Origin of the sequence: Sphaerisporangium sp. NPDC005289 (assembly GCF_040607455.1) — a bacterium.
Lineage (GTDB): Bacteria > Actinomycetota > Actinomycetes > Streptosporangiales > Streptosporangiaceae > Sphaerisporangium > Sphaerisporangium rhizosphaerae.
In genome coordinates this window covers 1-57,105 of the sequence record NZ_JBEXGS010000009.1, presented here as the reverse complement: position 1 = coordinate 57,105, position 57,105 = coordinate 1, and the positions used below count along the sequence as shown (strand labels likewise).

The 57,105-nt window shown below is 73.0% G+C and carries 45 protein-coding genes, 2 pseudogenes and 1 riboswitch (1 of these 48 only partly in view); of the genes and pseudogenes, 14 read left to right on the top strand and 33 right to left on the bottom strand.

The genetic code is table 11. The annotated features are described in order from the left end of the window. A protein-coding gene (gene corA, locus ABZT47_RS17590) for a magnesium/cobalt transporter CorA (RefSeq protein ID WP_354842532.1) crosses the window boundary here: on the top strand, nt 1-753 show its 3' portion. Its footprint begins 381 nt before the window's first position; the window shows 753 of its 1,134 coding nt (coding positions 382-1,134); its start codon lies off the left edge, out of view; the stop codon is at nt 751-753. 41 nt (nt 754-794) lie between these two features. Here corA and tenA read toward each other — a convergent pair whose 3' ends face one another. After that, nucleotides 795-1,490 (bottom strand): thiaminase II, encoded by a 696-nt coding sequence (gene tenA, locus ABZT47_RS17585; RefSeq protein ID WP_354842529.1) that lies wholly within the window; start codon nt 1,488-1,490, stop codon nt 795-797. Next, nucleotides 1,483-1,593: riboswitch (TPP riboswitch) on the bottom strand. (Overlaps the previous gene by 8 nt.) Nucleotides 1,594-1,602: 9 nt before the next feature. Then, entirely contained in the window at nt 1,603-2,148 is a 546-nt protein-coding gene (locus ABZT47_RS17580; protein ID WP_354842526.1) for a hypothetical protein, read from the bottom strand. Nucleotides 2,149-3,280: 1,132 nt separating this feature from the next. On the opposite strand from ABZT47_RS17580, the gene ABZT47_RS17575 reads away from it, so the two are divergent. Then, nucleotides 3,281-3,526, top strand: coding sequence for a hypothetical protein (locus ABZT47_RS17575; RefSeq protein ID WP_354842523.1), 246 nt, complete (start codon nt 3,281-3,283; stop codon nt 3,524-3,526). Nucleotides 3,527-3,566: 40 nt separating this feature from the next. Beyond that, entirely contained in the window at nt 3,567-4,103 is a 537-nt protein-coding gene (locus ABZT47_RS17570) for a hypothetical protein (RefSeq protein WP_354842521.1), read from the top strand. A gap of 101 nt (nt 4,104-4,204) precedes the next feature. Here the strand turns inward: ABZT47_RS17570 and ABZT47_RS17565 are convergent, their stop codons facing one another. The 10 genes from ABZT47_RS17565 to fbaA form a co-directional block, all read right to left on the bottom strand. Next, a complete protein-coding gene (locus ABZT47_RS17565) occupies nt 4,205-5,407 on the bottom strand; it encodes an XRE family transcriptional regulator (protein ID WP_354842518.1) in 1,203 nt (400 codons plus the stop codon). Nucleotides 5,408-5,567: 160 nt separating this feature from the next. Beyond that, entirely contained in the window at nt 5,568-6,392 is an 825-nt protein-coding gene (locus ABZT47_RS17560; protein ID WP_354842516.1) for a hypothetical protein, read from the bottom strand. Between the two features lie 173 nt (nt 6,393-6,565). After that, complete coding sequence (locus tag ABZT47_RS17555; RefSeq protein ID WP_354842513.1) at nt 6,566-7,486, bottom strand: glycerophosphodiester phosphodiesterase family protein; 921 nt, start codon at nt 7,484-7,486, stop codon at nt 6,566-6,568. A 69-nt stretch (nt 7,487-7,555) separates the two neighbouring features. Further along, nucleotides 7,556-8,839 carry an adenylosuccinate synthase gene (locus ABZT47_RS17550; RefSeq protein WP_354842511.1) on the bottom strand — a complete coding sequence of 428 codons (1,284 nt, stop codon included), beginning with the start codon at nt 8,837-8,839 and terminating at the stop codon, nt 7,556-7,558. Between the two features lie 101 nt (nt 8,840-8,940). Then, nucleotides 8,941-9,360 (bottom strand): DUF3151 domain-containing protein, encoded by a 420-nt coding sequence (locus ABZT47_RS17545; RefSeq protein WP_354842508.1) that lies wholly within the window; start codon nt 9,358-9,360, stop codon nt 8,941-8,943. Nucleotides 9,361-9,498: 138 nt separating this feature from the next. Next, nucleotides 9,499-11,142, bottom strand: a complete 1,644-nt coding sequence (locus tag ABZT47_RS17540) for a glycosyltransferase (protein ID WP_354842506.1) — start codon at nt 11,140-11,142, stop codon at nt 9,499-9,501. Next, nucleotides 11,139-13,067 carry a glycosyltransferase gene (locus tag ABZT47_RS17535; RefSeq protein WP_354842503.1) on the bottom strand — a complete coding sequence of 643 codons (1,929 nt, stop codon included), beginning with the start codon at nt 13,065-13,067 and terminating at the stop codon, nt 11,139-11,141. Before ABZT47_RS17535 ends, ABZT47_RS17540 begins: the two co-directional genes overlap by 4 nt. A 139-nt stretch (nt 13,068-13,206) precedes the next feature. Beyond that, nucleotides 13,207-14,457, bottom strand: coding sequence for a class I SAM-dependent methyltransferase (locus ABZT47_RS17530; protein WP_354842500.1), 1,251 nt, complete (start codon nt 14,455-14,457; stop codon nt 13,207-13,209). 49 nt (nt 14,458-14,506) lie between these two features. After that, complete coding sequence (locus ABZT47_RS17525) at nt 14,507-16,108, bottom strand: asparagine synthase-related protein (RefSeq protein ID WP_354842497.1); 1,602 nt, start codon at nt 16,106-16,108, stop codon at nt 14,507-14,509. Nucleotides 16,109-16,324: 216 nt separating this feature from the next. Then, nucleotides 16,325-17,347 carry a class II fructose-bisphosphate aldolase gene (gene fbaA, locus ABZT47_RS17520; protein WP_354842494.1) on the bottom strand — a complete coding sequence of 341 codons (1,023 nt, stop codon included), beginning with the start codon at nt 17,345-17,347 and terminating at the stop codon, nt 16,325-16,327. A 250-nt stretch (nt 17,348-17,597) separates the two neighbouring features. Between fbaA and ABZT47_RS17515 the strand changes: the two genes are divergently transcribed. Then, nucleotides 17,598-18,311 (top strand): VTT domain-containing protein, encoded by a 714-nt coding sequence (locus ABZT47_RS17515; RefSeq protein WP_354842491.1) that lies wholly within the window; start codon nt 17,598-17,600, stop codon nt 18,309-18,311. Between the two features lie 148 nt (nt 18,312-18,459). Continuing rightward, the gene (locus ABZT47_RS17510) at nt 18,460-19,008 is read left to right on the top strand and encodes a hypothetical protein (protein ID WP_354842486.1); all 549 of its coding nucleotides are present in this window, start codon (nt 18,460-18,462) and stop codon (nt 19,006-19,008) included. A gap of 4 nt (nt 19,009-19,012) precedes the next feature. Here the strand turns inward: ABZT47_RS17510 and pyrE are convergent, their stop codons facing one another. Further along, nucleotides 19,013-19,549 (bottom strand): orotate phosphoribosyltransferase, encoded by a 537-nt coding sequence (gene pyrE, locus ABZT47_RS17505; RefSeq protein ID WP_354842483.1) that lies wholly within the window; start codon nt 19,547-19,549, stop codon nt 19,013-19,015. 234 nt (nt 19,550-19,783) lie between these two features. Here pyrE and ABZT47_RS17500 point away from each other — a divergent pair, with 234 nt between their 5' ends. Continuing rightward, nucleotides 19,784-22,396 carry an NYN domain-containing protein gene (locus ABZT47_RS17500; RefSeq protein WP_354842481.1) on the top strand — a complete coding sequence of 871 codons (2,613 nt, stop codon included), beginning with the start codon at nt 19,784-19,786 and terminating at the stop codon, nt 22,394-22,396. A 144-nt stretch (nt 22,397-22,540) separates the two neighbouring features. Here ABZT47_RS17500 and ABZT47_RS17495 read toward each other — a convergent pair whose 3' ends face one another. Both ABZT47_RS17495 and ABZT47_RS17490 read right to left on the bottom strand, forming a co-directional pair. Continuing rightward, nucleotides 22,541-23,167, bottom strand: a complete 627-nt coding sequence (locus ABZT47_RS17495; protein ID WP_354842478.1) for a response regulator — start codon at nt 23,165-23,167, stop codon at nt 22,541-22,543. Beyond that, nucleotides 23,167-27,354, bottom strand: coding sequence for a HAMP domain-containing protein (locus ABZT47_RS17490; protein WP_354842475.1), 4,188 nt, complete (start codon nt 27,352-27,354; stop codon nt 23,167-23,169). Before ABZT47_RS17490 ends, ABZT47_RS17495 begins: the two co-directional genes overlap by 1 nt. A gap of 211 nt (nt 27,355-27,565) precedes the next feature. Between ABZT47_RS17490 and ABZT47_RS17485 the strand changes: the two genes are divergently transcribed. Then, nucleotides 27,566-29,032, top strand: coding sequence for a SpoIIE family protein phosphatase (locus ABZT47_RS17485; RefSeq protein ID WP_354842473.1), 1,467 nt, complete (start codon nt 27,566-27,568; stop codon nt 29,030-29,032). 66 nt (nt 29,033-29,098) lie between these two features. Here the strand turns inward: ABZT47_RS17485 and ABZT47_RS17480 are convergent, their stop codons facing one another. The 3 genes from ABZT47_RS17480 to ABZT47_RS17470 form a co-directional block, all read right to left on the bottom strand. Continuing rightward, entirely contained in the window at nt 29,099-30,895 is a 1,797-nt protein-coding gene (locus tag ABZT47_RS17480) for a prolyl oligopeptidase family serine peptidase (RefSeq protein WP_354842470.1), read from the bottom strand. 116 nt (nt 30,896-31,011) lie between these two features. After that, entirely contained in the window at nt 31,012-31,848 is an 837-nt protein-coding gene (locus ABZT47_RS17475; protein WP_354842467.1) for a putative RNA methyltransferase, read from the bottom strand. Between the two features lie 178 nt (nt 31,849-32,026). Further along, complete coding sequence (locus ABZT47_RS17470; RefSeq protein ID WP_354842464.1) at nt 32,027-32,986, bottom strand: TetR/AcrR family transcriptional regulator C-terminal domain-containing protein; 960 nt, start codon at nt 32,984-32,986, stop codon at nt 32,027-32,029. A 267-nt stretch (nt 32,987-33,253) separates the two neighbouring features. Here ABZT47_RS17470 and ABZT47_RS17465 point away from each other — a divergent pair, with 267 nt between their 5' ends. Further along, a complete protein-coding gene (locus tag ABZT47_RS17465; protein ID WP_354842461.1) occupies nt 33,254-34,450 on the top strand; it encodes an FAD-dependent monooxygenase in 1,197 nt (398 codons plus the stop codon). 22 nt (nt 34,451-34,472) lie between these two features. Here ABZT47_RS17465 and ABZT47_RS17460 read toward each other — a convergent pair whose 3' ends face one another. The 3 genes from ABZT47_RS17460 to ABZT47_RS17450 all read right to left on the bottom strand — a co-directional run bounded on the left by ABZT47_RS17460 (nt 34,473) and on the right by ABZT47_RS17450 (nt 38,474). Further along, the gene (locus ABZT47_RS17460; RefSeq protein WP_354842459.1) at nt 34,473-36,575 is read right to left on the bottom strand and encodes a 3-hydroxyacyl-CoA dehydrogenase NAD-binding domain-containing protein; all 2,103 of its coding nucleotides are present in this window, start codon (nt 36,573-36,575) and stop codon (nt 34,473-34,475) included. Then, on the bottom strand, nt 36,572-37,771 hold the full coding sequence (locus ABZT47_RS17455; protein ID WP_354842456.1) for a thiolase family protein: 1,200 nt from the start codon (nt 37,769-37,771) through the stop codon (nt 36,572-36,574). Before ABZT47_RS17455 ends, ABZT47_RS17460 begins: the two co-directional genes overlap by 4 nt. 88 nt (nt 37,772-37,859) lie before the next feature. Next, nucleotides 37,860-38,474, bottom strand: coding sequence for a TetR/AcrR family transcriptional regulator (locus ABZT47_RS17450; protein ID WP_354842453.1), 615 nt, complete (start codon nt 38,472-38,474; stop codon nt 37,860-37,862). A gap of 103 nt (nt 38,475-38,577) precedes the next feature. Between ABZT47_RS17450 and ABZT47_RS17445 the strand changes: the two genes are divergently transcribed. Continuing rightward, complete coding sequence (locus ABZT47_RS17445) at nt 38,578-39,213, top strand: SDR family oxidoreductase (RefSeq protein WP_354842451.1); 636 nt, start codon at nt 38,578-38,580, stop codon at nt 39,211-39,213. A 99-nt stretch (nt 39,214-39,312) separates the two neighbouring features. Here the strand turns inward: ABZT47_RS17445 and rho are convergent, their stop codons facing one another. After that, a complete protein-coding gene (rho, locus tag ABZT47_RS17440) occupies nt 39,313-40,500 on the bottom strand; it encodes a transcription termination factor Rho (protein ID WP_354842449.1) in 1,188 nt (395 codons plus the stop codon). A gap of 78 nt (nt 40,501-40,578) precedes the next feature. On the opposite strand from rho, the gene ABZT47_RS17435 reads away from it, so the two are divergent. From ABZT47_RS17435 to ABZT47_RS17425, 3 genes are all read left to right on the top strand, one after another. Further along, entirely contained in the window at nt 40,579-40,719 is a 141-nt protein-coding gene (locus tag ABZT47_RS17435) for a hypothetical protein (RefSeq protein WP_354842447.1), read from the top strand. A 287-nt stretch (nt 40,720-41,006) separates the two neighbouring features. After that, nucleotides 41,007-41,852 (top strand): MBL fold metallo-hydrolase, encoded by an 846-nt coding sequence (locus ABZT47_RS17430; protein ID WP_354842445.1) that lies wholly within the window; start codon nt 41,007-41,009, stop codon nt 41,850-41,852. Between the two features lie 122 nt (nt 41,853-41,974). Further along, nucleotides 41,975-42,463, top strand: a complete 489-nt coding sequence (locus tag ABZT47_RS17425; protein WP_354842443.1) for an NUDIX hydrolase — start codon at nt 41,975-41,977, stop codon at nt 42,461-42,463. Nucleotides 42,464-42,666: 203 nt separating this feature from the next. Here ABZT47_RS17425 and ABZT47_RS17420 read toward each other — a convergent pair whose 3' ends face one another. Then, on the bottom strand, nt 42,667-43,323 hold the full coding sequence (locus ABZT47_RS17420) for a TetR/AcrR family transcriptional regulator (RefSeq protein ID WP_354842440.1): 657 nt from the start codon (nt 43,321-43,323) through the stop codon (nt 42,667-42,669). A gap of 58 nt (nt 43,324-43,381) precedes the next feature. Between ABZT47_RS17420 and ABZT47_RS17415 the strand changes: the two genes are divergently transcribed. Continuing rightward, nucleotides 43,382-44,212, top strand: a complete 831-nt coding sequence (locus ABZT47_RS17415) for an SDR family NAD(P)-dependent oxidoreductase (RefSeq protein ID WP_354842437.1) — start codon at nt 43,382-43,384, stop codon at nt 44,210-44,212. 258 nt (nt 44,213-44,470) lie between these two features. Continuing rightward, a complete protein-coding gene (locus tag ABZT47_RS17410) occupies nt 44,471-44,794 on the top strand; it encodes a nuclear transport factor 2 family protein (RefSeq protein ID WP_354842435.1) in 324 nt (107 codons plus the stop codon). A 266-nt stretch (nt 44,795-45,060) separates the two neighbouring features. Here ABZT47_RS17410 and ABZT47_RS17405 read toward each other — a convergent pair whose 3' ends face one another. From ABZT47_RS17405 to ABZT47_RS17360, 10 genes and pseudogenes are all read right to left on the bottom strand, one after another. Then, entirely contained in the window at nt 45,061-47,367 is a 2,307-nt protein-coding gene (locus tag ABZT47_RS17405) for a cellulose binding domain-containing protein (protein WP_354842432.1), read from the bottom strand. A 350-nt stretch (nt 47,368-47,717) separates the two neighbouring features. Further along, nucleotides 47,718-48,683 carry a UDP-glucuronic acid decarboxylase family protein gene (locus ABZT47_RS17400; RefSeq protein ID WP_354842429.1) on the bottom strand — a complete coding sequence of 322 codons (966 nt, stop codon included), beginning with the start codon at nt 48,681-48,683 and terminating at the stop codon, nt 47,718-47,720. Further along, nucleotides 48,680-49,810 carry a glycosyltransferase family 9 protein gene (locus ABZT47_RS17395; protein ID WP_354842426.1) on the bottom strand — a complete coding sequence of 377 codons (1,131 nt, stop codon included), beginning with the start codon at nt 49,808-49,810 and terminating at the stop codon, nt 48,680-48,682. Before ABZT47_RS17395 ends, ABZT47_RS17400 begins: the two co-directional genes overlap by 4 nt. Further along, the gene (locus ABZT47_RS17390; protein WP_354842423.1) at nt 49,801-50,481 is read right to left on the bottom strand and encodes an SDR family oxidoreductase; all 681 of its coding nucleotides are present in this window, start codon (nt 50,479-50,481) and stop codon (nt 49,801-49,803) included. The genes ABZT47_RS17395 and ABZT47_RS17390 overlap by 10 nt, the downstream gene beginning before the upstream one ends. A gap of 152 nt (nt 50,482-50,633) precedes the next feature. Next, a complete protein-coding gene (gene rfaE2, locus ABZT47_RS17385; protein ID WP_354842420.1) occupies nt 50,634-52,007 on the bottom strand; it encodes a D-glycero-beta-D-manno-heptose 1-phosphate adenylyltransferase in 1,374 nt (457 codons plus the stop codon). Nucleotides 52,008-52,180: 173 nt separating this feature from the next. After that, a pseudogene (locus ABZT47_RS17380) lies at nt 52,181-52,726 on the bottom strand (SIS domain-containing protein); the annotation flags it as partial. 5 nt (nt 52,727-52,731) lie between these two features. Further along, nucleotides 52,732-53,955, bottom strand: a complete 1,224-nt coding sequence (locus ABZT47_RS17375) for a glycosyltransferase (RefSeq protein ID WP_354842417.1) — start codon at nt 53,953-53,955, stop codon at nt 52,732-52,734. Between the two features lie 287 nt (nt 53,956-54,242). After that, nucleotides 54,243-55,235, bottom strand: a pseudogene (locus ABZT47_RS17370) (glycosyltransferase family 9 protein); the annotation flags it as partial. Continuing rightward, nucleotides 55,232-56,347 carry a glycosyltransferase gene (locus tag ABZT47_RS17365; protein WP_354842414.1) on the bottom strand — a complete coding sequence of 372 codons (1,116 nt, stop codon included), beginning with the start codon at nt 56,345-56,347 and terminating at the stop codon, nt 55,232-55,234. The pseudogene ABZT47_RS17370 and the gene ABZT47_RS17365, both read right to left, overlap by 4 nt. Next, nucleotides 56,344-57,105 (bottom strand): carbamoyltransferase C-terminal domain-containing protein (locus ABZT47_RS17360; protein ID WP_354842411.1); only part of this gene is annotated, 762 nt, incomplete at its 5' end. The genes ABZT47_RS17360 and ABZT47_RS17365, both read right to left, overlap by 4 nt.

The following is a 57,105-nucleotide window of genomic DNA, read 5'->3' as shown; positions in this document are numbered from 1 at the left end:
TCGCTGTTCGTCGTGCTGAAGACCATCGCCTACCTCGACCACGATCAGCTGACCGCCTCCAGTGAGATCATCGCCAGCGGCGAGATCATGGTGTTCGTCGGCTCCGACTTCGTGGTCACCGTGCGCCACGGCGAGCACTGCCCGCTCGCGGACGTGCGCGGCCGTCTGGAGGACAAGCCCAAGCTGCTCTCCCGCGGCCCCTCCGGCGTCCTGCACGCCATCGCCGACCACGTCGTCGACCGCTACCTGTCGGTCGCCGACCAGATGCAGGCCGAGCTGGAGGAGGTCGAGGCGGCCGTCTTCGCCGACGTCAGCTCCCGCGACATCGGCCGCATCTACCAGCTCAAGCGCGAGATGATCGAGATGAAGCGCGCGGTCACGCCGCTCCAGACGCCGCTCGGGGCCCTGCCGCAGCGCCGCATGATCCCCTCCGAGATGCGCGAGTACTTCCGCGACGTCGTCGACCACCTCTCACGAGTCTGCGAGCAGGTCGAGTCGTCCAACGAGCTGTGCAACTCCATCCTGCAGGCGGCCCTGGCCAGGTCCAACGCCCTGGCGAACGAGGACATGCGCAAGATCTCCGCCTGGGTGGCCATCGTCTCCGTGCCCACGATGATCGCCGGCATCTACGGCATGAACTTCAAGCACATGCCCGAACTGAACGCCGTCTGGGGCTATCCCCTCGTCATCGGCGTCATGCTCGTCATCTGCTCCCTCCTCTACCGCGGCTTCCGCCGCAACAGCTGGCTCTGACCTGAGGGACGGTGTGCCGCCCGCCGTCCCCGCGCGTCCGGTCAGACGGGCCAGGTCTCCTGGCGCCAGGCGGCGTCCCAGAACATCCACTCGTAGCGCGAGGTGGTGACGAAGTGCTCCAGTGCGCGGGCGCGCTGGCCGCCGGTCGCCTCGGCGCCCGCGTGGTCGGCGAGGGAGACCACCCGGCGCACCACGCTCTGGAAGGTCTCGTCCCCGTAGGCGGCGATCCACCGGCGGTACAGCGGGTCGGGTGAGGACTCTTCCAGCAGCGCCTCGCCCACCCGGGCGTAGATCCAATAGCAGGGCAGCACCGCCGCGAGCCCGTCCAGGAACGACCCGCCGTACACGGTCGCCAGCAGGTAGCTGGTGTAGGCGCGCGTGGTCGGCCCGACCGGCTGCCCCGCGGCCTGCTCGGCCGACCCGCCGAGGTCGGCCATGAACGCCGCGTGCATCTCCTGCTCGGCGGCGATGGCCCCCACCGCGTCGCTCGCGAAGGCCCGCACGTCCTCCTCACGGGGCGCCTTGGCCGCGCACAGGGCCAGCGCGCGGGCGTAGTCCCGCAGGTAGTGCGAATCCTGCACGACGAAGTGCCGGAACGCCGCGCGCGGCAGCGTCCCGTCCACCAGCCCCCTGATGAACGGGTGGTCGAGGATGGCCTTGTACGTCGGCGCGATGGCCTCCCACAGCTCCTCGCTGTACGGCCGCGCCTGCGGAACGACGGATTCGGACGTCGTCATGTGACCAACTCCCTACGCCGGCATGACCCGGACAGGTTCCAGCGGTCTGCGGCCACCCAGCCGCACTCTCAGCCCGGTCCACCGGACTCCCGCGTCCACTCTCGGCTCGAGCCTAGACCGTCGAGGCCCCCCACCGGGAGTGCTCCTGCCTCCACTCCCTCGCGAGCTCGGCCAGCATCGTGTGGTCGTCGTCCAGATCGCCGCCGCTGTTCTCCCCGGTGATCGCGGTGAACCCGCCGGACGCCTTGGGGTGCCCGGCGTCGGCGGCCCGGCTGAACCAGGTGGCGGCCAGCCATTGATGCCCACGGCCCGCGTGGATCGCCGCGAGCCGGAAGGCGGCCTCTGCGTGGCCGTGGCGCCCGGCGAGCTGGTAGAAGAAAATGGCGAGGCTGATCTTGTTGCCCTCGGTCTCGTAAGCGGTCGCGTAGACGTACGCCAGTTCGGTCGCCGCCTTGCGCGGAGCCGGGTGCGCGCGCAGCCGCACCGCTTCGTCGTCCCCCGCCGCCGCGGCCTGGTGGAGCCAGTCGCGGGCCTCGGCGAGCCGGTCGTGGAGCAGGGTGATGACCCACAGACGCAGGCATGCCTGGGCGTCGCCGGCCTCGGCGTGCCGGACCAGCCGGGCACCGGTGCGGCCGAACCACCGTAGATAGCGCCGCATCGGTACCGAGATCGGCGGATCGGCCTTGCGGGGCGCCGGTGGAGGGCCCTCCACATGGGCGACGAGGTCAGGCGGCCATCCGATCGCTGGGGAGGGATCGGTGTGGACGGGTGCCGGTGGGCGGCTCTCCACATGGGCAACAGGGTCTGGCGGCCATCCGGGTACCGGGAAGGGCTCTGCGTGGAGGGGGGCCGGCGGAGGGCTCTCCACATGCGCAACGGGGTATGGCCACTCGAACACTGGGGCAGGCGCATGGGCGACGAGGTCAGATGGCCACCCGGGCGCTGCGAAGGGCTCGTTCTGTACGGGTGGGAAGCGGGGCGGTCCGAGCGGCGGCTCGATGGCCGGTGCGGCGGGAAACCCCGATGGGGCGAAGGCGCCCGGAAACTCGGTGAGGGAGGTCGCGGCAGGTGGGCCTGTCGGAGCGGGGGACGGAGACGGCTCGGCGCCGGTGGAGAGGGAAGGGCGTGCGGCGCACCAGCGGGAGTGCCAGTCTCCGAGGCCGCCGAAGGCCGTGACGTCCAGCCCTGTGTCCGCCGCGGCCCGGTGGCAGGCGCTCACGAACGACGCCACCCATGGCCAGGGGGGCAGCCCGTTGCGCTTGCCGGTGAGGATGTCGTGCGTGGTGCTCTCGGCCAGCTCTCTCGACCGCCGGCCGTCCTCGGCGGGCGCGTGAGACAGCCGGCGTAGTTCGGCGAGGGACGGCATGCCGGCCAGTTCCCGCAGGTCGTTCAGCCGGCCGATGAAGGCCGCCACGCCGGGGTGATGTCCAGTCATGCCCTCCGCCGAATGAGTGATCGACGATCTACGTCAGGTAATGGAGTCATGGTTGCACCAACCGGGGCAATCTGACGGCCGAACCTGAATTCCACCTTGTCCGGACGTGGCGCCGGATGTTCCGCTGGGAGAATCCGCAGGCCACCGAACTAATCCGAACAAATCCGGATGGATCCGGATAGGTAGGGATGGTCCCGGCGGAAGACATCCCGGCGACGGTGGGCGAGGAGCCGGGAAACGTCGGTCCCGGGCCATAGGCTCCGGAGTCGTCCGGAGATGTTTGGGTCGGTCGTGGCCCCGCGCGGCGTCCTCCATCGTTGGTTCGGCACCCCTTCACCCCGAGAGAGAGAAGTCGATGCTGTCCTACGCCACCGTCACCCGCGCCACCCGTACGGCCGGCGCGGGTGCCGAGCCCCCGCGCCGCGCGACGCCGCAGTCTCGCCAGGCACGGCTGGACGCCGAGCTCCTCGGGCTGTTGGTCACCACCTGGGCCGTCCGCACGGGGCGCATCCCTCCCGCGCGTCCGCCACAGCAGCTCACCGCCGAGGAACTGATCGAGTTCTGGTCCGACGACCACACCGCCGGCGGGAAGGCCCGATGAGCCAGGCCCCGCCGCCCCGACGTCCACGGAGCCCGCACCGATGCCCCCCGACCACCCCCTGACCCCCGCACCGGCGGCCGCCGCGCCGGTGACGGCCGCCGTACCGGTGACCGCCGCCATACCGGTGACCGCCGCCGCGCCGGAGGATCCGCCCGCCGCCTTGGCGCGGCTGGTCATCACCGCCCGGCCGTTCCGAGGCGAGTTGCAGGGCGAGTTGCACGCCCGCGTGCCCGCCCCCGCGACCCGCGGCGCGATCACCATGCTCGGATGCGTCGCCGTCGCAGCACTGCTGCTGCTCCTCGCCCCGGCGGTGCTGATGTACCTCGCCCCTCGCGCAGGTCTGTCTCCCGGTTGGGTCACGGCGCTGCTGGCGGGCGATCTCATCTGCGCCGCGATGTGGCTGCTGTTGAGAGGACGCGGCGCGACGCGAGCCGGCGGCAATGGGTGCCGGACGCCCCGCCCACGGAGAACACCCCAGGCGGCCCACTCAGACAGGGCCGCGGTGCAAACCACTCACGGCCGCCGCCAGCCCGGCCGCCTGCCCGCTCGCCCAGATCACCGGAATGACCGAACGTAGCGAGCCGGCTATGGCCTGGCGAGGGAGTCGGAGCGCCCCCTGGGGCGCGGAGGCGAGGACCTCCGCCTGTATCCACTCAACCTGAGCCGGAGCGCCTTGCTTCAGGGGACGAGGTGGAGGCGGGGGCGGTGGTCGTGGATGCCGAGGAGTTGGCGGACGCGGGGGAGGTGCCAGGCCAGCTGGGCGGCCAGTGCGGGCATGGTGAGGCCGGTCTCGGCGGAGGCCAGGTCGAACGCCTGGCGCAGCAGCACGGGGTGCTCCCCGGGGAAGCCGGTGATGGCCTCGTTGGCGAAGCCGGGCTGGTCGCGCAGGACGGCCAGGCGCTGGTAGGCACGGCCGGTCGAGGAGTCCGACAGCAGGCCGACCTCGCGGCAGCGGTACAGCAGCGAGTCGACCGAGACCCCCCAGGTGTTCTTGAGCTCGGTCAATTTGCGCAGGTCGAGGCGCCGGGGAAGCTCGGGGAGGATGCTGTCGCGGGGGGTGAGGAACTCGGCGGCGAAGGCGTCGGCCTCGCGTTCCTGCTGCAGGTCGCCTGCGGCCGTGTCGCCGTGCAGCACGAGGTGGCCGAGCTCGTGGGCGGCGGTGAAGCGGTAGCGGTGGATGTCGTCGAACCGGTTGGCGGTCAGCACGACGATCGGGCGCGGCAGGTGGGAGGTGGAGAAGGCGTCCACCGTGGTGGCGTCCTCGTCGGGCGGCGGCAGCACCACGACGATGCCGTGGGCCTCCATGTGGCGGACGAGGTGGGCGATCGGCCCGGTGCCGAGCGCCCAGTGGCCGCGCAGGGCCTGGGCGGCGGCGGCCGGGTCGCGGGGCGGCTCGGCGCCCGCGTGCACCTCGCCGCCGGAGAAGCCGGGCAGGTCGACGGGGGGAAGCTGGACGCGCTTCTCCAGCGCGTGGGTGAGCTCCCACACCTGCTCGACGAACGCGACCGCCTTGGCCCGCTGGTGCACGCGGGTGGAGCGCAGGCTGCGGAAGTGCGCCATGGAGCCGTCGAGCTTGCCGTGCGGCCGTCCCGACAGGAAGAACGCCGGCGGGACGTCGAGGGCGTCGGCGAGGCGGGGGATGAGGTCGGGCCGCGGGTGGGTCGTGCCGGTCTCGTACTGGCCGATCGCCGCGGGGGTCACGCCGACGCGCTCGGCGAGGTCCTTCTTGGTCATCGCGGCGAGCCGGCGCGCCTGGGTGAGCCGGGCCTGGTCGAAGGCGTCGGCCACGGCCTGCGGGCTCGGTTCGCCGCCGGGGGCGCCGAGCCGTCTGGCGGGGCGCCTGCCCCGGCCGCCTTCACGGTCGTTGATCGTCGTTCTCACGGTCGTCGGTTCGCCGGTTCGTCGTCGTGGTCGGGCGTGCGGTGTGGTCGCGGGTCGGTCCGCGTCGTGGTCGTGGTCGGGCGTTCGGTGTGGTCGTGGTCAGGCGTGTGGTGTGGTCGCCGGGCAGGCCGCTTTGTGGTCGCGGGTCGGGTCCGCGTGGTCAGGGTCGCCCTGTGGTGCCCGTGGATGGGGGCTCGACGCCGAGCTCGCCGTCCGCCGGGAACGGGGCGCCGCCGGCGCGGTCGGCCCCGGGCCGGCTGGTGAGGGGGAGGCCGGGCTCGGCGCCCTGGTCGAAGCGTGGCGCCGCGCCGGGCTCGGCGGCCGGGACGCCCTGGACGACCCACGGAAGCGCGGTGAGCAGCGGGATCTGCTCGCAGTGGACCCAGTGGACGCGGCCCATGTCGTCGATCAGCTCGGCCTCGCCCCAGTAGAGCTTCAGCAGGCTGGCCTGCGCGTTCGCCGCGTACGCGACCGGGATCAGCCGGGTGTCGGCGGGGAGCTGGGCGAGCAGGGGACGCGCGGCGGCCAGTTCGCGCAGCCCGGCCGCCTCGCCGTCGTCGTCCATGCCGAGGTCGAGGACCTCCTGCTCGAAGCGGGTCTTCGGGCCGAACCGGGTGAACAGCTCGCGTACCAGCGCGGACACCCGGCCGTCGCCGACCCGTGCCTCGCTGATCGGCGTGGTGTCGTCGTCGGCGTAGCGGAACGGCAGCAGCAGGTTGCCGTCGAGCACGACCAGGTGGTGCGGCGAGCCGTGCGGCCGGACGACCTGGAACCCCGGCTCGTGCCGGAAAGCGTCGACGAGCGCCTCGTAGCGGCGGGCCATCAGCGTGGACCCATAGGCGTACCGTTTGTCGCTTCTGGAGGATTTCTGGGCGTCCTGGGCGTTGGAGGCCGCCTCGAGAAGGGACGCGGCCAGCCGTCCGCGCACCGAGGCGGCGCGCTCGCCGAACCGCTCGACGGCCCACGCCGACATCTCCGCCTGCATCGCTGACCTCCCGTGGGCCCGGCCGTGCGGCCGCCGGGGGCGTGCCCTCGGCCTCCGGCGCCCTGTCGCTTCAGTTTCTCGCACCCTACTCCCGCGAGCACTGCAGTTGATGTTGGGACGCGCGGAAAAGGCGCCCGGATCTCCGACGGATCCGGAGGAACCGCGCCGACCGGTCAGGCGGGGGTGGGACGCAGGGCGGCGGCGGGGGCGGGGAGAGGCAGACCGCGCGAGCTCCACAGCTCGCGCATCCGGTCGGGGTAGTCGGTGACGATCCCCGCCACGCCGAGGTCGATCATGCGCCCGGCCTCCTCGGGGTCGTTGACCGTCCAGACGGCGACGGGCAGCCCGGCCGCCGCGGCCCGGGCCATCAGCCGCTCGTCGACCAGCACGCGGTCGGGGGACAGGGTGGTGGCGCCGATGGAGCGGGCCGCCGCCGCGATGTCCCCGCCGAAGTCGGCGACGTGGTCGAGCCCGAGCCACGCGGGCGTGAGCGTGGCCTTCTCGACCAGGGCGTAGCGTTCGGCGATCAGGCTCTCGGCCGCGCGCAGCACGCGCCAGTCGAAGCTGAGGATCGCCGCGCCGCCCAGCCGGCCGTGCCGGTCGAGCTCGGCGACGACCAGCTCGGTCAGCTCGGCGGGGTCGCCGGACAGGTCGGGCCGGGTGGGGTCGGACTTCAGCTCGACGTTCAGCCGCACGCCGTCGCCGCCGTAGGCGTCCACCAGGGCGAGGACGGCCCCGAGGGTGGGCATGCGGGTGCCCGGGACCGGGACCTGCGTGCGCGCGAACCGGTCGGAGGGGGACTTCGGGTGCCGCACCCCCACGTCCAGCGTGCGCAGCTGCTGCTGGGACAGCGAGCGGATCGGCTTGCCGACGTAGGGGAAGGCGGGGTCCCCGGGGATGGCCGGGCCGGTGTCCGTGCTGGTCACCGGCGACACGGTCAGATCATGGGTGAGGACGAGCCGGCGGTCGGCGCTCAGCGCGACGTCGAACTCGATGGCGTGGACGCCCACCCCCAGCGTGAAGGCCATGCCGGGGAGGGTGTTCTCCGGGCGCAGGCCCCGTGCCCCCCGGTGGCCGTGTATTTCAACCTGCACAATGGCGCACCCTATCGTCCACCCTCCCCGGCCTTCCTCAGGCGGGGCCGTGCGCGGCCCCGGCGAGCCTCAGACCAGGGGACGGATCGAGAGGGTCTGCGTGCGGCCGGGGCCGACGCCGATGGCGGAGATGGGCGCGCCGCTCAGCTCCTCCAGGGTCCTGACGTAGTTCTGCGCGTTCTTCGGCAGGTCCTCGAAGGTCTTGGCCTCGGTGATGTCCTCCTGCCAGCCGGGCAGCTCCTCGTAGACCGGCGTGGCGTGGTGGAAGTCGGTCTGGGTCATCGGGATCTCGTCGTGGCGCACGCCGTCCACCTCGTAGGCGACGCACACCGGGATGCGCTCGAGGCCCGACAGCACGTCCAGCTTGGTGAGGAAGAAGTCGGTGACGCCGTTGATGCGGGTGGCGTACCGGGCGATGATCGCGTCGAACCAGCCGCAGCGGCGGTCGCGGCCGGTGGTGACGCCGTACTCGCCGCCGGTCGTGCGCAGCCAGTCGCCCATGTCGTCGGTCAGCTCGGTCGGGAACGGGCCGGAGCCGACGCGCGTGGTGTAGGCCTTGAGGATGCCGATCACGCGGGTCAGCCGGGTCGGCGGGATGCCCGAACCGATGCACGCGCCGCCGGAGGTCGGCGAGGAGGAGGTGACGAACGGGTAGGTGCCGTGGTCGATGTCGAGCAGGTTGCCCTGGCCGCCTTCGAGCAGGACGACCTTGTCCTCGTCGAGCGCCTTGTTGAGGATCAGCGAGGTGTCGGCGATGTGCGGCTTGAGCCGTTCGGCGTAGCCGAGGTACTCCTCCAGCACCCGCGCCGGCTCGATGCCCCTGCGGTTGTAGACCTTGGTCAGCACCTGGTTCTTCTCGTTCAGGGCGACCTCGATCTTCTTGCCGAGGATGCCCGGGTCGAGCAGGTCCTGCACGCGCACGCCCATCCGCGCGATCTTGTCGCCGTAGGCGGGGCCGATGCCGCGGCCGGTGGTGCCGATGCGGGCCTTGCCGAGGTAGCGCTCGGTGACCTTGTCCAGCGCCTTGTGGTGGGGCATGATCAGGTGCGCGCTGGCCGAGATGAGCAGCCGGTCGCAGGAGATGCCGCGTTCCTTCAGCCCGTCGATCTCCGCCAGCAGCACGCCGGGGTCGATCACGACGCCGTTGCCGATCACCGGGACGACCTCCGGAGACAGCACTCCGGTGGGCAGCAGGTGCAGCGCGTACTTCTGGTCGCCGATGACCACGGTGTGGCCGGCGTTGTTCCCGCCCTGGTAGCGGACGACGTAGTCCACCTCCCCGCCCAGCAGGTCGGTGGCCTTACCTTTGCCCTCATCGCCCCACTGGGCGCCCACGAGAACGACAGCCGGCATGGTTAACTCCCGCGCACAAAAACGAAACCCCTGGCGCAAGCGCGACAGGGGCTCTTGCGTTGAGAGACTACCCGAGCATGCTGATGCCGCCCAAGCGCGACTTACCCGTTATTCAACGCCTCCGCCGCCTCCGGACTGCTGTCGCGGAGGAACTGGGCGCACCGCTCGGCTTCGTCCTTCTCACCGATCGCCTGGGCGGCGCGGGCGAGAGCGTGCAGGCAGCGCAGGAACCCCTGGTTGGGTTCGTGGTCCCAGGGGATGGGGCCGTGCCCCTTCCATCCCGCCCTGCGCAGTTGGTCCAGGCCGCGGTGGTAGCCGGTGCGGGCGAAGGCGTAGGAGGTTACCGCGTGCCCGGCGGCGAAGGACTCGTCGGCCAGCGCCGCCCATGCCGCCGAGTAGGCGGGGAAGCGCGCGGCGATGTCACTGGCCTTGGCGCCGGCTTCCAGCGCCTGCCTGGCTTCCGGGGTGTCCGGAAGGTGGGTCGGCGGCGGCCCGGCGATGAGGTTCTCGTGCGTTTCCATGAGCACAGTCTTATACCTGCGCCGGGCCTGTGGGGTCATGCTCGGTCCGCCCGCACGTCGGGTCAGTGTGCGCCCGCACGTCGGGTCAGTGTGCGCCCGCACGTCAGGTCACGTGGTGCGCCCGCACATCGGGGGACCTCATCGGCGGGCCGCCGCCCTTCGCGGCCAGACCGTCAACCGCCTGCCGTCGCGGGGGACGGCGTCGCCGGCGTCGGCGTCGGCCGGGGCGCCGTCCCCGGTGGCGGCCGCGAGCCGGTCGGCGAGGCGGGCGTTCTCGGCCCGCAGTCGCGCGATCTCCCGGGTCAGCGCGGGGTCCTCGGCCTTGCCGCGCTTGGGCGGCTCGGCCTCGGCCGCCGGAAGGAAGCCCAGCGTCCTGCCGTCCACCCACCGCGTGCCGTACACCTCGTGCACCGCGGCGTCCAGCGGCTCGCCCTCGCCGCGCACCAGGGCGGCCCTGGCGAACGCGCCGGTGTGCTCCAGCCGGGCGGTGATCACCTCGTCCTCCTCGTCGAGGGCAACGCTGACCAGCCCGTCCCCGCGTTCGGCGGCCTGCGCCACGAGCCGCCGGAGCGTCTCGGGGCCGGGGACCCACCCGGCGGGGCAGAACATGCGGTACGGCACGGGAGCGGCCGTGGCCGGCGCCTGCCCGGCGAACCGCACGCGCGGCTCGCCGCGGTAGAGCCCGCGCACCATCACCAGGTCCAGGGCCGGGCTGTCCAGCGGGTTGCGGCGGTCCTCCCGCACCGAGTCCCACGGCCCGATCAGGGTGATCCGGATGTCGTTCAGCGTGCTCGCGAGGAAGCCGTCCACGGTGGCCCGCAGCTCGTCGTAGGTCGCGCCCTCGGTCTGGACGACGACGTCGACGTAGGGCACCAGCCACTGGCGGCGGGGGTGGGTGCGCAGCCATCGCATGACGGGGATGTGGTCGGGCACGAAGACCTGGTTGTACCGCCTGACCTGCTCCCCGTCGCGCATCATCATCGACTTGCCGAGGTGGCGGCTGCGGGCCTCGGGCGCCAGGACGAACGCGGCGCCGGCCTGGGCGAGCCGGTAGCCGAGCTCGGTGTCCTCGCCGAGGACCAGCCCGGTGTCCAGCGGACCTGCCTCGCGCAGCAGCCGGGCGTTGACCGAGGCCGCGTTGGTCACGTGGACGCGGTAGGCGGTGTCGCCCGCGGTGCGCAGCCCGTCGGTCCGCTCGGCCAGGTCCACGATCCAGGAGTGCGCCTCGCTCGCGGCCTCGTCGAAGAGCAGCTCGGTGGCTCCGGCCTCCACCGCCGCGCGCACCTCGGCGGGGGCCGGGCCGCCCGGCCGGTGGTCGACGTACCGCACGTATCCCATGACCACGAGGTAGTCGGCGAGGTGGTGCCAGCGCATGTGCGCCTCCACCTCGTCGTGGAAGGTGACCATGTCGGCGTCCAGCCAGTGGACGACGTCCCCGCCGGCGACGGCCAGCCCGGCGTTGCGGGCGTCGGAGCGCCCGCGGGCCCCCGGCCGCGTGGTGATCAGCCGGGTGTTCTCGGGCGTGATCTCGGGCAGGCGCAGCGCGGGCGTCGTCCCGTCGTCGACGACCACGACCTCCAGCAGGTGCCGGGGGTAGCTCTGCGCCGCGAGGGCGGCGAGGGTGAGGTCGAGCTTGTCCTGGTGGCCGTAGGCGGCGATCACCACGCTGACCGACAGCCGGGGTGTCCAGGCTCCGGGCTCGGGCGGCGTGAGCACCCCGTAGTCGTTGTGCCGGATCCGCGGCTGGGCCGTTCGCTCGGGCCCGGTCGGCTGCTGCGTCACTGCTCCCACTCCATCAGTCGGCTCGGCCTGAATCCCCGCCACTGGTCTTTGGCCCTGGCCAGGAAGTAGCCGATCGGCTCCTGCCAGGTGTGCCTGCCGCGCGCCGCCCTGCGGGCGACGAACCCCAGGCCGTGCGTCCGGTAGATGGCCCCGCCGGCGCGCAGCAGGTCCTGGAAGAACTGGACGTCCACCGAGCGCGGCACCGGGCGGAAGCCGCCGAGCGCCTCGAAGGCCGAGCGGGCGATGACGAAGGTGCCGCCCGCGACGTGGTTGGACATCGTCTCGCTGGTCCAGTCGCGCCGGATGGTGACGTCGATCTGCTGCAGGTAGAAGAACTCCGAGGCGGCCCCCACCAGCTCGGCGCCCGAGTAGGACTGGGCGAGCATCATGTCGGCCAGGTGGTCCGGCCCGTACCAGTCGTCGTCGTCCCACTTGCTGAGGAACGAGCCGCTTGCGTGGCCGGCGGCCTGGTTGAGCACGGCGCCGAACGGGACGGCGGCGTCCGCCTCGACGACCGTGATCGGCCGGTCGAACGCCGCGACGGCCCGCGCGACCTCCGGGGTGGCGGCGGGCACGCCGTGCAGGGTGAGGATGACCTCCAGGTCCACGCCGCGCTGCCGCCTGACCTGGTCGAGGGCGAACGGCACCAGGCCGGCCCGCCGGGTGCACATGATGACCGAGATGGTCGCGGGGGCGGGCACGGCGATGCCCGCGCGGGCGGCGAGTTCGCGCCACCGCGCCGTGGTCCCGTGCCGGGTGAGGGCCGTGCGGCGCAGCCGGACGCTGTGCTCCTCGCGACGCAGGTCGTCGTCCAGGTCCCGCTCGGTCGCGGCGGTCAGGTCGGCGGCCAGGTCGCGGCCGAGGGCCAGTGCGGCCCACTCCGGAGGCGGGCCGGACAGCAGGGGGACGCCGGCGGCGGCGAGCCCGGCCACGGCGCGGGCCGCGGCGATCGGGCCGGTGTGGGCGGGCCGCCAGGCGACGCGGACGGCGCGCAGGCGGCGCAGCCGGCCGACGTCGGCGTCGGTCACGCCGCCGGAGGCGGGCAGGCGGGCGAGCGTCCGGTCCGCGAGCCGGACCTCCCAGGCCCCGTCGTGCTGGAGGAGGTCGGCGACGCCGAGCGCGGGCCGCTTGAGGAAGCCCTGCGGGTTGACCGAGCGCTCGTCCACGGGCGGCACGGCCTCGGGGGCGAACCGCTCGCCGGACAGGACCTGGTACCCGCCGGGCGAGCCGAGGCGTTCCCAGGTGAGGGCGGGCGGTCGGTCGACGGCGGGCACCCGCTCGTCGATCCACTCCGGCGCGGGCGGGACGGCCCGGATGGCCAGGTCGGCGGTGGACACGCCCGATCGCTCGGGGGCCGGCCCCCGCTCGTCGGCGACGGTCACGTTCGGGTCGCCCGGCCGCCAGTCGGCCAGGCCCGGACCGGCCAGCCCGGCCATGGGCAGCGGGTACCCGCTCAGGTGGTGGCCGCCGAAGCTCCTGGCCACGGCGGCGGCGACCTCTCCGGCCGGTCGCGGCTCGGAGAAGCGCGCCTTCACCCGCCAGCCGGTGCTGCCGTACCGGGAGACGCCGACGTCCCGCAGGAAGCGGCGCCCGAGCCCGGGCGACAGCGGCACGCCGGGGGCGTCGCACCAGGGCGGCGACTCCACGACGATCACGCCGATCATGGGCGCCGCGGGCAGTTCCCCGCTCAGGGTCACCGCCCGGCGCAGGTCGGTGGGGGTGCGCGCGACGACCAGCACGGCGGAGGGCTCGGCGGTGGCCCAGGGCTCCGGTCCCATGCTGTCCACGTCCGCCGCCTCGAAGGCCACGCCCGGGAGCAGGCCGTCCAGGTCGGAGGTCTCCACCCCGGCGACGGCCACGGCGACCTTGCCGCCGCCCCGGGTCAGGTCGGCGGACATCCCGGACGGTGTGAGCTCGGTGGTCATGCCGGGCCTCCAGGGCGACCGGGACGGCGCGGGAGGCTCGTCAGGCGGTCCGCGTGAAGATCACGGCGGCCGCGACGGCGGGGGAGGTTCATGGGACGGTCCGCCTGAGGATCACGGCGGCCGCGACGGTGCGGGGGGTTCATCGGGGGGTCCGCCTGAGGATCATGGCGCCCTTCTCGGCCGGGTAGGCGGAGCCGGTCAGCTCCGGGTGCTCTCTGAGCCAGCGGTCGGCGACCTCGCGCTCGTCGGGGCGGACGGTGTCGTCCACCACGAACCAGGCGTCCGCCGCGCAGCGCGGCAGCAGCACCGGCAGCGCCGGGTAGCGCGCCAGCGGGGCGGTGGCCCCCGGGGGGCCGTCCACGAACACCAGGCCGACGCCGTGCAGGTCCTCCACGGCGCCGATGTCGTACCAGGGCCAGCTCTCGCCGCCGGAGGCGCCGGCCTCGCCTGAGTCGGTCCGCGGGGCGGTCCAGGTGGTGAGCGGGGCGTGGCGCACCTCGACGACGTCCTGCAGGCCGTGGGCGGCGACCAGGTCCCTGGAGGCCTCGGCGAAGCGCTCGTCGTGCTCCAGGGCGACGACGCGTCCCGCGCCGAACCGCTGGACGGCGTATCCGAGCCAGACGCTGGAGGCCCCGCTGCCGCACTCCACGATGAGCTTGGTGTGGTCCGCCGCGACGCGCTCCACGAGCAGGCGCAGGACGTCGGGCGAGGCCGCCCAGCCGCGCAGCCGGGGGAGCGGCGCGCGCGGCTCCAGCAGCGCCCGCACGTCGATGAGCGCTTCGAGCTGCGCGTAGTCGTGGCGGGCCGACCGGGCCAGGTCCGCGTGCCCGTCCCGCACCGCTCCGGCGAGCGCCTCCAGCCGGTCGCCGAGGTCGCGGACGGCGGTGCTGGTGAGCGCGGTGAGCTGTTCGTGGTCGTGCCGGAGCTTGCGCAGGTCCTCAAGGTCGCCGGCGCCCTGGCGCAGCGTGGTCTCGATGCGGGACGCCGTGCCGGCGAGCCGGTCGAGCCGTCCGGTCTGCGCGGTGAGCTCCACGCGGTCCTCGCCGAGCGCCGCCAGCACGGTGCGGGACTGCTCCCGGGCGGCGTCCTCCAAGCGTCCGGCGAGCCCGTCGAGCGCGGTCGTCAGGCGCGTGACGCTCTGCTCGGTCCGGGCGAGGGCGGCCTCCTGGCGCTTGGTCCGCGCGTCGATGCGCAGCGCCTTGCCGTCGGTCCTGCGCGCGCCGAGGACGATCACGGCGGCGGCGGCCAGGGTCAGGACGGACAGGGCCAGTTCCACCGCGGTGATCGGGGGGACGGCCCCCGTAGCGGACAGCAGCACCAGCGTGATCACGACGGCGGCCGCGAGGGCGCCGCTGATGATCAGCAGGAGGCGTGGGGATAATGTCCGCATATGTTCCCTTTCTGGATGTTTCAGGCAGGGGATCCCAGAGTATGCAGTGTCAGGTAAAGGGCTCCCAGGAGACGCGGGAGCCGTACTCACCGCGCCAGCGAGCGAGCATGCTCGCCCACTGAAGGACGTAGAGCGGTCCCGACCAGCGCGCCTGTCGCGCGCGTGCTTCGGGGTCGTGCAGGGTCGCGAGTAATCGCGGGCCAAGGAGCGTGCGCGCCTCCTCGCTCGCCGCGATGTCCGCGGCGAGCGCGGCGAGCGCGGCGGGGGTGGTCGCGCGCCGGGGTCCGGGCGCGGGCCGGTCGCCGGGGTCGTTGGTGGAGGGGAGCGCGGCCACATCCGGTGCCCCGTACCCGAGCATCGCTCGGTAATACGCGTGGTCCTCGCGCGCGGACATCGGGACGCCGAGGGCCGCGGTGACCACGTCCGGCCCGGCGAACGGCAGCCACACCTCCGCCTCCGGCCCGAGCAGCCGGGTCGGCGAGGAGTAGATCCCCCGGTAGCGGGTCAGCAGCCGGGCCAGCACCGGCATGGCGTGGTGCCCCTCCACCGGGCGCGTCACCCGGTGGAACGCCGTCAGGCTCAGGTCGGCCAGGGCGTCGCCCACCCCAGACGCCCAGAGCTCCGGGTGCCGGGGGAAGTGCCCGGACAGGGACCGCCAGATCGCGGCGCGCGCCCGCTCGCCCGCGCCGGCGCCCGCGGCGCCCGCGCCGTCCTCGCCGGGCGCGGGGCCGCCCCTTCTCAGCAGGCCGTCGCCGAGGCAGCCGTCGATCAGCGGCGCCCGCAGCCCGTGCACGGCCCGCGCGTACGGCATCGCCCAGCCGTGGTGCATGGTCTGGTACTCCGTGCGCCGCCACACCACCCGGTGCTCCTCCAGCCACGCCTCCGGACCCGGGACCACCACGTGGTGCGGCAGGCCGAGCGCCGCGGCCACGGCGCGGGCGTGGGAGATGTCCAGGTCCAGGCCGTCGTCGGTGCTGGTCGTCCATGCCTCGAGCCGCGCGCCGGGCCGGCGGGCGGCGAGCGAGGCCAGCAGCCGCGAGTCCCAGCCGCCGCTCAGCCCGATCGCCACCGGGCCCGCGCGGTGCGGGATGCGCGCCGCGATCAGGTCCACCATGTCCTCGGGCGCCGGCGGCTTGCCGGGGCCGGCCGACAGCCACGCCGGCTCGAAGCTCTCCACGCGCGGCCCGCCCGCTCCGAGGCCGGCTCGCCAGGCGGTCGCCGGGGCCAGGCGCCTGATCTCGCGGAACGGCGTCTCCTCCGCGAGCGGCGTCAACATCACCAGCAGGTTCGCCCACGCCGACCAGTCCATGTGGAGCGGGGCGTCGTCCAGCCGGACGAGCGGGTCGAGGCGGGCGGAGAAGTAGAGGGCGTCCCCGAGGGGACGGACGAGCAGCTCGTTGAGGCCGAGGGCGTCGGTGTGCAGGACGGCGTCCCGCCGGTCGACGACCAGCCCGGCGGCCATGCGGCGCTCGGCGGCGTCCTGCCAGGAGTGCGGCTGCGGCAGCCCGCCGGCCTGGGACCACCACAGGAATCCCGAACGGGGACCGGACGACCAGTTCTCGGGCTCGCCGGTCGACCACAGGACGGCGAGCGGGGAACGGTGCACTTCGTCGAGCCCTCGCGGTGAGGCCGACAGCAGCCGGTCCACCACGCGTGCATCCCACTTTCCGATGGCACCGCACACATATGGGTGCGCTCGGGAGGAGATGAACATTTAGCTCATGCTAACCACTTAATCGTTACATCAGCCGCGTAGTCATCTCTTTTTACGCTTTCTCTCAGGAAATTCCCATGGAACGGGCAGGTCATGCGACCTGCCCGTTCCATGCGTGTCAGGGCGGTCTTCTACTGGAAGATCGCCACTGGGTCAGGACAGGCGCGTGCCGGCGGAGAGCAGGTGCTCGCACGCCTCCCTCACGCGCGCCGCCATGCCGCCCTCGGCCGACTTGCCCCAGGAACGGGGGTCGTAGTCCTTCTTGCTGCCCACGTCGCCGTCGACCTTCAGCACGCCGTCGTACTTCCGGAACATGTGGTCGGCGACCGGGCGGGTGAAGGCGTACTGGGTGTCGGTGTCGATGTTCATCTTCACCACGCCGTAGGAGATCGCCTCGCGGATCTCCTCCAGCGAGGAGCCGGAGCCGCCGTGGAAGACCAGGTGGAACGGCTTCTCGACGCCGTACTTGGCGCCGACGGCGTCCTGGATGTCCTTCAGCACGCTCGGGCGCAGCTTGACGTGGCCCGGCTTGTAGACGCCGTGCACGTTGCCGAACGTGGCGGCCAGCATGTAGCGGCCGCGGTCGCCCAGGCCGAGCGCCTCGGCGGTGGCCAGGGCGTCCTCGGGCGTGCTGTAGAGCTTCTCGTTCATCTCGCCGACGACGCCGTCCTCCTCGCCGCCGACGACGCCGATCTCGGCCTCCAGGACGATGTTCGCCGCGCTGGCCTTCTCGAGCAGTTCACGGGCGATCTGGAGGTTCTCGTCCAGCGGGCAGGCCGAGCCGTCCCACATGTGCGACTGGAACAGCGGGTCCTTGCCCTGGGCGATGCGCTCGAGCGAGATCTCGATGAGCGGCCGGACGAAGTTGTCGAGCTTCTCCTTCTGGCAGTGGTCGGTGTGCAGGGCCACGGTCACCGGGTACTTCTCGGCCACCACGCGGGCGTACTCGGCCAGCGCGACCGACCCGGTCACCATGTCCTTCACCGTCGAGCCCGAAAGGTACTCGGCGCCGCCGGTCGACACCTGGATGATGCCGTCGCTCTCGGCCTCGGCGAAACCGCGCAGCGCGGCGTTCAACGTCTGCGAAGAGGTCACGTTGATCGCCGGATATGCGAAACCATTGGCCTTGGCCCGGTCGAGCATCTCGGCGTAGACCTCTGGGGTCGCGATAGGCATCGGAAGTCATCTCCCTAGGAGGAACGAACAGGCTGGTGGAGGGCTCAACGCACCCTTGGGCAAGTATTCCGAAGCGGCGGCGTTCCAGGAAGGAGGAGCCCGGCTCCTGTTTGGGCCCGGCGTTCCCTTCCGTTCACCTGCCGGTCGGGTGTACCGGCCCGGTGCGGGCCGCCCCGACATCGTGGTCTTCGCCCTCAGGTACTACCCTCTCGCACCCCGGAGCCGCCTGCCAGCGGTACCCTCGTCGGTGATGGACCTCACAAATCTTCTCGACGCCCAGTGGTGGATCGTCACCTTCGGGCTCATCGGCATCCTGGCGATCATCTTCGCCGAGACGGGCCTGCTCATCGGGTTCTTCCTGCCCGGTGACTCGCTGCTCGTGGTCGCCGGCATGGGGGCGTCCGCGGCGGTCGCCTCCTCGGTCGGCCTCGCCGCGCCGTTCCCGCTGCCGGTCCTGCTGGTCTGCGCGCCGCTGTGCGCGGTCGCGGGGGCGCAGCTCGGCCACTACATCGGCGCCAAGACCGGCCCGCGGCTGTTCTCCCGGCCCGACTCACGCCTGTTCAAACGCGAGTACGTCGAGAAGGCCGAGCACTACTTCCAGAAGTTCGGCCCGTCGAAGGCCGTGGTGCTGGCCAGGTTCATCCCGATCGTCCGCACGTTCCTCAACCCGGTGGCCGGCATGCTCGGCATGCCTGCTCCCCGGTTCTTCCTGTGGAACGTCGTGGGCGGCGTCCTGTGGACCGAGTCGATGCTGCTCATCGGCTACTTCGCGGGCAACGCCATCCCGAACGTCGACCGCTACATCCTGCCCGGCGCCGCGGTGATCATCCTCCTGTCGGTGATCCCGATCATCCGCGAGATCATCAAGAGCCGCAGAGAGCCCAAGACGCTCGCCGACCCGATCGCCGGCCCGGTCACCGAGCCCCGCGGACGCCACCACCGCGACGCTGCTCCGCCGTTCTAGAAGCACTTGGTCACCGGGCCGGTGACCAAGGACGTCCGGCCGCGGCGCCGCCGGCCCCGCCGCGCGCGGTCACCGGCGGCCATGCCGGTGCGCGAGGAACTCCTGGTTAGCGGCCATCGGGGGCCGCACAAGCGCTAACCTGCGATATGTGGGACGCCACAGGTCCGACCCTTTGGGCTTCGCCCGCCTGCTGCTCGTGGGCCTGGCGATCCTGGTGCTGCTCGGGCTCATCGTACTGGGCGTCCTGTCCCTCGTCGGCTCGCTGAGCTCCGACGCCGAACCGGCGCCGACGGGCGCCGCCGCCACGACCGCGCCCCCCGCCGCCGACCTGCTTCCGTCCACGGCGACGTCCCCGTCCGCGTTCACTTCCGGGTCCACTTCCGGGTCCACTTCCGGGTCCACTTCCGTGTCCCCCGTCGCGACCGCCGCGCGGACCGCCTCGGGCGCCGAGGTGCCCACCGTGTTCGTCGAGTGCCACGCCGACAGCTGCCCGCTGTTCGTCCGGGTCACCGGGGGCGACGTGGTCGAAGACCGCGACCTGTCCAGCGGCCAGCGGGCGGCGTACTTCCAGCCCGCCCTGGATGTGGTGCTCGGCGACGCCTCCACCGTGTACGTCGAAATCAACGGCGAGCCGCGCTCCCCAGGCAAGCCCGGGGAGCGCCAGACCCTCACCGTCAAGCGCCGCCCGGCGCCCTGACCTGTCAGTCCAGACCGAGATCGGTCAGCGTGTAGGCCGTGCGGTAGGCCAGCCCGGCCGCCTCGATCGCCGCCGCCGCGCCGCGGTCGACGATGGTCGCGACCCCCGCGATCTCGGCCCCGGCCTCGCGCAGCGCCTCCACCGCGGTGAGCACCGAGGAGCCGGTGGTCGAGGTGTCCTCCACGGCCAGGACGCGCCGGCCGGCCACGTCGGGGCCTTCGACGCGGCGCTGCAAGCCGTGCGCCTTGCCCGCCTTGCGGACGACGAAGGCGTCCAGAGCGCGCCCGCGCGCGGCCGCCGCGTGCAGCATGGCCGCCGCCACCGGGTCGGCGCCGAGCGTCAGCCCGCCGACGGCGTCGTACTCCAGATCGTCGGTGAGGTCGAGCATCACCCGGCCGACGAGCGGGGCGGCGACCCCGTCCAGCGTGATACGCCGAAGATCCACATACCAGTCGGCCTCGCGCCCGGAGGAGAGCACGACCCGGCCGTGCACCACGCCCTTTTTCTTGATCTCGTCCAGCAGATTCTCACGGTCGCTCATGGGGCAAGCCTAGAGAGTCCCGAATGGACTCGACCGGCGGGCCACTCGTTTATCACCCCAGGTCGGTAATAGGAGGCAAACTGATACGGTCTGGCGTGAACGTTCCTCGATATGGTCAGGCGCGGGCCGAATCGCCGGGATTCACCCTCGCACGATCAGTGGCTTCATTACCCTGAGATAGGGCCGGGCTTCGGCTGCCATCGGACCTGGGCCATGTAGAAAGGGCGGTGTCGCGTGGATCGCTGCGCGCTGTTCGTGGACGCTGGCTATCTGCTGGCGGACGGCGCGATGGCCGTGCATGGGACCCGCCATCGCGAAGCCGTCGCCTGGGACTATCCCGGCCTGCTGGATCTGCTGTCAACGCTCGCGCGCGAGCGCACCGACCTGCCGCTGCTGCGCTGCTACTGGTACGAGGCGACGGTCGAGGGCCGGCGCACCCCCGAGCACGACGCGCTCGCCGACCTCCCCGGGCTCAAGCTGCGCCTCGCCCGCATCAGGCCCGGCCGCAGGGAGGGCGTGGACGCCCAGGTCCACCGCGACCTGATGACCCTCGCCCGCAACAACGCCATCTGCGACGCCGTCGTGGTCAGCGGCGACGAGGACCTGGCCCAGGTGGTCAGCGACGCCCAGGACCTCGGCATCCGCGTCACGGTGATCCACATCGCGGCCGAGGGCGGCTGGGCGGTGTCGCGCACGCTCCAGCAAGAGTGCGACGACCTCATCGAGATCGGCGGCGGCCACCTGCGGCCCTACGTCAACCTGGTCACCGGCAACGTCGCCGGTCCCGCCGACGGCGGCGCCACCTCCGGCAACGGCCACCGCCTGCCGCAGCCGGTGAGCAACGGCCGCTCGCGCGCCCACCACCAGAGCCGGCCGCCGTCCGAGGCCCGGGCACCCCACGCGCTCGGCGCGGGCTCGCACGCCCCTCCCGCCGGTTCGCACGCCCCTCCGGCGGCCGATCCGTCCCCGGCCCCGCCCCCTCCGTACGATCAGTCCTCCTCGGGCCGCGCCTCGCTGGCCTCGCTGGTGGGGCCGGACACGCGCGGCTCCGGCGGCGGGCATGGCTCCGGCGACTACCCTCCCTCGCCCGGGCAGGCCGCCCGCGAGGCCGACTACCCGCCCTCGTCGTCCGTGCCGGGTTCCGGAGCCGAGGTGCCGGCGTCCCGTGGCGACTACCAGGGCTCCTCGCCGGTGCCGGGGGCCCGCGAGGACTACCGCCTGGCTTCGGACGGGCAGGGTTCCGGCGACGACCACCACGGCTCGCCGGCCGGGCAGGGTTCCGGCGGCGACTACCGGGCCCTGTCGCCCGGGCAGGGTTCCAGCGGTGACTACCAGGGTCTGTCGTCCGGGCAGGGGTCCGGCGGTGACTACCAGGGTCTGTCATCCGGGGAGGGGTCCGGCGGCGACTACCAGGGTCTGTCGTCCGGGCATGGGTCCGGTGGTGACCATCCGCGCTCGTCGGTGGGGCCGGCGTCCCGTGGCGGCGACTACCAGGGCTCCTCGCCGGTGCCCGGGGCGCGCGGTGACTACCACCTGGCTTCGGGCGGGCAGGGTTCCGGCGACGACTACGCGAGCGCCGCCGGCGGACAGGGCCCGTCCGGCCATCATCGCGGCTCCGCCGGGCACGGCTCCCTCGCTCCGGACTACCAGAGCACGCAGGGGTCCGGCGGCGACTACTCGTCCTCGCCGGCCGGGCAGGGGCGGCTCGGCTCCGACCACCACGCCTTCACCACCGAGCAGGGCCCGCGCGCCGCCGAACCGCAGGGGCCGCCCGCCGGTGCGGGCAGGCTCGGCCCGAGCTCCGCCGGGTCCGGCTCGCTCGGCCGGGAGGGCGCCACGGCGGGCCAGGCGGGCGACTCCCACGGCCAGGGCTCGCGCCTGTCCGGTGGCCTGTCGTCCGGCGGCCTGACCTCGAGCGGTCCGGCGTCCGGCACGATGCCCTCCAGTCCCGCGTCCGGCGACCTGTCGGCGGGCGGCGGGCTCACCATGGGCTTTCCCGCGATCACCGACCTGACACCCGCCCCCTCCGCCGGTTCCGGCGGCCCGGCCTCCGGTGGTGCGTCGCAGGGGCGGGCCGGCGTCGACTCCGGCCCGTCGTCCGGCTCAGGGCGTCCCGGAGAGCTCTCGTCCGGCGGGGGCGGCCTCGCCTCCGGCGGCTCTCGGTCCGGCGGTGCGGCCCAGGGGGGCCCGTCCGCCGCCGGCCTGGGCGGGACCACCTCCAGCGGTCTCCCGGTGCGCTCACCGGGCGCCGGTCCCCGCGCCGGCGGCGCTCACTCGACCGGTGCGCACGGCGGCGGCTCCCACGCCTCGGGCTCGCAGGGGCCGGCCTCGGCGCAGGCCGGCGCACAGCGCTCCTCGCAGCCCGCGCTCCCCGCCGCCTACTCCGGGTACGCCTCCGAGTCGCGCCCGTCATCCCACTCCGCGCCGTCCTCGGGCCCGCCGACCGGGCCGATGGCCGCGCCCGTCCCGCCGCAGCCCCCGGCCGTGCCGGGCCAGTACAGCATCGGCGGCTCCGGTGGCCCGGCCTACCCGGGGCCCCAGCTCGGCCCCTACACCGGCCCCCAGCCCGCTCCGGTGCCCGTCCAGAGCACGCCCGGCACCACCACGCTGGCCGACGCGGTGAAGGCCGCGCACAAGGAGGGTCACGACTTCGGCGAGTCCGTCGCCCGCGACGCCCCCGCCCTGTGGCTGGAGGCCGTGCTGGCCCGCAAGCCGCGCATGCCCTCCGACCTTGAGGCGCGGCTGCTCCAGGGCTCCTCGCTGCCCATCGACTTCCTGCTCCACGACGAGGTGCGCCACGCCCTGCGCCGGGGGTTCTGGGACGCGCTCGAACGCGCCCGCCGCTGACCCGGGCACGCTCCCTGCGAACAGAAGGGCCGCGCGGGCTCCTGGCCGGCGCGGCGGGCCGTGCCGGGGTCCCGATCCGGCGCCGTGGCTCCGCGGCCATGGCTCCGCGGCCTGCGACCGGCTCCGCGGCCGTGGCTCCGCGGCCTATGACAGAGCGTCGAAGCCCGCCCGCAGGTGCAGGATGCGCTCAGAGAGGTCCTTGACCGGGCCGGCCAGCGAGGTACTGCCGTTGGCCTGCGACACCTGCTCCTCGACCCGCGCCAGCTCGTCCTCCACGGCCGACAGCCGCCGCGACAGCTCGGGCAGCACCTCGGCGCCCACCCCGTCGGGCAGCTCGACGGTCAGCCGCTCGCGCAGCAGGGCCGCCTGCTCGGTGAGCCGGCGGTTCATGTTGTACAGCTCGACGAACACCGACACCTTGGCCCGCAGCACCCACGGGTCGAAGGGCTTGGTGAGGTAGTCGACGGCGCCCGCGGCGTACCCGCGGAAGGCGTAGTCGGGGGCGCTGTCGACCACGGTCAGGAAGATGATCGGGATGTTGCGGGTGCGCTCGCGCCGTTTGATGTGCGCGGCCGTCTCGAAGCCGTCCATGCCGGGCATGCGCACGTCGAGCAGGATGAGCGCGAACTCGATGCTGAGCAGGGCCTTCAGCGCCTCCTCGCCCGAGCGTGCGCGCACGGCGACCACGTCCAGGGAGCTGAGGATGGCCTCGAGCGCGATGAGGTTCTCCTCGCGGTCGTCGACCAGCAGGATCTTGGCTCTGTCCGGCATCAACCGCGACCTTCCCTGTTGTCACCCGAGGGCACCCGGCCGCCGCGCGTCAGCCAGCCCCGCAGGCGCTCGAGCAGCCGGTCGACGTCCACCGGCTTGGGCACGTAGTCGGACGCGCCCGAGGAGATGCTCTTCTCCCGGTCACCCTGCATCACCTTGGCGGTGAGCGCGATGATCGGCAGGTCGGAGAACTGCGGCATGCGGCGGATGGCGGAGGTGGTCGCCCAGCCGTCCATCTCGGGCATCATGATGTCCATCAGCACCAGGGCGACGTCCTCGTTGCGTTCGAGCTGCTCGATGCCCTCGCGGCCGTTCTCGGCGTACACGACGGTGGAGCCGTGCCGTTCGAGCACGCTCGTCAGTGCGAAGACGTTCCTGATGTCGTCGTCCACGATGAGGATCTTGGCGCCGTTCAGCGGGTCGTCGCCCTGCCAGACGCGGGCCTCGACGCTCTCGTTGAGCTGCGGGAGCCGCGTGTCCTCCTCGATCTCGGGCATGCGCGGCAGCTCGGAGGCCATGTCGATGCCGGGGCGGTCCTGCTGCTGGTGCTGGGACGGCGAGATCGCCGCGCCTCCGTTACTGCCGTCGAGCGGACCGGCGTACCGGATGGGAAGGTGCAGCGTGAAGGTGCTGCCGTGCCCCGCCTCGCTCCTGGCGTGGATCTCGCCGCCGAGCAGGCGGGCGATCTCGCGGCAGATGGACAGGCCGAGGCCGGTGCCGCCGTACTTGCGGCTGGTGGTGCCGTCGGCCTGGCGGAACGCCTCGAAGATCATTTCGAGCTTCTCCGGCGCGATGCCGATGCCGGTGTCCACCACCGAGAACGACAGGATCTCGTCGTTGTCGCGCAGAGTGCGGTCGATGTACGGCACGCCGTCGTCCGCGCGGCTGATGTTCAGCCGCACCTCGCCCTTCGGGGTGAACTTGACGGCGTTGGACAGCAGGTTGCGCAGCACCTGCTGCAGGCGCTGCTCGTCGGTGTGCAGGTTCTCGGGCACCTCGGGGTCGACCTCGACGGTGAACGACAGGCCCTTGTCCTGCGCGAGCGGCGCGAACGTCGCCTCGACGTACTCCACCAGCTTGGGCAGCGAGAGCTGCTGCGGGTGGATGTCCATGCGGCCCGCCTCGACCTTGGACAGGTCGAGGATGTCGTTGATGAGCTGGAGCAGCGCCGACCCGGCGCCGTGGATGGTGCGGGCGAACTCCACCTGCTTGGCGGTGAGGTTGCCCTCGGCGTTCTCCGACAGCAGCTTGGCCAGCACCAGAAGGCTGTTCAGCGGGGTGCGCAGCTCGTGGGACATGTTCGCGAGGAACTCGGTCTTGTAGCGGGAGGACACCGCGAGCTGCTCGGCGCGCTCCTCCAGGGTGCGGCGGGCCTGCTCGATCTGGAAGTTCTGGATCTCGATGGCGCGGTTCTGCTTGGCCAGCAGCGCGGCCTTGTCCTCCAGCTCGGCGTTGGACCGGCGCAGCTCCTCCTGCTGGCGCTGCAGCTCGTCGGAGCGCTCGCGCAGCTCGGTGGTGAGCCGCTGGGACTCGGTGAGCAGGCCCTCGGTGCGGGAGTTGGCGATGATGGTGTTCATCGTCACGCCGATGGTCTCGACGAGCTGGTTGAGGAAGGCCAGGTGGGCCTCCCCGAACTGGCTGAAGGAGGCCAGCTCGAGCACGCCGAGCACCTGCTTCTCGAACAGGACCGGCAGCACGACGATCTGCGCGGGCGTCGACCGGCTCAGCCCGGACTCGATGGTGAGGTAGGCGGCGGGCACGTCGTCCAGCACGATCGGCCGGCCCTCGGAGGCCGCCTGGCCCACGATGCCCTGCCCGAACTTGAAGCTCTGCCGGGCGCTGCGCCCCGGTCGCACGCCGTACCCGGCGATCAGCGTGAGCTCGTCGTCGGCCGGGCTCTCGACCATGTAGAAGGCGCCGTAGCGGGCCGAGACCAGCGGGGTGAGCTCGGTCATGATGAGCTTGGCGACCTCCATGAGGTCGCGGTGACCCTGCATCAGGCGCGAGACGCGGGCCAGGTTGCTCTTGAGCCAGTCTTGCTCCTGGTTGGCCTTGGTGGTGGCGACCAGGTTGGACACCATCGTGTTGATGTTGTCCTTCAGGTCGGCCAGCTCGCCCTGCGCCTCGACGGTGATCGAGCGGGTCAGGTCGCCGCGGGCGACCGCGCTGGTGACCTCGGCGATGGCCCGCACCTGCGTGCTGAGGCTGCTGGCCAGCTCGTTCACGCTCTCGGTGAGCTGCTTCCAGGTGCCCTGGACGCCCTCGACGCGGGCCTGGCCGCCGAGCTGGCCCTCGGAGGCCACCTCGCGGGCCACGCGGGTGACCTCCGAGGCGAACGACGAGAGCTGGTCGACCATGCGGTTGATGGTCGTCTTCAGGACGAGGATCTCGCCCTGGGCGTCCACGTCGATCTTCCTGGACAGGTCGCCCCTGGCGACCGCCGTGGTGACCTCGCCGATGTTGCGCACCTGGTAGGTCAGGTTGGTGGCCATGGAGTTGACGTTGTCGGTGAGGTCCTTCCAGACGCCCGACACCCCGCGCACGCGGGCCTGGCCGCCGAGCTGGCCCATGGTGCCGACCTCGCGGGCCACCCGGGTCACCTCGTCGGCGAACAGCGAAAGCTGGTCCACCATCGTGTTGACGGTGTCCTTGAGCTGCAGGATCTCGCCCTGCGCGTCCACGGTGATCTTCTTGGACAGGTTGCCCTGGACCACGGCGGTGGAGACGGCGGCGATCTGCCGCACCTGGGAGGTCAGGTTGTTGGCCATGAAGTTGACGTTGTCGGTGAGGTCCTTCCAGACCCCGGACACGCCGTGCACCTGCGCCTGGCCGCCGAGCTGGCCCTCCGAGCCCACCTCGCGGGCCACGCGGCTCACCTCGGAGGCGACCAAGGAGAGCTGGTCGACCATGGTGTTGATCGTGGACTTGAGCTCGAGGATCTCGCCCTGGGCGTCCACGTCGATCTTCTTGGACAGGTCGCCGCCGGCCACGGCCTTGGTGACCTGGGCGATGTTGCGCACCTGGTAGGTGAGGTTGTTGGCCATGGAGTTGACGTTGTCGGTGAGGTCCTTCCAGACCCCCGAGACGCCCTTGACCTCGGCGCGCCCGCCGAGCTGGCCCTCGGTGCCGACCTCACGGGCAACCCGGGTGACCTCATCGGCGAACAGCGAAAGCTGGTCGACCATCGTGTTCAGGGTCGTCTTCAGCTGGAGGATCTCGCCGCGCGCGTCGGCGGTGATCTTCTTGGACAGATCGCCCTGCGCGACCGCCGTGGCCACGGTGGCGATGCCGCGCACCTGGCTGGTCAGGTTGCTCGCCATGACGTTGACGTTGTCGGTGAGGTCCTTCCAGACGCCCGACACGCCGCGCACCCGCGCCTGGCCGCCCAGCTCGCCTTCGGTGCCGACCTCGCGGGCGACCCGGGTGACCTCCTCGGCGAAGGCCGAGAGCTGGTCGACCATGGTGTTGACGGTGTTCTTGAGCTCCAGCATCTCGCCGACGGCGTCGACGGTGACCTTGCGGCTCAGGTCGCCCCGGGCCACGGCGGTGGTCACCACGGCGATGTCGCGGACCTGGGCGGAGACCCGGCTGGACATGGTGTTCACGGCCTCGGTGAGGTCGCGCCAGCTTCCGGACATGCCGCGAAGGTTCGCCCGGCCGCCGAGCTGGCCCTCCGAGCCGACCTCGCGCGCGACGCGGGTCACCTCGGAGCTGAACAGGGAGAGCTGGTCGACCATGCCGTTGATCGCCTTGCCGAGGCGCCGCGCCTCGCCCTTGGCCGTGCGCCCGACCTCCAGGCGCTGGGACAGGTCGCCCTGGGCGACGGCGTCCAGCACGTCGGCGGCGCTGCTCACCGGGCCCACGAGCGCGTCGATCAGGTCGTTGACCGAATGGACGCTCTCGGCCCACAGTCCGACGCCGGGGCCGGGGACCAGGCGGACGCTGGAACGCCCTTCCTTGACGATCTCGCGGCTCACGCGGATCAGCTCGTTGGCCAGATGCTCGCGGCGATCGGCCACCTCGTTCAGCAACAGCCTGGTCTCGCTGAGGATGCCGGGGGCTGCGAAGGGGACCCGTTTCCTGAAGTCGCCGTCGCGCCAGGACATCAGCGTTTCCAGGAACGGCCGGAGATCGGACTCGGTGTACGACCGCTCCGAACCGGCTCCCACGGTCGGGGTACCCTTCATGAAGCCTCCTTCACGCTGTTCGGGCGGGATGCGGAGTAGTGCCAGTCTGGCATGAAGGACGCTGTGCGGTCGCCCTGTCGATCGACCGCGTGTGACAGCCGACTGTGGTAAGCACGGTGTAATGACAAGTTCTTCCCGGGGTGTGCTGGCCGCGTCTTTCGCGCCCGGCAGGACGGCCCTACCCTCAGCCGCGCGGTTCACCCGCGAGGTCATGACCGCCTGGGCGGCCGCGCCCATCAGCATGGAGGCCGAGCGGCTGACCGGAGAGCTCGTCTCCGAAATCGGCGATGTCCCTTTTGAGATTGTATGGGTCCATCAGGGAGATTCACTCCAGATAGAGGTGCGAGAGAAGGAGGCCGGAGAGGTTCCGGTGGTCCCTCCGTCCAGCTCCGTCGCTGTCTGGGGGGTCAGCTTCTCCGGCGCGCACCGCACCCGCTGGGCCCGCATAGCCCTGCCCGGCGCCGGCGACGCCTCGCGCCCGGTGGCCGACTGGACCGGCAAGCGCACCTCGCAGGGGCCCGGCTGGCTGGGCTTCCTCGCCGACGCCAGCGACCTGCTCGCCGGGACGCTCGACCCCGACATGGTCCCCGCCCTGATCGCCCAGATCGTGGTGCCGCGGCTGGCCACCTGGTGCGCCGTGTACACCACCGGCTCCGACGGGGGGCCGCTCGACCTGGCCTACCTGTGGCACGCCGACGAGGCCCGCATCGACGGCCTGCGCGAGGAGCTCGACGAGGTCACGGTCCCCTCGGTGGACAACCTCACCCCGGTGCCGATCCAGCTCGGTGACTGGCAGTCACTGGCCTTCCCGCTGGTCGCGCGCGGGCGCAGCCTCGGCATGATGTGCCTGGGCCGCGCGGGCCGCTTCCCCGACGACGTCGCCCAGCTCGCCGAGGACCTCGGCCGGCGCGCCGCGCTCGCGATGGACAACGCGCGCCTTTACGCCCAGCAGGCCGATGCCAACCGGGCCCTCCAGCGCAGCCTCCTGCCGCCCGGCACCCCCGCCGAGACCCCCGGCCTGGACTACTCGGTGGTGTACGAGCCGGCGGGCGAGAACAACGAGGTCGGCGGCGACTTCTACGACCTGTACGCCGTCGGCGAGGGCACCTGGCGGTTCGCCATCGGCGACGTCTGCGGCACCGGCCCGCAGGCCGCGGCCGTCACCGGGCTGGCCCGCCACACGCTGCGCCTGCTGGCCCGCGAGGGGTACGACGTGGCCTCGGTGGTCTCGCGGCTCAACCGGGCCATCCTGGAGGAGGGCGAGCGGGCCAGGTTCCTGACCCTGCTGCACGGCGAGATCCGCCGCACCCCCGACGGCCTGGACCTCTCGCTCATCTCCGCCGGGCACCCCGAGGCGCTGCGGCTGCGTCCGAGCGGCGTCGTGGAGAGCGTGGTCACCTCCCAGTCGCTGCTCGGCGTCTTCCCCGAGGCCGAGTTCGTCGCCGACCAGGTGCATCTCGGGCCCGGCGACGTCCTCCTCGGCGTCACCGACGGCGTCACCGAACGCCGCTCGGGCGGCCGGCTGCTGGACGACGACGGCGGGCTGTCCAAGCTGCTGGCCGAATGCGCCGAGCTGTCCGCCCGCGCCGTCGCCGAGCGCATCCGCCGCGCCGTCCAGGATTTCGCCATCGAACCCAGCGCCGACGACCTCGCCATCCTGGTTCTCAGAGCTGTGTGATTGGCCTCGCTCCGCTCGGCGGCTCGGGGAGCCTTCGAGGCGGCGCCCTTCGTCGTCGTCCGGGGGTCAGGAGGAGGGGGCGGGGGCGGGCTGGGGGATGCCGAGATGCTTGCAGGCGAAGTCGATCTGGGCGGCCATCTGGCGGATGCGCTCCTCGATGACCAGGCTGGCGTGGCCGGCCGGGTAGCGGTAGACCTCGTGCTCGTGGCCCCGCTCATCCAGCTTGTCCAGGTACTTCTCGATCTGCCCGATCGGTGAGCGCGGGTCGTTCTCGCCCGCCAGCACCAGCAGCGGCGCCTGGAGCGCGTCCAGGTAGGTGATCGGGGACGACGCCGCGTACAGCTCGGGCACCTCCTGCGGTGAGCCGCCGAACAGCGCCCGGTGGTAGGCCCGCAGGCCCTCGGTCTCGTCGCTGTAGGCCGCCGCGTGGTCGGTGATCGGCACGGCGGCGATGCCGGCCGCCCACCACTTGGGCTGGGTGGCCAGGCCGAGCAGCGTGAGGTAGCCGCCCCAGGATGCGCCGGCGAGCACCATGCGGTCCGGGTCGGCCACGCCGTGGCTCACGGCCCACTCGTGGACGGCCGCCACGTCGGCCAGTTCGATGTGTCCCACGTCGCCGCGCAGCGCGTCCCGCCACGCCGAGCCGTAGCCGGTGGAGCCGCGGTAGTTGACCCGCACGACGGCGAAGCCGACGTCGACCCAGGCGGCGACGTTCGGCATGAAGGAGTCGTCGTCCTGCGCCGCCGGGCCGCCGTGCAGCAGGAACACCGTGGGGTAGGGCGGGTTGCCGATGGTCGGGCGCGAGACCAGGGCGTGGATGCGCCCGCCCGGCCCGTCCACGTGGACGTCCTCCAGCGGCACGGACGGCGGGGCCGAGGGCCCCGACTGGTTCATGACGACGTGGCCGTCGCTGGCCCTGATGATCGGGGGCCGCGCCGCGCTCGACCAGGAGTACTCGACCGTGCCGTCGGGCCGGGGCATCGCGTCGTGGATCACGCCGTGCGGGGTCTTGATCTCCGTCAGGTGGCCGCCGCCGAGGTCGTAGCGGTACAGCTCGGTGCGGGCGCGGTCGTTGTGGCCGATCAGCACCGCCCGCCCGTCGTGGTACCAGTCGGCGGTGATCTCGCCGGGCACGCGCAGCCAGATCTCGCGCTGCTCGCCGGTCACCGGGTCCCACACCAGCGGCTCGCGGCGTCCGCGCCGCTCGTGCAGGGCGAGGATGCGCCGGTCGGCCATGGTGGGGGCGAACCGCACGCCGGAGAAGCCCTTGCCCGGCCCGTCATGCAGGTCGCCGGCGAGGTGCCCGTTCGGCCGCAGCACGCGCAGGGCGGGGTGGCGGGAGTCACCGTGCTCGCTGTGGCTCACGGCGATGAGCGAGCCGTCGAGCGAGATCCCGGCGACCTGCGCGAACTCGCGGGACTCGTAGATCATCCTCGGCTTCTCGTCGCTGCCGACGCGGACGTGGAACACCTGGAAGCCGTGGCGGCTGCTGCGGCCGACGGCGGCGGTGCCGACGGCCGACAGGGCGAGGCCGGTCGGGTGCCCCGGGGCGAGGTCGGGGTGCGCGGGCATCTCAGGGCCGCCGGTGAACGGCTGGCGCATCCAGATGCCGAACTCGTCGCCGTAGGTGTCGGAGAACCACCAGATCCACTGGCCGGTCGGGTCGATGGCGGCGTGCGAGGTGCCGCGCGGGCGGCTGGTGACCTGGCGCGTGGTCCCGTTCGAGCGGTCCCAGGCGTGAATCTCCCACACGCCGGAGATGTTGCAGCGGTACACGGCGCGGGCCGGGGCCAGCCGTGCCCAGGTGGGCAGGGTCATACGTGCCGCGCGGAACCTGGCCTGCCAGCGTTCCTCGGCCTTCATGGGCGTGCCCCTCCCTCACGCTCTCCCGGACCGGGATCGGCGGGTTGCCGTTAAGTATGTCGCTTCTGTACGGAAGATGGCCTACAAAGTTAGGGAAATTCGTAATTCGAATGTGCCTAGGCGATCTTACGGAACAGAGAGATCCGGCACGACATCTGCACGGTCACCGGGTCCGGCAGGCGAAGGATTTCCCGTCGGAGCGCCTGCGCGTCGGTGTGCCAGGCGCTCGGGCCCATGCCGGCCACGGTCTCGACGGCCTGGTGGTCCAGCCGCATCCCGGCCTCCTCGACGAACGTCCCCGCCTCGGCGAAGCGGCCCGCGAGCGCCTCCCCGACGCGCCGCTCCTTGTCGTCGTCCACCGACAGCAGGCCGAGTTCCTCCACCAGCGGCGCCAGGTGCCGCGAGGTCGGGGTGACCACGGCCAGCGTGCCGCCGGGGCGCAGCACGCGGGCGAACTCCGGGCCGTTGCGCGGCGCGAACACGTTCAGCAGCACGTCCGCGCACGCGTCCCTGACCGGCAGCGGGCGCCACACGTCCGCCACCACCGCGCCGATGCGGGGGTGGGCCCGGGCGGCGCGCTTCAGCGCGTGCTTGGAGACGTCCAGCGCGATGCCCGTGTCCGCGGGGCTCATCACCTCGGCCAGGTAGTGGCCGGTGCCCGCCCCGGCGTCCAGGATCACCGCGGGCCCGCCGCCCGGGACGGGGCGCACGAGCTCGCGCAGGCGGCGGGCCAGCGGAGCGAAGTGACCCGCGCCGAGGAACGCCGCCCGCGCCGCGACCATGGGCGGCGTGTCGGCCGTACCCGGCGCCGCCGAGCCGGTGAGCAGGCTCACATACCCCTGCTTGGCGACGTCGTAGGCGTGCCCCTGCCCGCACCGCACCACACCGCCGGCCAGGGCGAGATCGCCCCGGCAGACCGGGCACAGCAGGTACGGGATGACGTCGGCGAGCATTCCCCCATCATCCCCGAATGCCGGAACCGCCCCGTTCGCTCATTCCCGAATGCCCGAACCGGCCCGTCCGCTCATCCCGGAATGCCCGAACCGCCCCGTCCGCCCGGCTCGTCCTTCACCGATGGCCTGAGAACGCGGCCCGCCTCCCACCGGCCGCCGGTGAGGCCCGGCTCGCCCGTCACTGGCGGCCGGTCCGCCCGCGGGCCGCCTGTACGCGCACCGCGATGCCGTCGAGCAAGCTGAGCAGCCCGAACTCGAAGAGGCTGTCCAGGTCCAGCTCGACCCCCGGGGACCGCAGGATCCGCGAGAAGGCCGGGAACTCCCCGGAGGAGAGGAGCCCGGCGAAGGCGGGGGCCTGCGCCGCCATCCACTCGTCGTCGGTGACCCCGCTCTCCTGCCGCGCCTGCGCCTCCCCTTCGAGGTTGACGGCCACGCCGTGCACGTAGCTGTACACGGTGACCACCAGGTGCAGGAGCTCGTTCGGCCGCAACCCCAGACCGGTGAGGCCCTGCATCACCCACTCGGTGCCCGCGAGCGCGTTGTGCGACATCAGGGGACGGGTGAACGACTGCACCTGGGCGAGCCAGCAATGCCGGCGGTACATCGCCCAGTGCTGCCGGGCGACCAGCTCCAGCCGCTCGCGCCAGGTGCGGGCGGAGGGAACGGGCGTGAACTCCGCGCCGAACACGGTGTCGGCCATCAGCAGGACGAGCTCGTCCTTGCCCTGGACGTGCCGGTACAGCGACATGGTGGGCACGCCGAGGGCGGCGGCGGCCCTGCGCATCGACAGGGCGGCGATGCCCTCGGCGTCGGCGATCTCGATGGCGGTGCGGACCAGGCGCGCGCGGGCCGGGTTCCGCCCGTCGTCCGCCGCCGCGGGCTCACGGTGGCGCACGGGAACAGGCTCGGGGACGCGCACCACGGTGCCGATGCCCGGCATCGGCTGCACGAGCCCCTCCTGGCGGAGCGTCGCGAGGACCTTGGTGGCGGTCGCCATGGCCACGCCCCACTCGCTGGTGATCTGCCTGGTCGAGGGCACCCGGTCTCCGGCGCGCAGCTCGCCGGAGGTGATGCGGCGCCGGAGCTCGCGGACGATCCGGGCGTACGGCGGCTCCGGTCGTGTCCCGGGACGGTCCACGGGGGCTCCTTCCGCTGGGCGCGGCGCGCGGGGGGCGTCGCCGAGCGTACTAGTGCACCAGGAGCACCCGCCGTCCGACGACCGGCGGGCGCCGCCGGTGGTGGACAGGCGATTCCCAGTGTGTCCGAGGTGTGCCGGCCTCCTGACGCACTAGTGCTCATGGGGACATCGTCGCAGTTCATTGCGTCAGTACACCGTACAAACTACCTTGCTCGCATCGGCCCGTACACCGTACATACATCCCCCGACATGGCCGAGGAGGCTGTGATGAACCGAAGTGTCCTGATCAACGGTGCGAGCATCGCCGGGCCGGCGCTGGCCTTCTGGCTGCGCCGCCACGGGTTCGACCCGGTCGTCGTGGAGCGGGCTCCGGCGTTCAGGGAGGGCGGTCACGCGATCGACCTGCGCGGGGTCGCCCACGAGGTGGTCAGGCGGATGGACCTGTCGGCCGAGGTCCGGCGGGCGAGCATCGGCACGCGCGGCATGTCGTTCGTCGACGCCTCGGGCAGGCCGCGGGCGAGCATGCCCGTGGAGCTCCTCGGCGGCGAGGGCGCGGTCGGCGAGATCGAGATCCTGCGCGGCGACCTGTCGCGGGTGCTGTACGACGCCACCCGCGGCGACACCGAGTACATCTTCGGTGACCACGTCACCGCGCTCGCCGACGACGGAGACGGAGTCGAGGTGAGGTTCGCCGGCGGCGGCAGGCGCCGGTTCGGCCTGGTGGTCGGCGCGGACGGCATCCACTCGGCGATCCGTGCGCTCGTCTTCGGGCAGGAGGCCGGATTCGCCCGCCACCTCGGCTCCTACACCTCCTACTTCACCATCCCCTACCCGGTGGCCCACGACCGGTGGGACCGCTACCACACCCCGCTCGGCGGCCGCGCGGTGGCCATCCGGCCCACTGCCCGTCCGGACGAGGCCAAGGCGCTGTTCGGCTTCACCTCGCCGCCGCTGTCCTACGACCGGTACGACGCCGACCGGCAGAAGAAGATCATCGCCGACCGGTTCGCGGACGTCGGCTGGGAGGTCCCCCGGCTGCTGGAGGCCATGTGGGAGGCCCAGGACTTCTACTTCGACACCATCGGCCAGATCCACATGGACCGCTGGTCCAGCGGCCGGACCGTCCTGCTGGGCGACGCGGCGTACTGCCCCTCGGCCCTCAGCGGCCTGGGTACGAGCCTGGCCCTGGTGGGCGCGTACGTGCTCGCGGGCGAGCTGGCCGCCGCCGGCGGCGACCACCGCGCCGGGTTCGCCGGGTACGAGCGCGAGATGCGCGGGTACGTCACGGCGTCCCAGGCGCGGGCCGGCGGCGGCGAGACGGGCTTTCTGTTCCCCAAGACGAAGGCGCACGTTCTGATGCGCGACATGATGATCAGATCGCTGCCTTACGTGCCGTGGCGAGGCATGATCGTCAAGCGGCTCCAGCAGGCCGACGCCATCACGCTCAAGGACTATTCGAGCTGACGGCGCCGGCCGTGGCAGGGGCTCAGGCGGGGACGGAGGCCACGCCGGGGGCGAGGAACGGGCGGCCGTTGACCGCGGCGGAGACGCCGGTCCTGTCCAGGTACGGCGTGATGCCGCCGGTGTGGAACGGCCACCCGGCCCCGAGGATCATGCACAGGTCGATGTCCTCGGCCGCCGCGACGACCCCCTCGTCCAGCATCAGGCGGATCTCCTCGGCCAGCGCCCGCAGCGCCCGGTCGCGCACCTGCTCCGCGTCCGGTCCGGACGCCCCCGACGCCTCGAAGATCTGCCGCGCCTCCGGGTCGATGGAGAAGTCCGGCGCGTAGACGCCCGGCTTGCCGGCCTTGACGAGCGTCGCCAGGTTGGCCGAGACCCCGTACCGGCCGGGGAACGCCTCGTGCAGCGTCTCGGCGACGTGCAGGGCGACCGCCGGGCCCACGAGCTGGAGCAGCGTGAACGGCGTCATCGGCAGCCCGAGCCCGTCCAGCGCGTGGTCGGCGACCTCGATCGGGGTGCCCTCGTCCACGGCGCCGATGACCTCGCCCATGAAGCGGGTGAGCAGCCGGTTCACCACGAACGCCGGGGCGTCCTTGACCAGGACGCTGGACTTGCGCAGCGCCTTGCCGACCGCGAAGGCCGTGGCCAGCGAGGCGTCGTCGGTCCTGTCCGCCCGGACGATCTCCAGCAGCGGCAGCACGGCGACGGGGTTGAAGAAGTGGAAGCCGACCACCCGCTCGGGGTGGCGCAGCCCGGCCGCCATCGCCGAGATCGACAGCGAGGAGGTGTTGGTGGCGAGCACGCATTCAGGGGAGACCACGGCCTCCACCTCGGCGAAGACCTGCTTCTTCACCGCCAGGTCCTCGAAGACGGCCTCGATGACGAAGTCGGCGTCGGCGAAGCCGTCCTTGGTGAGCGAGCCGGTGACCAGCCCCTTCAGCCGGTTGGCCTGGTCGCCGGTGATCCTCCGCTTGCCGAGCAGCTTGTCCACCTCGGCGTGGACGTAGCCGACGCCCTTGTCCAGGCGGGCCTGGTCGAGGTCGGTGAGGACGACCGGCACCTCGAGGCGGCGGGCGAACAGCAGGGCGAGCTGCGAGGCCATCAGGCCCGCGCCGACCACGCCCACCTTGGTGACCTTGCGGGCCAGCGCCTTGTCCGGGGCGCCCGCGGGCCGCTTGGCCCGCCGCTGTACCAGGTCGAAGGAGTACAGCCCGGCGCGCAGCTCGTCGCCCATCAGCAGGTCGGCCAGCGCGTCGGTCTCGGCCTGGAAGCCGGCGTCGCGGCCGGTCGTGCGCGCCTGCTCCACCAGGTCCAGCGCCCGGTACGGGGCGGGCGAGGCGCCGCGCAGCTTGAGGTCCACGAGCGTCCTGGCGCCTGCGACCGCGGCCTTCCACCCCTCGGCGTCCTCGGTGAACGGGTGGCGCGAGACGGCGGCCTCGCCGGTGAGCACGTGCGCGGCCCAGCGCAGCGACTCCTCCAGGAAGTCGGCCGGCTCGAAGACCGCGTCGGCGACGCCCAGCTTGAACGCCTCGGTCCCCTTGATCATCCGGTTCTGGGACAGCGGGTTCTCGATGATCAGCTTGAGCGCGTTCGCCGGGCCGATGAGGCGGGGGAGCAGCTGCGTGCCGCCCCAGCCCGGCACCAGGCCGAGGAAGCACTCGGGCAGCGCGACCGCGGGGACGCCGGAGGAGATCGTCCGGTAGGTGCAGTGCAGCGCCACCTCCAGGCCGCCGCCCATGGCCGCCCCGTTCACGAACGCGAACGAGGGCACCTCCATCTCGCCGAGCCGGCGGAACACCTCGTGCCCGAGCCGGCCGAGGGCCTCGGCCTGCTCCCGGCCGCGTACCAGGGCCGCGCCCTTGAGGTCGGCGCCGACGGCGAAGATGAACGGCTTGCCGGTGAGGCCGACCGCCGCGATGTCGGTGCGGTCGCAGATGGCGTCCAGGGCCTTGTCCAGCTCGGCCAGGCCGCGCGGGCCGAAGGTGTTCGGCTTGGTGTGGTCGAAGCCGTTGTCCAGGGTGATCAGGGCCATGGTGCCCGCGCCGCCCGGGAGCCGCACGTCGCGGACCAGGGCGTGGGTGACGACCTCGTCGTCGAAGATGCCGGTGATATCGGTGACGCCGCTCACTTGCCGCCCTCCCAGGCGAGGTTCTCCCAGACGACCGTTCCGCCCATGCCCATGCCGACGCACATCGTCGTCAGGCCGTAGCGCACCCCCGGGTTCTCGCCGAACTCGCGGGCGAGCTGCGTCATGAGCCGCACGCCGGAGGAGGCGAGGGGGTGGCCGAAGGCGATCGCGCCGCCGTAGGGGTTGACGCGCGGATCGTCGTCGGCGATGCCGAAGTGCGACAGGAAGGCCAGCACCTGCACGGCGAAGGCCTCGTTGATCTCGATGAGGCCGATGTCGCCGATGGCCAGCCCGGCCAGGCGCAGCGCGCGCTCGGTGGAGGGGATGGGCCCGACGCCCATCACCTCGGGGTCGACCCCGGCGAAGGCGTAGGCGACCAGCCGCATCTTCGGGGTGAGACCGAGCTCGGCGGCGGTGTCCGCGGCGGCGATGATGCTGCCGGTGGCGCCGTCGTTCAGGCCCGCCGAGTTGCCGGCGGTCACGTGGCCGTGCGCGCGGAAGGGCGTCTTCAGCGCCGCCAGGCCCTGCATGGTGGTGCCGGGCCGCGGCGGCTCGTCCTCGGTGGCCAGGCCCCAGCCTTCCGCGGCCTTGCGGGTCGCCATCGGCACCAGGTCGGGCTGGATCTTGCCGTTGGCGTACGCCTTGGCCACCTTCTCCTGGGAGGCGACCGCGTAGGCGTCGGCGCGCCCCTTGTCGATCTCGGGGTAGCGGTCGTGCAGGTTCTCGGCGGTCATGCCCATGATCAGGGCGGAGCCGTCGACGAGCTTCTCGGACATGAAGCGCGGGTTGGGGTCGACGCCCTCGCCCATCGGGTGGCGTCCCATGTGCTCGACGCCGCCGGCGATGGCGACGTCGTAGGCGCCGAAGGCGATGCCGCCCGCGACGGTGGTGACGGCGGTCATCGCGCCGGCGCACATGCGGTCGATGGCGTATCCGGGCACCGACTTGGGCAGCCCGGCCAGGACGGCGGCCGAGCGGCCGATGGTCAGGCCCTGGTCGCCGATCTGGGTGGTGGCCGCGATGGCGACCTCGTCGACGCGCTCGGGCGGCAGTTGCGGGTTGCGCCGCATCAGTTCACGGATGACGCGGACGATCAGGTCGTCCGCCCGGGTCTCGGCGTACAGGCCCTTGGGGCCCGACCGGCCGAAAGGTGTGCGCACGCCGTCGACGAACACGACGTCACGGGACGAAGGCACGGCTGCTCCTCGCTGCTGGATGGCTTCCGCCTACATGCTACTCGCGAGTAACATGATGCCACGGCTCTTCATTCCCCTTACCCCGGGGTCAGGCGATGCCCGCGAGAATGGTGCGCACCAGCCCCGCCGTGAAGTCCTCCACGCTCTTCGGCGAGCCCTCCTCGCCCATGAACAGTCGCAGGAACGCCCGCTGGTAACAGGCGCCGAGCAACAGCGCCGCCGCCGAGCCGGTGTCGGCGTCGGCGCGCAGGCGGCCGTTCTCCCGCAGGACGCCCAGATACCCGGCCACCGCGGTCAGCGGCTTGTGCGGACCGGCGTTCAGCTTGCGCAGCTCTTCCCGGTGCCGCTCCAGCAGGGCCGGCTCGGCGAACAGCGAGGAGCCGATCGGCATGCTCGCCTCGTAGAACAGCGTCGCCGCCCGGGCGATCTCGGCGAGGCACTCCTCGGTCGTGCGCCCGCCGGGGTCGGCGGACAGCCGCTCGATCAGCGACCCGAGCGCGGGCAGCCGCTCGCTCAGGACGGCGATGAACATCTCCTCCTTGCCGGTGAAGTGCCGGTAGAGCGCCGCCTCGGAGATCCCGGTCTCGCGGGCGATCTCCTTGGTGGTGACGCGGGCCAGACCCACCGTGCGCATGAGGTGCTCGGCGGAGTCGAGGATGCGCTCACGGGTGCGGGCGCCGGCGGCCGTACGCGGCTGGGGCATCGGGATGGCGGGCCTCTCGGTCGGTGCGGCTTTTGGCTGCCTATGGAAGGGGTACTCATCCTATGATGTGAGTGAGTACTCACCAACCTTTGGGGGACGTCTCATGAAGCTCACCGTTTTCGGCGCCACCGGGCGCACCGGCCGGGAGGTCGTCAGGCAGGCGCTGGACGCCGGGCACCAGGTCACCGCCGTCGTCCGCGACCCCGCCCGCCTCCCCATCAGCCACGGCGCGCTCGAGGTGATCACGGCGGAGGTGACCTCGCCGGACGCGCTGCGCCCCGTGCTGGCGGGCCGCGACGCCGCGATCTCCGCGCTCGGCCCGAACGGCAGGAAGGACGTGGGCATCGCCTCCAGGGCGCTGACCTCCATCGTCCGCGCCATGGAAGGCGGCGACGCCCGCAGGCTCGTCACCCTCAGCGCCGTCCCGGTCGGCCCGATCCCCGACGGCGAGCCGCTCATCTACCGCGCCGTGGTCCTGCCCCTCATCCAGCGCATCTTCCGCGACGGGTACGCCGACTTGCGCGCGATGGAGGACGAGGTACGGCGCAGCTCGCTCGAATGGACGGTCGTCCGGCCGCCGAGGCTGACCGACAGACCGCCGACCGGCAAGTACCGTCGCGTCGTCGGCGGCAACGTGGCACGCGGCCACACCATCTCGCGGGCCGACCTCGCCCACGCGCTGCTCGACTGCCTGGACGACCCGGCCACCGTCAAGCAGGCCGTCGGCGTCGCCAACTGAGGTCCGGCCGGCGCGGGCACGCGCGACGACGGTCGAGATCCTGGCAGAAGTTCCAGTGATCGGCTGATCCTCCGGCTTCCGCCGGTCGGCTCCGTCGGGTCAGGAAGAGCTCACCTGGCGCAGGAAGGCGGCGTTGGAGGGCGTCTCGCGCAGGCGGCCGAGCAGCGCGCCCAGGGCCTGCTCGCGATCGAGGCCCGACAGCGCGCGCCGCAGCTTCCACACGACCTCGCGCTCCTCGGCCGTCAAGAGCAGCTCCTCGCGCCGGGTGCCGGAGGCGGCCACGTCGACGGCGGGGAACAGGCGCTGCTCGGCGAGCGCCCGGCTCAGCCGCAGCTCCATGTTGCCCGTTCCCTTGAACTCCTCGTAGAAGAAGTCGTCCATCCGCGAGCCCGTCTCGGCCAGCGCGGTGGCGAGGATGGTCAGCGATCCGCCCTCGCGGGTGGCCCGGGCGGCGCCGAACAGGCGTTTGGGCAGGTGGACGGCCTGCGCGTCCACCCCGCCCGTGAGCGTCTTGCCGCCGCTCGGCGCGATGACGTTGTAGGCGCGGCCGAGGCGGGTCAGCGAGTCGAGCAGGACCACGACGTCGGTCCCGCGCTCGACCAGCCGCTTGGCCCGCTCGACCGCCAGCTCGGCGATCAGTGTGTGGTCGCGCTCCGGCCGGTCGAACGTCGAGGCGATCACCTCGCCGCGCACCGACTCGCGGAAGTCGGTGACCTCCTCGGGCCGCTCGCCGACCAGGACGACCATGAGATGGGCGCCGGGATGGTTGCGGGTGACGGCGTCGGCGACGGCCTTGAGCACCATCGTCTTGCCGGCCTTGGGCGGCGCGACGATCAGGCCGCGCTGCCCCTTGCCGACGGGCGTCAGCAGGTCGACCAGCCGGGTGGCCGCCGAGCCGGTCTCCAGCAGCAGTCGTTCGTGCGGATGGACCGGTGTCATGGCCGCGAAGTGCGGCCGGGTCCGCCCGGGCTCCTCGCCGTCCACGGAGACGATTCGCACGTCCCGGTCACGCGGGCCGCGGGCGAGGGCCGTCACCAGGTCGCCCGGGCGCAGGCCGAGCTCCTTGACCCGGGCCGGCGACAGGTGGACGTCCTGGTCGCCGGGGAGGTGGCCGCCGACGCGGATGTACGCCGCCTTGTCGCGGACGTCGAGCAGGCCGCGGACCTCGGTGAGGGGCCCGGTCTCGTTCTGCGGGGCGGCGGCGGGGCCGGCGGGGTCGGCCTGGCGCCGGCGGGTCCTTCTGGGAGGCGCCTTCGCGGGCGCCGGGGCTTCGATGGTCGCTGTCATGGTGGTTCCTTGCTGGTGGGCCGGAATCCCGGCCGGCTGATGGGAGAGGCGCGGAGAAGATCGCGGAAGGTGGCGGCCGTGCGTCCTGACGTGCCCGGACATACGGCGGCACGCCGCGCCGGCACGGCGACGGCCATGACGGCGGGCACGGTGACGCACGTGCCCACAGCAGTCGCGGTGGTGGTGGCGAGCGAGGTCCGCATGGGTCCGCCGGTCTAGGACGACCGGCGCGAGATGCCTGCCCTGAACGGGGCGGCGAGAAAGGTGAACGGCTCAGAACGGTGAGGAAGGAGACATCCCACCTGGAGAGCCACCTTTACCATAACATCACCGCACCGCCTCCGCGCAAGCCCCGCCGTGCCGTTCCGTGTGGGCACCGCCGTCCTGTAGCCGGGATCACGCGATCGCCATCCCATGGGTCCCGAGACCATGCCAAGCTGGGGCTCGCGGCCGATCTGTCTCTGGCGGCCGAACGTGTCGAGGCGTCCAGTTCAGGAGAGCGCGCGATGGCGTACGAGCCGATGATGGTCTCCGGGGTGGAGGTCGTGCCGCTGCGGGACGCCGTGGGCCCCATGGGCGGCGACCTGCGCCATGCGCCCGGCGCGAACTTCGTCGGCGGCTCGCCCGAGCACCGCGCCGCGCTCACCGCGGGCGAGTGGATATTGCACTTCCGGTGCTACCTGCTGCGCCTTCGCGGCGGTCGCACGATCCTGGTGGACGCGGGGCTGGGCGGGCGTGACTCGCCCGCGTCCGCCTGGGCGCCGGTGCCGGGGCGGCTGGTGGACGAACTCGCCGCCGTGGGCGTGGCGTCGGCGGAGGTGGACACCGTCGTGCTCACCCACCTGCACAGCGACCACGCCTCAGGGGCGGTCACCGACGGCGTGGCGACCTTCCCCAACGCCCGGCACGTCGTCCAGCGCGCCGAGATCGACTGGATCGAGGGCGCGGGGCCGAACGCCATACTCGAACGCGTGCTGCGCCCGCTGACCGGGCTGGTCGACGCGGTCGAAGGCGAGGCCGAGGTGGCCCCGGGCGTGCGGGTGCTCCTGGCCCCCGGCCATACGCCCGGCCACCAGGTCGTCGAGGTCGGATCGCTCACGCTGACGGGCGACGTGTTCCTGCATCCGACGCAGCTCGCCGACCCGGCGATCGTCTACCGGCACGACGACGACCCGGCGAAGGCCGTCGCGACGCGGCGGCAGGTGCTCGGCAGATCGCGCGCCCGCGGCGGCCTCATCGGCACCGCCCACTTCCCCGAGCCGTTCAGCCCCCTCCCCGACCCCCCGGCAGCCGCCGGCCCGCGCGCCGAGACGGATACCACCGCCCAGGCCAGGCGTCACGTCGATCAGTGACATGGTCGCGGTGACGGCCACCGTCCGCGACCGGTGACAGGGGAGGCCACGCGGCCGTCCCCCCTTCTGCTCGGGCGGGGTCCACGGGCGGCCGGTAGATCAGCGGAGATACGGTCGAGGTCATGGTCGCGCTTCCGCCCGAGGAGTTCTACGCCGGGCTCAACAAGACCCTGGCCGGCGCCGGGGCGTTCATCACCGACGCGCAGGACAGGGTGCTGCTGGTCAAGCCCAACTACCGCGACCACTGGCTCTGGCCCGGGGGGCACGTGGACGAGGGCGAGACCCCCGACCAGGCGTGCGCCCGCGAGCTGGCCGAGGAGCTCGGCCTCACCGTCCCGGTCGGCCGCCTGCTCGGCGTGCACTGGGTGCCCCCGTTCGGCGACCGGCCGCTCCCGCTGGTGCACTTCCTGTTCGACTGCGGCCACCTGCCGGACGCCGACCGTCTCGTCCTGCAGGAGGAGGAACTGGACGCCTGCGGCTTCTTCGACCCCACCGAGGCGCGGGCCCTCATGCCCGCCTACCTCATCCGCCGCCTCCACGCCGCCCTTGAAGCCCGGCACCGGTCCACCTCCTTCTACCTCACCGGCGGCTCCCCAAAATTCACCCTCTGACCCGCGGTGATGGTGCCAGGCTCAGAGCACCTGCACGACCTTGGCCCGCAGCGCGGGCGTGCAGGTGGGAGTGTCGATGGTCTCCTGGGCCGGCCTGCTCATCTCGTCGCCGGTGATGTCGATGGCTCCCGTCGCGGGGGTTACTGGGCCGGTGGCGTGGATACCAGATCGTGGTCGCGGCCCCTCTGAGGAACACCGCGTGCCTAGCGGGCCAGGCGGTCCAGCAGCTCGCCGAGCAGCGTGCGTTCGCCAAGGGTGAGGTCGCCCGGGTCGTCGCCGACCAGCGCACGCAATGTCAGTGCGGCGCTCGCACGGGTCGCGGGAGCGCCGGCGGAGGGCGTGTGCAGGACTCCGGCCAGCGCGGCCTCGCGGACGCGCCCGGACAGCCTGAAGTCCGGCTCCGGCTGGCTGATCAAGGTGAGCGTGATGCCGACGTTGGCGGCAAGCACCTGTTCGGCGGCTTCGTCTGCCGGCACCTTGAGCAGGCCCTGGGCGGCGGCGGCGGTCAACCGCTCCCGCAACGCGGCGTGCGCGGGAGCGGTGACGGCGCAGGGCTTTCCCGGCTCGGCGCGGCCGTAAAGCAGCCCGTAGAACGACGGGTGCTCCAGCCCGAACCGCACGTGCCTGTCCCAGCCCTCGCGCAGGTCGTCCAGCGGGTCGCCAGAGCTCTCGACCGCCGTGTACTGGGTGAAGCCGTGGTTCACCACGGCGTCGATCAGGCCCTGCTTGCTGCCGAAGTGGTGGTACAGCGTCGGGGCCTGCACCCCTGCGCGTTCGCACACCGCCCTCGTGGACACCGTGCCGCCGCCCTCCAGCAACTCCGCGGCGGCGAGCAGGAGTCGATCCCGTGCGTTCTGCATGCTTGCTATAGTAGCATATATAGCGATACATTGATCGCTATAGCGAAAGGAGAAGTCCATGAGGACTTGGTTCGTCACGGGTGGGACGCCCGGAGGGTTCGGCCTGGTCTACGCCGAGGCTGCACTGGAACAGGGCGATCAGGTGGTGGTGACAGCGCGTAGGCCCTCTGAACTGCAGGAATGGGCTGAACCGTACGGCGGCCGTGTGCTGGTTCTCCAGCTCGATGTCACCGATGCCGAGCAGGTGCGCGCGGCGGTCAAGACGGCGGAGGAGCGGTTCGGCGGGATCGACGTGCTCGTGAACAACGCGGGCCGTGGCTGGTTCGGCTCGGTCGAGGGGGCCCCCGACGAGACGATCCGCCGCACGTTCGACCTCAACCTGTTCGCCGTGGTCGAGCTGATCCGCGCGGTCCTGCCAGGTATGCGGGCACGCGGCGACGGCTGGATCGTGAACATGTCGTCGGTGGCAGGCCTCGTCGGCGCACAGGGGTTCGGCTACTACTCGGCGGCGAAGTTCGCGCTCGAAGGACTGTCGGAGACCCTGCGCCATGAGGTTGAGCCGTTCGGTGTGCGCGTGCTCGTCGTAGAGCCGGGAGCGTTCCGCACCAAGGCTTTCGCCGGCTTCCAGAACGAGCCCGTCAACGAGACCGTCGACGCCTACGTGCCGATGGTCGAGGGCGTCAAGGCGGCGTTCGTGGAACATAACGGCAAGCAAGAGGGTGACCCTGAACGTGGAGTGCGCGCCGTGATCAGCGCGATGAACGCACCCGTTCCGCCGCAACGGATCGTGCTCGGCAACTCTGGCTACGACGTCGTTGTCGCGATGCACGAGAACGCACTCGCGGAGCTGCGCGCGAACGAAAAGCTCTCACGCGGTGCGGACTTCTAAGCCTGGCGCCAGAACGTGAGGAGCCTCGTCGGGGTGGATCGAGTTACCACGCAACCGACCCGACGAAGCCTCCATCAGCATGCGCGCCCCGCGCATGTCTATGCCGACTTGACCCCTGCTCGACACCTCGAGCCGGTCACCGCGCTGCACGGCCCGTGGCGGGTCGCCGCCCGCATCGTCATCGTGCTGCTGAGGTGCTGCAGGGGGCGCGCCAGGACGCGCCCGCGTCCTGGCACCCGAGAAAACTGGAGAGCGGAAATGGACGACATCACCCTTCCCAAGGCCGTCGAGAACTTCATCGCGGCCACCAACGCGCACGACGCGAACGCGCTGGCCGCGGTCTTCGGCGACGGGGCCACCGTGCGCGATGACGGGACGACCTACGCCGGCGAGGCCGAGATCCGCGAGTGGATCCAGGGGCACCTGATCAACCCCAAGATCGTGATCACGCCGACCTCGTTCGCGGGCGACCGTCTGGTGGCCTCCGGGGACGGTGAGTTCCCCGGCGGGCCTCTGTCCTTCGCGTTCGTGTTCGGCATCAAGGACGACCAGGTCACCGACCTCGCGATCGACCCCGTCTGACTCACCACCGGCCGGGGTGGCCCAAGGGTCTCAAGCAGTGGCGAGCCATCGCCCCCCGCTTCGACAAGCTCGCCGGCCGCTACCTCGCGGGCGTCACCTGGCATCCGTCATGCTCTGGCTCCGCCATTTCGACTTGTCAGACAGGCCTTAGCACGCGCACCCCATGCCGAAAGCGAGCGGCGGACGAGGACCCTCGTCGGTGGTGCGCTGCGACGGCTCCCCGGGTGAGATCACGCCCAGGGAACCGTCGAGTGAGCGTGCCGGGTTCAGCGCAGGTAGAGGGCTGGTTGGGGTGGGGTGGACATGCCGTTGCCGATGAAGAAGCTCGGGTGCGGGGGCTGGTTGTAGGCGGTGTTCTGCCAGGCGACCGCTTCGCGGTACTGGATGTCGTGCATCAGGGTGAAGATGCGCCGGTCGGTCACCGTGGTGGTCGCGTAGATGCGCAGGGCGCGGTCGTCGCTGGTCGGCCAGACGATCTCCTCGCGCCAGTCGCCGAACAGGTCGGCCGACAGCGAGGGCGTCGCCTTGGTGCCGTTGTTGGAGTGGACGCCCGAGCCTGTGAGCAGCCGGGTCGAGCCGCTGGTGCCGTACTTGTCCACCTGGGTCTGGTCGAGCAGCTCGCGGACCGGGTCGGCGTCCCACCAGGCCAGGAAGTTCATGGAGGACGGTTTGGCGCCGATGTTGGCGCCCTTGGTGTTGCGCAGCCCGTCGGCTCTGGCCGACCAGGACTCGGCGCCGGGGCTGCCGGACCAGATGTCGTCGGACACGCCGCGCCCGTTGTCGCCGTTCGCCGGAGTCGTCCACAGCACCTGGCCGGTGCGCGCGTCGGCCATCCACGAACTCGGCTTGCTGGAATCCTCGTCGACCTTGAAGACCTCCAGGCCCGAACGGGAGGGGTCCAGGTCGCCGACGTGCAAGGCGTCGCCGTGGCCGTTGCCGGTGTTCCACAGCGGGGAGCCGTTGTCGTTGATCGCCATCGCGCCGAACACGATCTCGTCCCTGCCGTCGCCGTCCACGTCGGCGATGGCGAGGTTGTGGTTGCCCTGGCCGGTGTACTGCGAACCCGCGGAGTTGGAGTCGAAGGTCCACCGCTTGGTCAGCGCGCCGCTGCGGAAGTCCCACGCCGCGATCACCGTGCGCGTGTAGTAGCCGCGCGACATGATCAGGCTGGGCCGGGTGCCGTCCAGGTAGGCCGTGGCGGCGAGGAACCGGTCGACCCGGTTGCCGTAGCTGTCGCCCCAGGAGGACACGGTGCCGCGCGGCGGGTCGTAGTTCACCGTCGACATGGCCTTGCCGGTCTGCCCGTTGAACATCGTCAGGTATTCCGGCCCCGACAGCACGTAACCCGAGGAGTTGCGGTAGTCGGCGCCGGAGTTGCCGATGACGACGCCGGTGCCGTCCTTGGTCGCGTCGGCGGTCTTCATGGCCACCTCGGCCTTGCCGTCGCCGTCGTAGTCGTACACCTGGAACTGCGTGTAGTGCGCCCCGGCGCGGATGTTGCGGCCCAGGTCGATGCGCCACAGACGGGTGCCGTTGAGCTTGTAGGCATCGACGAACACGTTGCCGGTGTAGCCGGACTGGGAGTTGTCCTTGGCGTTGGAGGGGTCCCACTTCAGGACGAACTCGTACTGGCCGTCGCCGTCGAGGTCGCCCACGCTGGCATCGTTGGCGCTGTAGGTGTAGGCGACCCCGTCAGGGGTGGTGCCCCCGGACGGCGGCGAGATCGGCACGTCGAGGTAGGCGCCGCCGGTGAAGCGCAGGGAGCTCTCCGAGGCGGCCTGCTCGGCGCCGTCGACCACCGGCCGCACGGTGTAACTCGCGTCGGCCGCCGCGCCGTTGTCCAGGTAGTTCGTGGACCCGGTGATCGGCGAGGAGTTCAGCTTGGTCGAGCCGCGGTAGAGGTTGAAGGCGACGCCTGAGGGGTCGGTGCCGAGCATCCGCCAGGAGACCAGGTTGCCGCTGCCGGACCGCACGCTGACCAGGCCGCGGTTCAGCCGCTCCGCCTGGCGCGCGTTCGCGGGCGTCGGGGTCGGCGTCGGGGTCGGGGTGGGCGTGGGGGTCGGGGTGACGGTCGGAGTCGGCGTGGGTGTGGGCGTCACGGTCGGCGTCACGGTCGGAGTCGGGGTGGGGGTCGGCGTCGGGCCGGTCGTTCCGGTGCAGGTCACCCCGTTGAGGGTGAACGACGCCGGAGCCGGGTTGCTGGAGTTGTTCCACGAGGCGTTGAAGCCGAAGGAGGCGCTCGCGCCGGTCGCCAGCGCGGCGTTGTAGCCGGCGTCCGCGGCGGTCACCTGCGCGCCGCTCTGGGTCACGGTGGCGTTCCACGCCTGGCTGACCTGCTGGCCGGCGGTGAATCCCCACACCAGCCGCCAGCCGTCGATCGCGTCGCCGAGGTTGGTCACGGTGACGTTGCCGGTGAAGCCGCCCGTCCACTGTGAGGCCACCGCGTAGTCGACCCGGCAGCCGGCGGCGGCCTGGGCCGCGACGGTCGTCGCCGTCCCGGTCGCCGCGACCGTGGCGGTCGCCGCCGCCAGGATCACCAGCCGGCGGACCGGCGATCTCGCGAAGTAGCGCATGACTCTCCTCTTCGTGCGGAGCGCCGGGCACCGAACCGTGCATTGAAACGATTCGATGCCCGGCGCGTCGACATACCCGCGAGGCCTGACCTTCCGTCGCGACTGATGCGCTCGAAACTAAGCCGAGCCGGACGCGCCGCGCCATGGCCGCTCGCCGGTCGCCGCCACGGTCGCGAGAGGGCCTGGCGCGGACGGCCGCGCTCACCTGAGCCGATCCACTCCGGCGACACCGCCGCCCGGGCGGGGCGGGCTGAAACTTCCACAAGACGGCGGCGCCCGCCCTACGAAGGTCGTCGGTCACCCCACCGGCCGCCGGCTCGTCGTTCAGGACGCGGGCGCCAGGTCCGCGTTCAGGACGCCGGTCGGCTGGTGGCTTGCAACAGTTCGCGCTCGAACCAGGCGATGGTGCGGCGCAGGCCGGTGATCGCGTCCACCGTCGGGCGCCAGCCGAGCCTGGAGACGGCGAGGGAGGTGTCCGGGCGGCGCACCGCCGGGTCGTCCACGGGCCGGTCGACGAACGTGATCGGCGAGGAAGAGCCGGTCAGGTCCCTGATCGTCGTGGCGAGCCGGAGCATGGACATCTCGGAGGGGTTGCCGATGTTGACCGGTCCGGCGAAGTCGCTGTCGGCCAGGGTAAGGACGCCGTCCACGGTGTCGTCCACGTAGCAGATCGACCGCGTCTGGCTCCCGTCCCCGGTGACCGTGATCGGCTCGCCGTGGAGGGCCTGGCGGACGAACGTGGGGATGGCGCGGCCGTCGTGGGGCCGCATGCGGGGGCCGTAGGTGTTGAAGATGCGCACGATGGCGGTGTCCACGCCGTGGGACTGGCGGTAGGCCGTGGTCAAGGACTCGGAGAAGCGTTTGGCCTCGTCGTACACGCTGCGCGGGCCGACCGGGTTGACGTTGCCCCAGTACGTCTCGCGTTGCGGGTGTTCTAGGGGGTCGCCGTACACCTCGCTGGTGGAGGCCAGCACGAACCGGGCGCCCTTCTCCCGGGCGAGGCCGAGGGCGTGCAGGGTGCCGAGGCTGCCCACCTTGAGCGTGGCGATCGGGTGGCGCAGGTAGTCGGTCGGGGACGCCGCCGAGGCGAAGTGCAGCACCAGGTCCACCTCGCCCGGCACGTGGACGTAGCCGGTCAGGTCGCACTCGACCAGGCGGAACCTCGGCCGGCCGATCAGGTGGTCCACGTTGGCGGGAGACCCGGTGAGGAAGTTGTCCATGCAGATGACCGTGGCGCCCTCGGCCACCAGCCGCTCGCACAGGTGGGAGCCGAGGAACCCCGCGCCCCCGGTCACGACGACCCGGTGTGCTCTCATCGCACGCTCACCTCCAGCAGCTCCGCGGCGGCGTCGAGCACGGCACCGACGCCGATCTCCGCCAGGCCGGGATCGGGCCGGCTCCCGTGCGGGTCCCCGTGCCATCCCGCCCACAGCGCGACATGACGGCCTGTCGGCGGCGGGCCCCACTGCGCGGGCGCCACCGGGCCGAACAGCACCACCGACGGCGTCGCGAAGGCCGTCGCCAGATGCGCGACGCCGGTGTCCCCGCACACGACCATCCGCGCTCCGGCGACCAGCCGCGCGAGGCCGCGCAGGTCCGTGCGGCCGGCCAGGACGCGTCCGGCGGGAAGGCCGGCCAGCGTGCCGACGCGGACGGCGAGGGGGTGTTCGGCGGCGGTCCCGGTGACGACCACGCGGTGCCCGGCGCGTTCGAGCGCCGCGGCGACCTCGGCGAACCGCTCCGCCGGCCAGCGCCGCGCCCCCGACGCCGCGCCCGGATGCACCACCACCCCGCCCCACGCCCCGGCCTCCCCGGCGCCCACCTCGGGCCCGTCGAGGTCCTCACCGAGGTGGTCCGGCCGGCCCCGGAGGGCGTCCGGGTCGAGCAGGAGGTCGGCCGGGTCGGCGGCGATGCCGTACCAGCGCAGCAGCGCGCACCACCGGTCCACCTCGTGCATGCTCTGCCGCCACGGCGGGCCCTCCAAACAGGGAAACTCCAGGTGAACGTGGGTGAGCAGCCGTCCGGGACGGGTGCGGGACAGCGCGGCGGTGCTCTCGGGCCCGCGCCCGTGCAGGTTCACCGCGACGTCCGGACGGCACAGCGGCACCGGCACCGGTCCCGGGACGTTCAGCAGCTCGTCCACGGCGCCGATCAGCGGCACCAGGCCTGCCAGCGCGGCGGGCGCCGCCAGGACGAGGCGGTGCCCGGGGTAGGCCCGCCGCAGCCCGCGCAGCGCGGGAACCGCGGTGAGCAGGTCGCCGAGTCCCAGCGCGCGCAGGACTAGCAGCACGGGCCGCTCGCCGGACGCGGGGTGGACGGGGTGCCCACCGAGCACCGACGGGACGGGGCGTTCGCCGGACACCCCGCAAAGGGGCCGCTCGCGGGACGCCGTGTGGGCGGGGCGCTCATCGGAGGCCGGGCGGGGCGTGCGGTTCATGGCCATGACGGCTCGGTCGACGGGCAGACCACGAGCTCACGCAGCTCGCACCCGGGAGGCTGGCCGAGCGCGAACACCACGGCGGCGGCCACGTCCTCGGGCTGGTTGAGCCGGGCGTCCGGGCCAGGACGGTACCGCTCGTCCCTGCCGTCGAAGAAGCGCGTGCGCATGCCACCCGGCACCAGCAGCGTGACGCCGACCCGGCCGGCCAGCTCGGCGGCCAGCGCCCGGGTGAAGCCGACGACGCCGAACTTGGCCGCGCAGTACGCCGTCGCGTCCCCCACCGCCCGCAGGCCGAGCGTCGAGGCGCAGGTGACGACGCGGCCCGCCGAGCGCTCCAGGTACGGCAGGGCGGCGCGCACCACCGAGGCGGTGCCGAGCAGGTTGACGCCGATCACCCGCTCCCACTCGGCAGGGGAGACCTGCGCCAGCGAGCCGCACCGGTCGATGCCGGCGGCCGTCACCACCCCGTCCAGGCCGCCCACCCGCTCGGCCAGCTCGGTCACGGCGGCCTGGACCCGGTCGCGGTCGGCGACGTCCGCCACGACGTGGTCGACGCCGTCCTCGGGCACGCCGACGTCGATCACCAGCGGCCGCCCGCCCGCCTTGGCGACCGCGTCGGCCGTGGCCTTCCCCAGGCCGGACGCTCCGCCGGTGATCAGGATGTTCCCCACCATGTTCGCTTCTCCTCGCTGCAGAACGGGGGGCCGGTCGTGCGCCTGGGGCGTCGGTGTGCCGGGTGCCGGGTGCCGGGTGCCGGGTGCCGGGTGCCGGATGTCGGTATGTCCGTGCGCGGTGCCGGGGTGCCGGCGTGCCCGGGGGGCGCCGCTTACACCACCTCCTGGGCGGCGGCGATGAGCCCGGTGGTGGAGTGGCCGGGCACCGTGGGCAGGACGACGACCTCGCCGCCGGCCTGCCGCACCGCCTGGGCCTCGGGGAGCTCCTGCCCGGTGTAGTCGCCGCCCTTCACCCACACCTCCGGCCGCAGCCGGTCGATGAGCAGGCACGGGGTGTCCTGCTCGAACACCACCACCGCGTCGACGCAGCCGAGGGCACGCAGGATCTCCACCCGGTCGCGCTCGGCGACGACAGGCCGGCCCGCCCCCTTGAGGCGGCGGACGGACTCGTCGGAGTTGACGCACACGATCAGCGCGTCGCCGAGCGCCCTGGCCTGCCGCAGCAGGCTGACGTGGCCCGCGTGCAGCAGGTCGAAGCAGCCGCCCGTGGCGATCAGCCGCCCGCCCGTCGCGCGCACCATGGCCGCCAGCTCGAACGCCGTGCGGGGCCGGTCGTCCAGCGCCGCGCGCGTCCGGTCGGCCCGCGGCGGCGCCGGCAGGCGGATGGCCGCGGCGCCGCCGGCGGCGACGAACCGGGTCGCCTCCGTGACCGCCATCGTCACCGCCTCCTGCACCGACGCGCCGTCGCGCAGCGCCAGCGCCGCCGAGGCGGCGAACCGGTCGCCGGCGCCGCACGTGTCGCCCCCCGTGATCGGCATGGGCGGCGGCACCCGCAGCGTCCGGCCGGCGCGGGTGCACAGGACGGCTCCGTCGGCGCCGCGCGTGACGGCGACCGCCTCGGCGTGCAGCTCGCGGACCAGGTGGCGGGCGGCCTGCTCGACGCCGGTGCACGGCCGCCCGTACAGCACCGCGGCCTCGGGCTCGCTCGGCGTGACCAGTGCGCAGCCGGGTACCGGCGGGAATCCCGCGGGGTGCGGGTCCCAGACGAGCGGCGCGGTGCGGCGGTTGAGCAGGTCGCGCACGGTGTCGGCGGCGCCGCGCCCGTAGTCGGACACCAGCACCGCGCCCGCGCCGCGCAGCGCCCGCGCCGCCCGGTCTCCCTCGGGGCCGCGCCAGGCCCGGCCGTCCCCGGTGTCCACACGCAGCAGCGTCTGGCCGCGGGCGCGGATCCGCGTCTTGCGGGACGTCGTCCCGCGCAGCGGCAGACGCACGACCTCGGCGAATCCGGCGAGCAGGGCGCTCAGGCGCTTCCCGGAAGCGTCCTCGCCGAGCGCGGTGACCAGCACCACCTCCGCGCCCTCGCGGGCGGCGAGCAGCGCGGCTAGCCCGGCGCCTCCGGGACGGCGGTGCTCGGTGCGCCCGCGGACCACCGGGACCGGCGCGTCGGGGCAGAGCCGCTCGGCGTCGCCCTCGATGTCCACGTCGAGCAGCGAGTCGCCGACGACGACGATCGGGCCTCCCCTCATCCGCGTCCCCTCTCACCCGTCCCGCGAACCGTCCGTCCCCGACCGTCCCGCTGGTCCCGCCGGTCCTGCACGTTCCGCCGGTTCCGCTCGTCCGGCGGAACCTTCCTGTCTTGCCCGTTCTGTCTGTTGAGCGGTGTGGAGGAAGCCCGGTCGGCGGAGGTGTGCTCGTCGCGCAGCGAGGCGTCGAACGCGTCGCAGAGCAGGTGGATCACCGCGAGGTGGACCTCCTGGACGGTGGCGCAGTCCTGCGAGGGCACCGCCACCGCCCCGTCGCAGCGCGCGGCCAGGGGGTTCGGGGCGCGCCCGGTCAGGGCCCAGGTGATGAGCCCGCACTCCCGGGCGGCCTCGGCGGCGGCGAGCACGTTCTGGCTGGTACCGCTGGTCGACAGGCACAGCAGGACGTCCCCGGCGCGGCCGTGCGCGCGCACCTGCCGGGCGTACACCTCCTCGGCGCCGAAGTCGTTGGCGATCGCCGTGGCGGAGGAGGTGTCGGCGTGCAGCGGGATCGCCGCGTACGGGCGCCGGTCGGTGCGGAAGCGGCCGACCAGCTCGGCCGTCAGGTGCTGCGCCTCGGCCGCCGAGCCGCCGTTTCCGCAGGCCAGCAGCCTGCCGCCGCCGGCCAGCACCGCGGCCAGCGTGCGGCCCCAGGCGCGGACCCTCGGGGTGTCGGCGTCCACCGCCGACAGCGCGGCGCTCAGCCGCGAGAAGTGCGGGTGCATGGCTGTCAACCTCCCGCCGCGGCGAGCCGGTCCAGGCGGTCGCCGATCAGGCTGCGGTACACCGACTCGGTCTGCGCCGCCACCCGCGGCCAGCCGTATCTGGACCGGGCGCGGCGCACGCCGGCGTCGGCCATCGAGGCCCGCACGTCGGGCCGGGCGAGCAGGTCGCGGAGCACTCCGGCCAGCGCGCGGGGCCGGCGCGGCGGCACGAGCGCGCCCCACCCGGACACCGTGTCCAGGTGGCCGCCGACCGCCGAGGCGACGACGGGAACCCCGCAGGCCATGGCCTCCACCGGCACCATGCCGAACGGCTCGTACCACGGCACGGTGACCACGGCGAGCGCCGATCTCATGAGGGCGGGGACGTCCGCGCGGGCGACGCTGCCGATCAGCCGGACCCGGCCGGACAGCCCGGACGCCGCGACCAGCCGGGACAGTCGCGTCGACTCCTCGTCGCCGGGGTCGCCGCCCGCGATGGTGAGATGCGCCCCGGGCACGTGCGCCAGCGCTTCGATGATCGTCTCGACCCCCTTGCGCGGGACCAGCCGGCCGATGCTGAGGATCCGCGCGACCCCGTCCAGTCGCGGACGGCGCCCGTCCGCGTCGGCCGGGTGCGGCAGCGGCGCGTCGGGGTGGAACAGCGCGAGGTCCACGCCGCAGGGGACGACGGTGACCCGCTCGACCGGCACGTCCATCGCCGCCAGCTCGCTGACCTCGTCGGTGCAGGTGGCGACGATGGCGGCGGCCCGCCGTCCGATGTCGCGCTCGACGGCGAGGCGGCAAGGAGGGCTGGTGTCGGCCGTGCCCTGCCAGCGCCGTTTGACCGTGCCGAGCGCGTGGAAGGTCTGGACGACCGGGACGCGGAGCTCCTCGGCCGCCGTCAGGGCCGCCAGCCCGCTCATCCAGAAGTGCGCGTGCGCGACGTCCGGCCGCGCGGCCCGCCAGCGCCGCGCGAGATGGGCGGCGAAGGCGGGCATGTACGGCAGCAGCTCGTCCTTGGGGAGCGGCTCGGGCGGCCCGGCGGGCACGTGCTCGACCGTCACCCCCGGGGACATCGTCACCGTGAGCGGTTCGTGCCCGGCGACGCGCCGGGTGTACACGGTGACCTCATGGCCGAGCCCGGCCAGGGCGGCGGCCAGGCCGGCGATGTGGACGTTCTGACCGCCCGCGTCGACGCCTCCCACGGCGGCGAGCGGGTTGGCGTGCTCGGACACCAGGGCGATCCTCATCGCGCCCCCTCGGGGACGCCGCCCGGGCCCCCGTCGCCGAGACCGGGATCGTCCGACCCGGGGACCTCCGGGCGGTGAGATTCCGGGCGGTGAGCCTCCGGGCCGTGAGCCTCGGGGCGGTGAGCTTCCGGGCGGTGAGCCTTCGAGCCGTGAGCCTCCGGGGCCTGAGGCCCCGGGCCGTGAGGCTCCGGCGGGACCGTCCGGAGCGGCAGGATGGCCCCGCCCTGCCCTGCGCCGCCTCGCCCCGCGCCGTCTCCCTGCGCGGCGACGAGCGCGAGCACCGTGCCGACGACCTGCTCGCTGGTCACCGACGACAGGCATGGGTGCCCGGCGACCGGGCACACGCGCGCCCGGCTGCCACGGCACGGCGCGTCCTGGTCGCCGAGCAGGACGACCGGCACGCGGTACGGCGCCCAGCGCGCGGCCGGCACGACCGGGGCGAACAGGCTGACCACCGGGGTGCCGACGGCCGCCGCCAGGTGGGCGGGCCCGGTGTTGGCCACTACGGCCGCCGAGGCGCCGGCGAGCACGGCCGCGAGCTCGGGGAAGGTCGTCACGCCGCCGAGGTCGCTGCCGTAGGCGCCGGCGACCTGTGCGGTGAGCGCCTGCTCGTCCGGGTCGCCGGTCACGACCACCCGCACTCCGGCGAGGACCAGGTCGCGCACCGTCCGGGCGTGGTGCTCGGCGGGCCAGGCCCGCGCGGGCGCCGAGGTCCCCGGGTGGACGACCACGTACCCGGGCGGTCCGGTGAACTGGTGCACCGAGGGGAGCGGCCGGCGTACCGCGAGCGCTCCGTCGTCGCCGGGGGGCAGCTCGAACCCCGCGGCCTGGACGAGGCCGAGCATGCGTTCGGCCTCGGGCACGTCCACGGTCTCGTCCACGATGTGCCGCACGTCGAGCAGCGACCCGGGGTAGTCCTCGCTGATCGCGGCGATGCGCGGCACACCGGCCAGGCGAAGCAGCAGCGCGAGCGGCAGCGACGACTGGTGGAAGGAGGTCAGCACGACGGCCATCTCCGGGGCGGCCTTCTCCACCAGGGAGGTCAGCCGGTCCACGTGCGAGCGGCTCAGCGGCAGCGGCTCGGGGTCGATCCACGGCGCCCGCCATTCCAGCACCCGGTGCACTCCCGGCAGGAGCTGGGCGGCGGCGCCGCCGTTCGGGCCGGTGAGCAGCACGACCTCGCGGGCCGAGGCGGCGATCGCACGGATGGCGGGGCCGGCCAGCAGCACGTCCCCGGCGTTGTCCAGCCGCGCCACGAGCACGGTGCCGGGCCCGTTCACCGGCGCGCCCGCAGTTCGCCGCGCAGGCGGTGCACGCAGGCGACCGGAGGGATGATCACGCTGGTCACGGCCATGCGCAGCACCTCCTCGGGGGTACGGGGGCCGGGCGCGAGCCGCGTCCAGGCGAACTCGGCGGTCAGCGCGAGCCAGGCCAGCCCGGCCGCGGAGCCGAGCGTGGCCAGGCGGCGAGAGCCGAACGCGGACGGGCTGTGGGCGCCAGAGCCAAGCGCAGACGGGGTGTGATGGGCGCCAGAGCCGAGCGCGGACGGGCAGTGGTGGACGCCAGAGCCGAGCGCGGACGGGCTGTGGTGGGCGCCGGAGCCGAGTGCGGGAAGGCTGTGGTGGGCGCGGGAGCCGCCGCGCGTCCCGCGGCCGCCGATCGCCATCAGGGCGCACCCGAGCAGGCCGAGAGCGGTGGTCAGCGCGTGAAGGGCGAGGCGGCCGGGGACGTCGTCGACGGCCGCCCGCCAGCCCGCCCCGTGCAACCGCCGCATCAGCGCGTCGTCGGCGTTGCCGCGCTGGGCGCGGACGCTGGCCCAGAACCCGTCGTCGCGCACGGGGTGCAGGGTGACGCGCCGGCCTTTGGCGAGCCCGTACCCGGCCTTGAGCAGCCGCAGCGCGATGTCGGCGTCCTCGCGGTAGGCGTGCGGGAAGCGTTCGTCGAAGCCGCCGACGCGGTCGAGCGCCGACCTGCGGTAGGCCATGTCGGCCGTCGCCCAGGCGGCTCCGGCGAGCGCGGCGGTGTTGCGCTCGGCGTCGGTGGGCCGCCGTCCGCTCGGCGGGTCGACGCGCAGGCGTCCCTGCGAGCCGGCGACGTCGCCGGGAAGGTCGGCCAGGTCGGCGGCGAGCGCGTCGCGCCAGCCGGGGCGCGGCACGACGTCGTCGTCCAGGAAGGCGACCCACGGCGTGGTGGCCGCCCGCCAGCCCGCGTTCCTCGCGGCGGCGGGCCCGCGCCCGCCGGTGCGCAGCACCTGGACGTGGCCGGGCACCTTGAGCGCCGGGGAGAAGCGCGGCCGGTCGTCCACCACGATGGTGGGCAGGTCCGCGTCCAGCGCGTCGAGGACCCGCCGCAGGCTCCGCCGGCCGATGGTGGGGATCACGACAGTGATCATGAGCGGAGCACCTCCCCACGGCGCACCAGGTAGGGGCCGATGGCGAGTACGTCGACCGGGGCGGAGCCGAAGCACTCCAGCGCGTCGCGCGGGTCGTCCACGATGGGACGGCCGGCGGTGTTCAGGCTGGTGTTGACCACGACGGGCAGTCCGGTGCGGGCCTGGAAGGCCTCCAGCAGGCGCGCGAGCAACGGCTCGGCGCTGTGGTCCACGGTCTGCACCCGTGCCGTGCCGTCCACGTGGACGACGGCGGGGATGCGGTCGCGCCATTCGGGGCGCACGTCGTGGACGAACAACATGTAGGGGCTGGGCAGCGGTCCGCGCTCGAAGATCTCGTGGGCGCGGTCGGCGAGGACCATGGGGGCGATGGGGCGGAACTGTTCGCGGCCTTTGACGGCGTTGAGGCGTTCGGTGTTGCCGGGTCGTCCTGGGTGGGCGAGCAGCGAGCGGCGGCCGAGGGCGCGCGGGCCGTACTCCGAGCGGCCCTGGAACCAGGCCACGATGCGGTCGGCGGCCAGCTCGGCGGCCACCGCGTCGCCGAGGTCCTCGGGCCGCGTATAGGGCACTCCCGCGGAGGTCAGCCAGGCCGCGAGCTCCTCGTCGGTCCATCCGCGGCCGAGGTCGGCGCCCGTCATCGGGACGACGGCGTCGCCGTGCAGGTGTGCCAGGTGCAGCGCGCCGCCGAGCGCGGTGCCGGAGTCCCCGGCGGCCGGTTGGACCCAGATGTCCTGGAACGGGCCCTCGGTCAGCAGCCGGGT

Bases quoted from the DNA above. Each gene is read 5' to 3' on its own strand.
- ABZT47_RS17415 (WP_354842437.1), top strand. From the start codon at position 43,382: ATGAGGACTTGGTTCGTCACGGGTGGGACGCCCGGAGGGTTCGGCCTG.
- tenA (WP_354842529.1), bottom strand. From the start codon at position 1,490: ATGACGACGTCCGAATCCGTCGTTCCGCAGGCGCGGCCGTACAGCGAG.
- ABZT47_RS17490 (WP_354842475.1), bottom strand. From the start codon at position 27,354: ATGAAGGGTACCCCGACCGTGGGAGCCGGTTCGGAGCGGTCGTACACC.
- pyrE (WP_354842483.1), bottom strand. From the start codon at position 19,549: ATGAGCGACCGTGAGAATCTGCTGGACGAGATCAAGAAAAAGGGCGTG.
- ABZT47_RS17465 (WP_354842461.1), top strand. From the start codon at position 33,254: ATGAACCGAAGTGTCCTGATCAACGGTGCGAGCATCGCCGGGCCGGCG.
- ABZT47_RS17390 (WP_354842423.1), bottom strand. From the start codon at position 50,481: ATGGTGGGGAACATCCTGATCACCGGCGGAGCGTCCGGCCTGGGGAAG.
- ABZT47_RS17480 (WP_354842470.1), bottom strand. From the start codon at position 30,895: ATGAAGGCCGAGGAACGCTGGCAGGCCAGGTTCCGCGCGGCACGTATG.
- ABZT47_RS17365 (WP_354842414.1), bottom strand. From the start codon at position 56,347: ATGATCACTGTCGTGATCCCCACCATCGGCCGGCGGAGCCTGCGGCGG.
- ABZT47_RS17420 (WP_354842440.1), bottom strand. From the start codon at position 43,323: ATGCAGAACGCACGGGATCGACTCCTGCTCGCCGCCGCGGAGTTGCTG.
- ABZT47_RS17425 (WP_354842443.1), top strand. From the start codon at position 41,975: ATGGTCGCGCTTCCGCCCGAGGAGTTCTACGCCGGGCTCAACAAGACC.
- ABZT47_RS17485 (WP_354842473.1), top strand. From the start codon at position 27,566: ATGACCGCCTGGGCGGCCGCGCCCATCAGCATGGAGGCCGAGCGGCTG.
- ABZT47_RS17375 (WP_354842417.1), bottom strand. From the start codon at position 53,955: ATGAGGATCGCCCTGGTGTCCGAGCACGCCAACCCGCTCGCCGCCGTG.
- ABZT47_RS17570 (WP_354842521.1), top strand. From the start codon at position 3,567: ATGCCCCCCGACCACCCCCTGACCCCCGCACCGGCGGCCGCCGCGCCG.
- ABZT47_RS17475 (WP_354842467.1), bottom strand. From the start codon at position 31,848: ATGCTCGCCGACGTCATCCCGTACCTGCTGTGCCCGGTCTGCCGGGGC.
- ABZT47_RS17535 (WP_354842503.1), bottom strand. From the start codon at position 13,067: ATGACCACCGAGCTCACACCGTCCGGGATGTCCGCCGACCTGACCCGG.
- ABZT47_RS17430 (WP_354842445.1), top strand. From the start codon at position 41,007: ATGGCGTACGAGCCGATGATGGTCTCCGGGGTGGAGGTCGTGCCGCTG.
- ABZT47_RS17400 (WP_354842429.1), bottom strand. From the start codon at position 48,683: ATGAGAGCACACCGGGTCGTCGTGACCGGGGGCGCGGGGTTCCTCGGC.
- ABZT47_RS17410 (WP_354842435.1), top strand. From the start codon at position 44,471: ATGGACGACATCACCCTTCCCAAGGCCGTCGAGAACTTCATCGCGGCC.
- ABZT47_RS17550 (WP_354842511.1), bottom strand. From the start codon at position 8,839: ATGCCGGCTGTCGTTCTCGTGGGCGCCCAGTGGGGCGATGAGGGCAAA.
- ABZT47_RS17530 (WP_354842500.1), bottom strand. From the start codon at position 14,457: ATGCGGACATTATCCCCACGCCTCCTGCTGATCATCAGCGGCGCCCTC.
- ABZT47_RS17445 (WP_354842451.1), top strand. From the start codon at position 38,578: ATGAAGCTCACCGTTTTCGGCGCCACCGGGCGCACCGGCCGGGAGGTC.
- ABZT47_RS17405 (WP_354842432.1), bottom strand. From the start codon at position 47,367: ATGCGCTACTTCGCGAGATCGCCGGTCCGCCGGCTGGTGATCCTGGCG.
- ABZT47_RS17580 (WP_354842526.1), bottom strand. From the start codon at position 2,148: ATGCGGCGCTATCTACGGTGGTTCGGCCGCACCGGTGCCCGGCTGGTC.
- ABZT47_RS17450 (WP_354842453.1), bottom strand. From the start codon at position 38,474: ATGCCCCAGCCGCGTACGGCCGCCGGCGCCCGCACCCGTGAGCGCATC.
- ABZT47_RS17560 (WP_354842516.1), bottom strand. From the start codon at position 6,392: ATGCAGGCGGAGATGTCGGCGTGGGCCGTCGAGCGGTTCGGCGAGCGC.
- ABZT47_RS17575 (WP_354842523.1), top strand. From the start codon at position 3,281: ATGCTGTCCTACGCCACCGTCACCCGCGCCACCCGTACGGCCGGCGCG.
- rho (WP_354842449.1), bottom strand. From the start codon at position 40,500: ATGACAGCGACCATCGAAGCCCCGGCGCCCGCGAAGGCGCCTCCCAGA.
- rfaE2 (WP_354842420.1), bottom strand. From the start codon at position 52,007: ATGAGGGGAGGCCCGATCGTCGTCGTCGGCGACTCGCTGCTCGACGTG.
- ABZT47_RS17545 (WP_354842508.1), bottom strand. From the start codon at position 9,360: ATGGAAACGCACGAGAACCTCATCGCCGGGCCGCCGCCGACCCACCTT.
- ABZT47_RS17495 (WP_354842478.1), bottom strand. From the start codon at position 23,167: ATGCCGGACAGAGCCAAGATCCTGCTGGTCGACGACCGCGAGGAGAAC.
- ABZT47_RS17515 (WP_354842491.1), top strand. From the start codon at position 17,598: ATGGACCTCACAAATCTTCTCGACGCCCAGTGGTGGATCGTCACCTTC.
- fbaA (WP_354842494.1), bottom strand. From the start codon at position 17,347: ATGCCTATCGCGACCCCAGAGGTCTACGCCGAGATGCTCGACCGGGCC.
- ABZT47_RS17395 (WP_354842426.1), bottom strand. From the start codon at position 49,810: ATGGCCATGAACCGCACGCCCCGCCCGGCCTCCGATGAGCGCCCCGCC.